Source organism: Janthinobacterium sp. EB271-G4-3-2 (assembly GCF_020858035.1).
In the GTDB taxonomy this organism is placed as follows: Bacteria; Pseudomonadota; Gammaproteobacteria; order Burkholderiales; family Burkholderiaceae_D; genus Janthinobacterium; species Janthinobacterium aestuarii.
Map to the genome: position 1 here is coordinate 114,699 of NZ_JACYMG010000009.1, position 55,895 is coordinate 170,593.

54 protein-coding genes (1 of these 54 only partly in view) are annotated in these 55,895 nt (G+C 63.3%); 34 read left to right on the forward strand and 20 right to left on the reverse strand.

All coding sequences use genetic code 11. The annotated features are described in order from the left end of the window. Positions 1-130: 130 nt before the first annotated feature. From otnI to IGS55_RS19085, 5 genes are all read left to right on the forward strand, one after another. Complete coding sequence (gene otnI, locus IGS55_RS19065) at positions 131-913, forward strand: 2-oxo-tetronate isomerase (RefSeq protein WP_230517669.1); 783 nt, start codon at positions 131-133, stop codon at positions 911-913. Positions 914-1,001: 88 nt separating this feature from the next. Next, positions 1,002-1,817: a hypothetical protein gene (locus IGS55_RS19070; RefSeq protein ID WP_230517668.1), complete on the forward strand. Its 816-nt coding sequence runs from the start codon at positions 1,002-1,004 to the stop codon at positions 1,815-1,817. Then, positions 1,802-2,275 (forward strand): hypothetical protein, encoded by a 474-nt coding sequence (locus IGS55_RS19075; protein ID WP_051992001.1) that lies wholly within the window; start codon positions 1,802-1,804, stop codon positions 2,273-2,275. The genes IGS55_RS19070 and IGS55_RS19075 overlap by 16 nt, the downstream gene beginning before the upstream one ends. 84 nt (positions 2,276-2,359) lie before the next feature. Continuing rightward, positions 2,360-2,779, forward strand: a complete 420-nt coding sequence (locus IGS55_RS19080; RefSeq protein WP_230517667.1) for a VOC family protein — start codon at positions 2,360-2,362, stop codon at positions 2,777-2,779. A 110-nt stretch (positions 2,780-2,889) separates the two neighbouring features. Further along, the gene (locus IGS55_RS19085; RefSeq protein WP_230517666.1) at positions 2,890-3,261 is read left to right on the forward strand and encodes a TraR/DksA family transcriptional regulator; all 372 of its coding nucleotides are present in this window, start codon (positions 2,890-2,892) and stop codon (positions 3,259-3,261) included. 173 nt (positions 3,262-3,434) lie between these two features. Here IGS55_RS19085 and phbB read toward each other — a convergent pair whose 3' ends face one another. Further along, positions 3,435-4,181 (reverse strand): acetoacetyl-CoA reductase, encoded by a 747-nt coding sequence (phbB, locus tag IGS55_RS19090; protein ID WP_230517665.1) that lies wholly within the window; start codon positions 4,179-4,181, stop codon positions 3,435-3,437. A 231-nt stretch (positions 4,182-4,412) separates the two neighbouring features. Between phbB and IGS55_RS19095 the strand changes: the two genes are divergently transcribed. Both IGS55_RS19095 and IGS55_RS19100 read left to right on the forward strand, forming a co-directional pair. Then, complete coding sequence (locus IGS55_RS19095; protein WP_071324588.1) at positions 4,413-4,733, forward strand: hypothetical protein; 321 nt, start codon at positions 4,413-4,415, stop codon at positions 4,731-4,733. A gap of 86 nt (positions 4,734-4,819) precedes the next feature. After that, entirely contained in the window at positions 4,820-5,686 is an 867-nt protein-coding gene (locus tag IGS55_RS19100; protein ID WP_230517664.1) for a universal stress protein, read from the forward strand. Between the two features lie 20 nt (positions 5,687-5,706). Here the strand turns inward: IGS55_RS19100 and IGS55_RS19105 are convergent, their stop codons facing one another. The 3 genes from IGS55_RS19105 to IGS55_RS19115 form a co-directional block, all read right to left on the reverse strand. Further along, on the reverse strand, positions 5,707-6,066 hold the full coding sequence (locus tag IGS55_RS19105) for a hypothetical protein (RefSeq protein ID WP_034758862.1): 360 nt from the start codon (positions 6,064-6,066) through the stop codon (positions 5,707-5,709). Between the two features lie 196 nt (positions 6,067-6,262). Further along, entirely contained in the window at positions 6,263-6,841 is a 579-nt protein-coding gene (locus tag IGS55_RS19110) for a glycine zipper domain-containing protein (RefSeq protein ID WP_230517663.1), read from the reverse strand. A gap of 186 nt (positions 6,842-7,027) precedes the next feature. Continuing rightward, complete coding sequence (locus IGS55_RS19115; RefSeq protein WP_230517662.1) at positions 7,028-9,130, reverse strand: serine hydrolase domain-containing protein; 2,103 nt, start codon at positions 9,128-9,130, stop codon at positions 7,028-7,030. A 164-nt stretch (positions 9,131-9,294) separates the two neighbouring features. On the opposite strand from IGS55_RS19115, the gene IGS55_RS19120 reads away from it, so the two are divergent. Next, the gene (locus tag IGS55_RS19120) at positions 9,295-10,956 is read left to right on the forward strand and encodes a histidine kinase (protein ID WP_230517661.1); all 1,662 of its coding nucleotides are present in this window, start codon (positions 9,295-9,297) and stop codon (positions 10,954-10,956) included. Further along, positions 10,953-11,642, forward strand: a complete 690-nt coding sequence (locus IGS55_RS19125) for a LytR/AlgR family response regulator transcription factor (protein WP_230517660.1) — start codon at positions 10,953-10,955, stop codon at positions 11,640-11,642. Before IGS55_RS19120 ends, IGS55_RS19125 begins: the two co-directional genes overlap by 4 nt. Before the next feature lie 4 nt (positions 11,643-11,646). Here the strand turns inward: IGS55_RS19125 and IGS55_RS19130 are convergent, their stop codons facing one another. Next, complete coding sequence (locus IGS55_RS19130; RefSeq protein WP_230517659.1) at positions 11,647-12,519, reverse strand: zinc-dependent peptidase; 873 nt, start codon at positions 12,517-12,519, stop codon at positions 11,647-11,649. Positions 12,520-12,750: 231 nt separating this feature from the next. Further along, complete coding sequence (locus IGS55_RS19135; RefSeq protein ID WP_223278908.1) at positions 12,751-13,251, reverse strand: winged helix-turn-helix domain-containing protein; 501 nt, start codon at positions 13,249-13,251, stop codon at positions 12,751-12,753. A 467-nt stretch (positions 13,252-13,718) separates the two neighbouring features. Between IGS55_RS19135 and IGS55_RS19140 the strand changes: the two genes are divergently transcribed. The 11 genes from IGS55_RS19140 to IGS55_RS19190 all read left to right on the forward strand — a co-directional run bounded on the left by IGS55_RS19140 (position 13,719) and on the right by IGS55_RS19190 (position 26,413). Then, positions 13,719-13,955, forward strand: coding sequence for a hypothetical protein (locus IGS55_RS19140; RefSeq protein WP_070304091.1), 237 nt, complete (start codon positions 13,719-13,721; stop codon positions 13,953-13,955). Between the two features lie 398 nt (positions 13,956-14,353). Continuing rightward, positions 14,354-15,355 (forward strand): ABC transporter substrate-binding protein, encoded by a 1,002-nt coding sequence (locus tag IGS55_RS19145; RefSeq protein WP_051992003.1) that lies wholly within the window; start codon positions 14,354-14,356, stop codon positions 15,353-15,355. 27 nt (positions 15,356-15,382) lie between these two features. Further along, entirely contained in the window at positions 15,383-16,192 is an 810-nt protein-coding gene (locus IGS55_RS19150; protein WP_370385376.1) for an ABC transporter permease, read from the forward strand. Between the two features lie 11 nt (positions 16,193-16,203). Further along, positions 16,204-16,995 (forward strand): ABC transporter ATP-binding protein, encoded by a 792-nt coding sequence (locus tag IGS55_RS19155; RefSeq protein ID WP_034786306.1) that lies wholly within the window; start codon positions 16,204-16,206, stop codon positions 16,993-16,995. A gap of 122 nt (positions 16,996-17,117) precedes the next feature. Next, on the forward strand, positions 17,118-19,025 hold the full coding sequence (locus tag IGS55_RS19160) for a sensor histidine kinase (RefSeq protein WP_230517658.1): 1,908 nt from the start codon (positions 17,118-17,120) through the stop codon (positions 19,023-19,025). Next, positions 19,012-20,358 (forward strand): sigma-54-dependent transcriptional regulator, encoded by a 1,347-nt coding sequence (locus IGS55_RS19165; RefSeq protein ID WP_081368342.1) that lies wholly within the window; start codon positions 19,012-19,014, stop codon positions 20,356-20,358. The genes IGS55_RS19160 and IGS55_RS19165 overlap by 14 nt, the downstream gene beginning before the upstream one ends. A gap of 182 nt (positions 20,359-20,540) precedes the next feature. After that, positions 20,541-21,065: a hypothetical protein gene (locus tag IGS55_RS19170; protein WP_230517657.1), complete on the forward strand. Its 525-nt coding sequence runs from the start codon at positions 20,541-20,543 to the stop codon at positions 21,063-21,065. Positions 21,066-21,192: 127 nt separating this feature from the next. Then, entirely contained in the window at positions 21,193-21,522 is a 330-nt protein-coding gene (locus IGS55_RS19175; protein WP_230517656.1) for a hypothetical protein, read from the forward strand. 69 nt (positions 21,523-21,591) lie between these two features. After that, positions 21,592-22,272 (forward strand): hypothetical protein, encoded by a 681-nt coding sequence (locus IGS55_RS19180; RefSeq protein ID WP_230517655.1) that lies wholly within the window; start codon positions 21,592-21,594, stop codon positions 22,270-22,272. A gap of 92 nt (positions 22,273-22,364) precedes the next feature. Further along, positions 22,365-24,683 carry a T6SS effector phospholipase Tle3 domain-containing protein gene (locus tag IGS55_RS19185; RefSeq protein ID WP_230517654.1) on the forward strand — a complete coding sequence of 773 codons (2,319 nt, stop codon included), beginning with the start codon at positions 22,365-22,367 and terminating at the stop codon, positions 24,681-24,683. A 107-nt stretch (positions 24,684-24,790) separates the two neighbouring features. Further along, positions 24,791-26,413 carry a type VI lipase adapter Tla3 domain-containing protein gene (locus tag IGS55_RS19190; protein WP_230517653.1) on the forward strand — a complete coding sequence of 541 codons (1,623 nt, stop codon included), beginning with the start codon at positions 24,791-24,793 and terminating at the stop codon, positions 26,411-26,413. On the opposite strand, the gene pbpC is transcribed toward IGS55_RS19190, so the two are convergent. Continuing rightward, a complete protein-coding gene (gene pbpC / locus IGS55_RS19195) occupies positions 26,414-28,510 on the reverse strand; it encodes a penicillin-binding protein 1C (RefSeq protein WP_230517733.1) in 2,097 nt (698 codons plus the stop codon). 17 nt (positions 28,511-28,527) lie between these two features. After that, a complete protein-coding gene (locus tag IGS55_RS19200) occupies positions 28,528-34,284 on the reverse strand; it encodes an alpha-2-macroglobulin family protein (RefSeq protein WP_230517652.1) in 5,757 nt (1,918 codons plus the stop codon). A 20-nt stretch (positions 34,285-34,304) separates the two neighbouring features. Here IGS55_RS19200 and IGS55_RS19205 point away from each other — a divergent pair, with 20 nt between their 5' ends. From IGS55_RS19205 to IGS55_RS19215, 3 genes are all read left to right on the forward strand, one after another. Next, positions 34,305-34,565, forward strand: a complete 261-nt coding sequence (locus tag IGS55_RS19205) for a hypothetical protein (RefSeq protein WP_230517651.1) — start codon at positions 34,305-34,307, stop codon at positions 34,563-34,565. A 191-nt stretch (positions 34,566-34,756) separates the two neighbouring features. Beyond that, a complete protein-coding gene (locus IGS55_RS19210) occupies positions 34,757-35,785 on the forward strand; it encodes an OmpA family protein (protein WP_230517650.1) in 1,029 nt (342 codons plus the stop codon). Positions 35,786-35,852: 67 nt separating this feature from the next. Continuing rightward, positions 35,853-36,800: a YihY/virulence factor BrkB family protein gene (locus tag IGS55_RS19215; RefSeq protein WP_230517649.1), complete on the forward strand. Its 948-nt coding sequence runs from the start codon at positions 35,853-35,855 to the stop codon at positions 36,798-36,800. A gap of 50 nt (positions 36,801-36,850) precedes the next feature. On the opposite strand, the gene IGS55_RS19220 is transcribed toward IGS55_RS19215, so the two are convergent. The 3 genes from IGS55_RS19220 to IGS55_RS19230 form a co-directional block, all read right to left on the reverse strand. Continuing rightward, positions 36,851-38,050, reverse strand: coding sequence for an AI-2E family transporter (locus IGS55_RS19220; RefSeq protein WP_442908183.1), 1,200 nt, complete (start codon positions 38,048-38,050; stop codon positions 36,851-36,853). Between the two features lie 72 nt (positions 38,051-38,122). Further along, positions 38,123-38,434 carry a BON domain-containing protein gene (locus IGS55_RS19225; protein WP_128140016.1) on the reverse strand — a complete coding sequence of 104 codons (312 nt, stop codon included), beginning with the start codon at positions 38,432-38,434 and terminating at the stop codon, positions 38,123-38,125. An 82-nt stretch (positions 38,435-38,516) separates the two neighbouring features. Beyond that, positions 38,517-39,071: a hypothetical protein gene (locus tag IGS55_RS19230; RefSeq protein ID WP_230517648.1), complete on the reverse strand. Its 555-nt coding sequence runs from the start codon at positions 39,069-39,071 to the stop codon at positions 38,517-38,519. A 269-nt stretch (positions 39,072-39,340) separates the two neighbouring features. Here IGS55_RS19230 and IGS55_RS19235 point away from each other — a divergent pair, with 269 nt between their 5' ends. From IGS55_RS19235 to IGS55_RS19245, 3 genes are read left to right on the forward strand one after another with little or no spacing between them, the layout of a single operon-like run. Beyond that, positions 39,341-39,787 carry a glycine zipper 2TM domain-containing protein gene (locus IGS55_RS19235; RefSeq protein ID WP_128140018.1) on the forward strand — a complete coding sequence of 149 codons (447 nt, stop codon included), beginning with the start codon at positions 39,341-39,343 and terminating at the stop codon, positions 39,785-39,787. Positions 39,788-39,846: 59 nt separating this feature from the next. Beyond that, complete coding sequence (locus tag IGS55_RS19240; RefSeq protein ID WP_010396415.1) at positions 39,847-39,999, forward strand: DUF3309 family protein; 153 nt, start codon at positions 39,847-39,849, stop codon at positions 39,997-39,999. A gap of 44 nt (positions 40,000-40,043) precedes the next feature. Continuing rightward, on the forward strand, positions 40,044-40,346 hold the full coding sequence (locus IGS55_RS19245; protein WP_230517647.1) for a hypothetical protein: 303 nt from the start codon (positions 40,044-40,046) through the stop codon (positions 40,344-40,346). A gap of 81 nt (positions 40,347-40,427) precedes the next feature. On the opposite strand, the gene IGS55_RS19250 is transcribed toward IGS55_RS19245, so the two are convergent. The 7 genes from IGS55_RS19250 to IGS55_RS19280 all read right to left on the reverse strand — a co-directional run bounded on the left by IGS55_RS19250 (position 40,428) and on the right by IGS55_RS19280 (position 44,905). Continuing rightward, complete coding sequence (locus tag IGS55_RS19250; RefSeq protein ID WP_139090914.1) at positions 40,428-41,582, reverse strand: patatin-like phospholipase family protein; 1,155 nt, start codon at positions 41,580-41,582, stop codon at positions 40,428-40,430. A 136-nt stretch (positions 41,583-41,718) separates the two neighbouring features. Beyond that, complete coding sequence (locus IGS55_RS19255; protein WP_034758933.1) at positions 41,719-42,057, reverse strand: hypothetical protein; 339 nt, start codon at positions 42,055-42,057, stop codon at positions 41,719-41,721. 21 nt (positions 42,058-42,078) lie between these two features. Further along, complete coding sequence (locus tag IGS55_RS19260; protein WP_070224915.1) at positions 42,079-42,465, reverse strand: phage holin family protein; 387 nt, start codon at positions 42,463-42,465, stop codon at positions 42,079-42,081. 18 nt (positions 42,466-42,483) lie between these two features. Continuing rightward, the gene (locus IGS55_RS19265) at positions 42,484-42,786 is read right to left on the reverse strand and encodes a DUF883 family protein (protein WP_034758939.1); all 303 of its coding nucleotides are present in this window, start codon (positions 42,784-42,786) and stop codon (positions 42,484-42,486) included. Positions 42,787-42,844: 58 nt separating this feature from the next. Beyond that, entirely contained in the window at positions 42,845-43,381 is a 537-nt protein-coding gene (locus IGS55_RS19270) for a ferritin-like domain-containing protein (protein ID WP_070304102.1), read from the reverse strand. Positions 43,382-43,574: 193 nt separating this feature from the next. Continuing rightward, positions 43,575-44,474, reverse strand: a complete 900-nt coding sequence (locus IGS55_RS19275; protein WP_230517646.1) for an OmpA family protein — start codon at positions 44,472-44,474, stop codon at positions 43,575-43,577. 26 nt (positions 44,475-44,500) lie between these two features. Then, positions 44,501-44,905: a DUF4398 domain-containing protein gene (locus IGS55_RS19280; RefSeq protein WP_051992010.1), complete on the reverse strand. Its 405-nt coding sequence runs from the start codon at positions 44,903-44,905 to the stop codon at positions 44,501-44,503. Between the two features lie 258 nt (positions 44,906-45,163). Between IGS55_RS19280 and IGS55_RS19285 the strand changes: the two genes are divergently transcribed. Both IGS55_RS19285 and IGS55_RS19290 read left to right on the forward strand, forming a co-directional pair. Continuing rightward, positions 45,164-47,200, forward strand: a complete 2,037-nt coding sequence (locus tag IGS55_RS19285; RefSeq protein ID WP_230517645.1) for an AsmA family protein — start codon at positions 45,164-45,166, stop codon at positions 47,198-47,200. Positions 47,201-47,369: 169 nt separating this feature from the next. Beyond that, positions 47,370-47,588 carry a glycine zipper 2TM domain-containing protein gene (locus IGS55_RS19290; RefSeq protein ID WP_086138583.1) on the forward strand — a complete coding sequence of 73 codons (219 nt, stop codon included), beginning with the start codon at positions 47,370-47,372 and terminating at the stop codon, positions 47,586-47,588. An 84-nt stretch (positions 47,589-47,672) separates the two neighbouring features. On the opposite strand, the gene IGS55_RS19295 is transcribed toward IGS55_RS19290, so the two are convergent. Continuing rightward, entirely contained in the window at positions 47,673-48,449 is a 777-nt protein-coding gene (locus tag IGS55_RS19295) for a Crp/Fnr family transcriptional regulator (RefSeq protein ID WP_230517644.1), read from the reverse strand. Between the two features lie 175 nt (positions 48,450-48,624). Here IGS55_RS19295 and IGS55_RS19300 point away from each other — a divergent pair, with 175 nt between their 5' ends. The 4 genes from IGS55_RS19300 (at position 48,625) to IGS55_RS19315 (ending at position 50,888) form a co-directional block, all read left to right on the forward strand. Further along, a complete protein-coding gene (locus IGS55_RS19300) occupies positions 48,625-49,266 on the forward strand; it encodes a glycine zipper 2TM domain-containing protein (protein ID WP_230517643.1) in 642 nt (213 codons plus the stop codon). Positions 49,267-49,431: 165 nt separating this feature from the next. Then, on the forward strand, positions 49,432-49,698 hold the full coding sequence (locus tag IGS55_RS19305) for a hypothetical protein (RefSeq protein WP_230517642.1): 267 nt from the start codon (positions 49,432-49,434) through the stop codon (positions 49,696-49,698). Between the two features lie 196 nt (positions 49,699-49,894). After that, positions 49,895-50,041 (forward strand): lmo0937 family membrane protein, encoded by a 147-nt coding sequence (locus tag IGS55_RS19310; RefSeq protein WP_010396376.1) that lies wholly within the window; start codon positions 49,895-49,897, stop codon positions 50,039-50,041. A gap of 211 nt (positions 50,042-50,252) precedes the next feature. Further along, positions 50,253-50,888, forward strand: a complete 636-nt coding sequence (locus tag IGS55_RS19315; RefSeq protein WP_128140864.1) for an OmpA family protein — start codon at positions 50,253-50,255, stop codon at positions 50,886-50,888. A gap of 69 nt (positions 50,889-50,957) precedes the next feature. Here IGS55_RS19315 and IGS55_RS19320 read toward each other — a convergent pair whose 3' ends face one another. Next, positions 50,958-53,804: a M16 family metallopeptidase gene (locus tag IGS55_RS19320; RefSeq protein WP_230517641.1), complete on the reverse strand. Its 2,847-nt coding sequence runs from the start codon at positions 53,802-53,804 to the stop codon at positions 50,958-50,960. A gap of 285 nt (positions 53,805-54,089) precedes the next feature. On the opposite strand from IGS55_RS19320, the gene IGS55_RS19325 reads away from it, so the two are divergent. Both IGS55_RS19325 and IGS55_RS19330 read left to right on the forward strand, forming a co-directional pair. Continuing rightward, complete coding sequence (locus IGS55_RS19325) at positions 54,090-54,359, forward strand: hypothetical protein (RefSeq protein WP_128140025.1); 270 nt, start codon at positions 54,090-54,092, stop codon at positions 54,357-54,359. An 83-nt stretch (positions 54,360-54,442) separates the two neighbouring features. After that, positions 54,443-55,895: the 5' portion of a TerC family protein gene (locus tag IGS55_RS19330; RefSeq protein ID WP_230517640.1), read on the forward strand. The gene runs 95 nt beyond the window's last position; only the first 1,453 of its 1,548 coding nucleotides appear in the window; its start codon is at positions 54,443-54,445; its stop codon lies off the right edge, out of view.

A 55,895-nucleotide genomic window follows, 5' to 3' on the forward strand; every position in this document is an offset into this window, starting at 1 on the left:
CGCTTTCAGGTGGCGTTTGTCTTTCTTGAAATGCGCTCCCCAACCTCGTTGGCGGGCGCATTTTTCATGCCCGCCACCAATTGCCGATTTGGGCTAGGATAGTGTCCATCCTCCTCACCTGCGTGCCGCCATGCCGAACTTCGCTGCCAACCTCAGCATGATGTTTACCGAACTGCCCTTCCTCGACCGCTTTGCCGCCGCCAGGGATGCGGGCTTCGATGCCGTCGAATTCCTGTTTCCCTATGCCGTCGAGGCGCGGCAGATTGCCATGCTGCTGGAGCGCCACCATCTGCAGCTGGCCCTCTTCAACTTCCCGCCCGGCGACTGGGAGCGCGGCGAACGGGGCATTGCCTGCGACCCGCGCCGGGGCGAGGAATTTCGCAGCAACGTGCAGCTGGCGCTCAACTATGCGCTGGCGCTCGGGGCGAAACAGCTGCACTGCATGTCCGGCATCGTGCCGCCCGGCATGAGCCTGGAGCGGGCGCGGCAAAGCCTGATCGGCAACCTGCAATTTGCCGCCGACGCCTGCCGTCCGCATGGCATCAACGTGCTGATCGAGCCGATCAACCACCACGACATGCCCGGTTACTTTCTGAACCATAGCCAGCAGGCGGCCGACATCATCGCCGACTGCCAGCGCAGCAATATTTTCCTGCAGTACGACATTTATCACATGCAGCGCATGCAGGGCGAACTGAGCAACACCATCCGCGCCATGCTGCCCCTGATCCGCCACATCCAGATCGCCGACACGCCGGGCCGCCACGAACCGGGCACGGGCGAGATCAACTACCGCCACCTGTTCAAGCTGCTGGACCAGATCGGCTACGCGGGCTGGGTCGGCTGCGAATACCGTCCCGCCAGCGACACCGTTGCCGGACTGGGCTGGCGCGAGCAATTGACGAGCGCCTGATCGCAGCCTGCTTGCGCCCGCACAAGGCGGGTAGCGCGGGCCGGCACGACAATACCTTTCCATACAGTATTTCCTGTCGAGAGGTGACGTGTTTGCCCTGCCCGCCCGCCATCGCCGCGCCCTTTATCTTTGCATCCACCTCTGCCTGGCTGCCGTGCTGTGCGGCTGCGCCACCGCGCGCCCCGAGCTGGCGCAAGTGCGCGCCCTGGCGGCCGGCACCGATGCCTTGACCGCCTTCAGCGAACTGTCGCAGCGCCACGTGGACAGCTACCAGCGCGCCCGCCCCTATCTGTCGCCCACCGAAGACGCGCGTGAACGCCTGCTCGATGCCCAGCGCCGCGCCACGCAGGCGGACGCCGCACGCATGGCGCAAGCCGTGCGCCTGTACCTGCAGGCGCTGGGCCGGCTGGCGAATGCCGATGCGTATGACGTGCAACCGGAACTGGCCGGCGCCGGCGCCGCCATCCGCGCCTGGCCGGGCAGCGGCATCGACGACCGCCATGTCAGCGCCTATATCCTGTTGCTGCAGCAACTGTCACGCCTGGCCGGCGGTGCCAGCCAGCAGGCGCACCTGGCGCAAGTGCTGCACGATGGCGACGCGCCGCTGCAAGCCTTGCTGGCCGCGCTCGACAACTTGCTGGCGCTGTACGACAAAAGCGGCGACAACGAGCGCGACATGGTGCTCGGTCTGCTCGACGTGGAAATCGCGTATGCGGACACGCCGCAGCAGCGCCTGCTGGCCGTGCTGGCGAAAAACATGCAGCAAAACAAAACCGAGGAATACCGCCTGGCTGGCTTGCGCCATACCCTGGCGCGCCGGCAACTGGCGGCACTGGGGCGCGAACACGCCCAGCTCGCCGCCGCCCTCACCACCACCACGGAGGCACAATGGACGGATCGGTAGGCAGGAGCAGCAACAGCGAACGCCGCGAAGCGGCCCTCAGCAGCGCCATGCGCGTCGAGCAACTGGCCGACAGCCTGTCGCAGGCGGCCGTCACGCTGCACGGCGCCGTCATGCGCGCCATCCGCAAGCGCGCCAGCCAGGGCGCCGACGGCATCAGCCACAGCCAGGCGCAAGCCGTCTTCGCCCTGGAAGTGGCCTTGCGCCAGCAAGCCAACCAGCTGTATGCCGATGCGGCCGGGCACACGGTGGCGGGCCTGGAAACGGCGCAGCGCCAGCTCAGCGGCCTGCTCGACACGGTGCGCCTGCGCATCGCCCGCAACGACGACGTGCGGCACTGGATCAGCCTGGCGACGAGTTTGTTGCACCTGGGCAGCGCCGTGCTTGCCGGCAATCCCGAACGCATTCTCAGCACGCTGGGCAAGGTGCGTGAGCGCCTGCAAGAGATGGCCCCGGAATGATTGAAATCGGCCGGCGAGCGCCTATACTGGGACCTCCCCCGCGTGGCAATCGTGCTTGCGGGAAGATGACCAGAGGAGACCAAGATGCGTATCGAACCGTATTTGCAATTCAATGGAAACTGCGCGCAAGCGCTCGAATACTACCGCCAGCACCTGCATGGCACCGACCTGTGCCTGATGCCGTATCGCGGCACGCCGATGCAGGAGCAAGTCAAGGAAGACTGGTATGACAAGATCATGCACGGCTCCGTGCAGCTGGGCCCCACCATGCTGATGGGCTCGGACGGCGGCTGTACCGAGGATGGCGCCAAGGGCATGCACGGCAGCTCGATCTGCCTGACCGTCGATACGCCGGAAGAGGCGGAACGGGCCTTCGACGCGCTGGCGCGTGACGGCACCATCCAGATGCCCATGGAAGAAACGTTCTGGGCCAAGCGCTTCGGCATGCTGAAAGACCAGTTCGGCGTTGCCTGGATGGTCAACTGCCTGAAAGAGCCAGCATAGAACGGCCGCTGCCAGCCTGCGCCGCGTCAAACGCGGCGCGGGTGGTAGCGCAAGCAGAGCCGCCAATCTTGGACTACCATGATGGAAGTAACCTCTACCGGGTGATGGCCATGAATGGATTGCCGCAAGACCAGTTGCAGCGCCTGCAGGGCGTGCTGGAGCAACGCAAGCTGGCGTTGCTGGAACAGATCGAGAACGAAGCGGCCGAAGCGGACGCGCGCGCCTCCTTGCTCAATGAAATCGAAGCCTCGCCGGCCGACAACGCCAGCGTGCGCACTTTGAACGCCCTTGTCAGCGAAGCGGCCGAACACAACCTGGCGCAGCTGGCCATCATCAAGCACGCGCTGGCCAAGTTTTCCGATGGCAGCTACGGCCTGTGCGACAACTGCGGCGAAGCCATCGGCCTGTCGCGCCTGAACGCCCGCCCGGAAGCCCGCCTGTGCATCGATTGCCAGACGCGGCTGGAAAAAGCCCAGCGCTGAGCCCATGACGGTAGCGTAAAGGCTGCGCGACAACAAAGGGCAAGGCATCGCTGCCCTGCCCCCTGTTTTCCAGCGTGACTGCCATTGCCTGACGTCCTCCGCCAGCGTCTATGCGCCGGCTGGGTGGACGGGTCTCCTCTACTGCCATTGCCTTGTGGAAGCTGTACGCTTGCTTAACTCATGTGCTGGCCGCCATTGATGGCGATGTTCGCGCCCGTCACAAACGCGGCCTCGTCCGACGCCAGGTAAGCGACCAGGGCCGCCACCTCGTCCGGCTCGCCCAGGCGGCCCAGGGGGATTTGCGGCAGGATCTTCGTTTCCATGATATCGGCAGGCACGGCCGTCACCATCTGCGTGCGCAGGTAGCCGGGCGAGACCGTATTGACGGTGATGCCGTGGCGCGCCACTTCCAGCGCCAGCGCCTTGCTGAAACCGTGCACGCCCGCCTTGGCGGCCGCGTAGTTGCACTGGCCAAACGCGCCCTTCTGGCCATTGACGGACGAGATATTGATGATGCGGCCCCAACGGTTGGCCAGCATCGGTTCGAGCACCTGCTTGCTCATGTTGAACAAGCTGTCGAGATTGGTGCGCATGACCTCGGACCAGTGCGGCAACTCCATCTTGCGCATGCTCTGGTCGCGCGTGATGCCGGCGTTGTTGACGAGCACGTCGATGCGGCCGAACTGCGCCAGCACGCTGGCCACGGCCTCGCTGCAGGCAGCGAAATCCGTCACGTCGAGGGCCAGCGGATGAAAATAATACTGTTGCGCCTGCTGCTCGTCGAGCCAGCTTGTCACCCGCACATTGCCCGGCGTATGCGCGGCCACGACGGCAAAGCCCGCCCCATGCAGGCGGCGGCACAAGGCCGTGCCCAGGCCGCCCATGCCACCCGTCACCAGCGCTACCTTTTGTTCCTTCATTGCTGTCTCTCCCCGCTTGTTATGGTTGTTCTGCGTGGGATCAAGTGTAGGTGGCGCTTTTGAAGCGGGCATTGCGCCAGATCAAAGGCCCGGTCTGCTTATTGCCGCGTTCGTCTGCGCTGTGTCGATATGCTAAAAATTATCAAAATCATACTCATCAAAGAGGTGATGGCACCTCGGCGGGCAAGGCAGCTAATCCTTGCCTGATGGTATGATCCAAAGGAGAACGCGATGGAAATCCAGGACGACACAGAAGCATTGAGGGACTTGTTCAACGACATCAATCCCGGCATGAGCGACGTGGAATCGGTGCATCAGGCGGAGCTCGATCCACAGCATGCGCTGGCCCTGATGGCCAACCCGAAGGCGGCGCTGAAGGCCATGGGCATTCCCGTCAGCGACGCCTCGCAAGTGCAGGTGACCATGAAGAACCGTGCCAGCCGCGCCATGCTGGAGGTGGCGCAAAAGGCGGCGCAATTGCGGCGCATCATCGTCATCGTGATTCACTATCGCAACTGCGATGCCGATATCATCATCATCGCCATGAGCTGAAGCGGCAAGCGCCGGCCGCAGTCGTGCGCGGCCGGCACCCCGGACTGTGCCAGAATGGCCGCTACCGCACAGCGAGAGGACAGGCCATGACGTACAAGACCGTATTGCTCCACATCGACGACAGCGCCGGGCGCGCCGCCCGCATCGAAGCGGCGGCCAGCATCGCCCAGGCTTGCGGCGGCCACCTGACGGGCGTGGCGCTGACGGGCGTGTCGCGCCTGCTGTACCAGAACCAGCCCGACCTCGATGCCGACCCGAACCTGAGTTTGCATCTGAACTTCCTGCGCGACCGGGCCACGCGCGCCCTCGACGGTTTTGAAGCGCAAGTGCGCGCGGCCGGCGTCGCCTCGTTCGAACAGCGCGTGCTCGACGACGAGGCGGCGGGCGGCATCAGCCTGCTGGCCCGCTATGCGGACCTGGTCGTCATCAGCCAATACAATGCCAAGGATAAATCGCCGTCCGTGATGCGCGACTTTCCCGCCTATGTGCTGCTGCATTCGGGCCGGCCCGTGCTGATCGTGCCGTATGCGCCGCCGCTGCCCCTGCTGGCGCCGCCGGCGGCCGCGCGCAATGTGCTCATTTCCTGGAACGCCAGCAAGGAAGCGAGCCGCGCCGTGACCGCCGCCCTGCCCCTGCTGCAGCGCGCCGGGCAAGTCCACGTGGCCATCTTCGACGCCCAGGTGCATGCCGCCGAGCACGGCGAACAGCCGGGCGCGGAACTGACGCAATACCTGGCGCGCCACGGCGTGGAAGCGCGGCTGCATTTGCTCGATGGCGGTGGCGTGCGGCGCGGCGATATCGGCGAAGCGCTGCTGTCGCAGGCGGCCGACCTGTCGGCCGACTTGCTGGTGATGGGAGCGTATGGCCATTCGCGCCTGCGCGAAACCATCCTCGGTGGCGTCACGCGCACGATTCTGCAAAGCATGACGATCCCCGTGCTGATGGCGCACTAGGGCGTATTGAAAGCGGCGGGCTAGCCGCCCTGCCAGGGCTGGCTGCGGATCTTCGCCACCTGGCGCTGCGCCAGCCACTGCCACAGCTGCAGCGCGTCGTCCTGCGGCAGGGCCGACATGTGGCGCGGGCTGGCCAGGGCGATTTCGCAATCGCGGTCCGACCATTCCTCGAAAGTGACTTCGCCTCCGCTAGCGACCTCGACCTGATACATCAAGCCGTCGTCGTAACCAAAACGCAACAGGACGGCGGCCGGGCTGCCATCCTGCGCCACGGCGCCGCCGCGGTAGACCTCGGCCAGCGCATCGGCCAGCTGTGCCGGCGAGGGCGCGCAGATGTCGCGCCCATCGGCCCGTGTCAGAATGAACCATGCCTGTGTCATGACGCGACCTCCTATTCATACCCGTTAGCATGCGAGGCAAGTACTACAGGCAGTCACCTTGGTCCAGTGTCACTTCGGGCGCGCGGAAACTATCCCTGTCGGCATTGTTTACCAATAATTACGAATACTAACAAGGATCATACCTAAATTTCATGCAGCGCGGAATTTATGCATATTCCGCGGCTGGCGCGCCGATTCACGCCACCAGCACGGGTATGCTGAGGGGATCGAAATCCAGCCAGTCGCCATTGGCGATCGTGCCTTCCGCTTCCTCGATATGCTCGGCGCCCAGCCGGTGCAAGGTCTCGAGCGCCCGTTCGCGCTCGTCGGGGCTACCGAGCGCGACGGCGATCAGCATGCCTGGATGCCGTGGCTGGCGGCGGTTTTCGCCATTCCCGTCGCCATTCCCGTCGCCATTTGCTTCGGGTTCGCCCGCGTCCTTCATTTTATTGAAACTGTAGAGCGAGCCTACGTGGGCACCCACGAGCGCCCCCACCACCGGGCCCAGCGGCCCCGTCGCCAGGGTGGTGGCCGCGCCGATGCCCGCGCCGACGGCGGCCCCGACGGCCACGCCTTCCACCACGCCTTTGGGCGTTTCCTTGGCCCCTGGCGACATGTCGCGGTCGCCGCCGAGCGCGTGCAGATCATGCTGGCCCGGCTGGTTGACAAAGAAGGCGCTGATGCGGCTGTCGGGAAACCCCGCCTGGTTCAGGGCCGCGCGCGCGGCGTCGATCTGCTCCTGCAATTGAAAATGACCTGCGATGATGCGTGACATGATACGGCCCTCCTGGTCGGCTGCTGGCGCACCGTGCGCCGCTACGATAGCGTGCGCCGGACGGCGCCAGGATACCGTTCGCTTACGCACACAGTTACGCACACAGCCAATCAATCATGCGGCTGCGCCGTACGGGCTACGGATATCGGACAGGAATTGTTGTGCGCGCAAAGCCCATTAGGTGTTCTAAGGCGCCAGCGCCTTCGTCTCGCCACCGAGACGGATGATCGCCGCTTTTGCGCCCACGGCGCCCGGATAGCGGGGATCGAGCCGCAGCGCTTGCCGGTAGGCCTCGACAGCCTGCGGGCGCAAGCCTTGCTCCACATAAAACTCGGCCAGGCTATCCTGCAGATTCGCGTCGCGCGGATGCAGGTTGACGGCCGCTTGCAGCACGGCCATGCCTTGCGCCACGGCGCCGCTGCCTTTCAAACGGTAGGCTTCCAGGTTCAGCGCCGCCGGGTTGGCCGCACCGAGCGGATCACGCTCCAGCGCCAGGCGCAGGGCGGCGAGGGCCGCTTCCGTCTTGCCTGCGCGCAGCAGGGTCAAGCCTTGCAGCGCATGCGCGCGGTCGCTGAGCGGATACAGTTCCACGGCCAGACGGCTGGCCGCCAGCGCCGTATCTGTCTCGCCACGCGCGGACGACGCTTGCGCCAGTTCCTGCAGCTCGGGCACGAAATCGGGATAGGCGCGCTGGCCGCGGAAGGCCGTGCGCAACTGGTTATCGAGCGCGGCGATGGATGGGGGCGCGGCCGGCCAGGCGATGGCGGCCGTGCGGTCCCAGCTGCCGGCCAGGGCCACGATAGCTTGCTCGAAAGCGGGATCGAAACGGGGCAAGGCGCCGGCCTTTGTTCCTTGCGACAACAGGACATAGTCGCGCGCAAACGCCAGCGCGCCGCCACGCGCGTATTGATTCAGGTCGACGCCCGACAGGCGCAGCTGCCCGGCCATGCTGGCGCCGGCCGTGAGAAACACGCGGCCGCCTGCGGGATGGCGGGCCGCGTCGATGTAGGCGCGCGCCGCCCTGGCATCGGGCGCCAGCGCTTGCCGGTTGATTTGCGTAAATGCCTCGCGCGTGGCGGCCGCATCGGCATACGGTTGATCCGTGCGCTCGGCATACGCCCTGCCCTCCTCGAACAAGCCTTGCGCCACCTGGTACGCGCGCTGCGCACCCGCATCGGCGATATACGTGTTCAGCTGCCACGCTTCGCCCGTGACCACCTCGAACAGGCGCTGCACGAACACTTCGGGATTGACGCGCTCGAGATTGGCGGCGACGGCAATGGTGAGCTTGCGCGAAGGGAAGCTGTACAGATAAGTGACGGTTTCCGGCTGCTGGCCGCTATGGGCAATCGCATAGCGTCCGCCCGTCGGGACGACTTCCCAGCCCATGCCATAGTCCGTCAAGCGGCCGGCGCGCGTGGCCATCGGCTGCACCATGGCGGCCACGCTGGCCGCCGACAGTATTTTGCCTTCATGCACGCCCCTGCCGAACGCCAGCATGTCGGGCACGCTGGCGCGCGTGCCGCCGGCGGAAAAACGGCTGCTGATGTCGACGAATTCCGCATTTTTCCACTCCTTGCCGGCCAGCCGGTAGCCGCGCACGCGATGGGCGATTACGGTGTCCGGATCATCCATCACGATGGTGTCCATGCCCAGCGGCCCCCACACGTGGCGCCGCATGTAGCCGCCATAGCTTTCGCCCGAGGCGCCCTCGATGACGGCGCCCAGCAGGTTGTAGCCATAGCTGGTGTAGCGAAAACGCGTGCCCGGTTCGGCGATCAGGTCGAACTGCTCGAAGACGGCGATGGACTGGCGCGTATCCTTGTGCTCCTTGAAGTGCTTCTCCGCCTTGCTGTTACGGTAGGCATCGATACCGCCCAGGTGGCCCAGCAACTGGCGCACCGTCACGGGAAACGGTTTGACGGGGAAGTACGGCACATACGTTTGCACGGGCGCATCCAGGTCGATCTTGCCCTGTTCCACCAGTTGCAAGATGGCCACCGCCGTCATGGGCTTGGTGACGGACGCCAGCCGGTAGCTGGACCGGGCCGTGGCCGGCACGCGGTTTTCCAGGTCCGCATAGCCATAGCCTTTGACCCATTCCACGTCGCCCTGGCTGAAACCGACGGTCACGCCCGGGATGCGTGCCTTGTCCATGCGCTGCGCCACCCAGCCGTCGAAGTCGGCCAGGCGCGCGGCCAGCGCCGGGGTGGGAATAGTAGCGGAAGCGGCCTGCGCCACGCCGCAGAACAGCGCCAGCGCGCCGGCGAAACAAGTCTTGCTTTGCATAGTCATGATTCCATGGTGAGGGCCGTGTCCACAGCACGGCGCTGATGCATGGTAAGTGTCTTTCATACACCATTGGCGGGCCGTGCACGAAATGCACGTGGCCCGCATGAACGGCACCGAAGTGGATGAAAATGTTGCAAAGGGTTGGCAAATGAGCAGCTACAATGCCCGCCATGCCCTCCGTCTTCCGCTACCTGCCGCTGTGCTGCCTGGCCTTGCCCTCTTTCGCCATGGGCATGGACAGGCTGTCGCTGGCCGAAGGCTGGCGCGCCTGCGGCACAACGCGCGCCACGCCCGCCGCCTCGCTATACCAGCTGCTCAAGCCGGGCCAGCTGCTGTGCGTCGAGCGCGACATCACCGTGGCCGCCACGCCCTCGTCGACGCAGCTGCTGGTGCTGTCGGCGCTAGCTTCCAGCGAAGTCTGGCTTGATGGCATATTGATCGGCAGCAATGGCCAGCCGGCCCGCCAGGCCAGCGGGGAGCGCGCGGGCGACATCGATTTCGCCATCCACCTGACGCCACGGCAGTTGTCCATGGGCACGCACCACCTGCGCATGCTGCTGTCGACGCTACAGGCGCCTGAACGCCTGGCGTCGCCACTGTATGCGCTGTACCTGGCCGACCGGCAAGACTACCGCGCGGCGCTGGCCTGGTACCGGCTGCCGCCACTACTGCTGGCCGGGGCGCTGGGCGCCGTCGCCCTGCTGTTTCTCGCCTTGACGGCGCTGTACCAGCGGCAGCGGCACTGGGCCATGTTTGCCGCGCTGTGCCTGGTGGCGGCGCTGCTGCTGGTGGTGGAACTCTGGCGCAGCGTTACCGGCTATGCCTACCCCATGCATTTGCCGCGCCTGTACGCCGTCAGTGCGCTGACCTGGCTGTTTTCCGCCTTGCTGCCCCTGTATTTTTATACGGCATACCGGCTGCCGCGCTGGCCGCTGGCGGCGGCGGCACTGCTGGCGGGCATCGCGCTGGCCGGCGCGCTGCCCGCGCATTTCGACTCGCGCTGCTGGTCGATGTTCTTGACGGGCCTGGCAACGAGCCTGGCGCTCAACCTGGGCGCCCTGTGGCGCCGCCTGCCGGGCAGCCGCGGCGGCACCTTGATCGCGCTGGCCTCGTGCGCCCTGTTCCTGCTGACGGGCAGCCAGTTTGCCGAAGGCGGCTTCGCCCTCGTCGTGTGCTTCTTGCTGCTGCCCCTGTGCGCGCAATTGCTGGCGCAGCTGCTGCGCGAACGCAGCAAGGCGGCACGCGCCCGGCAGCTGGAAAACCAGCTCTTGCGTAAAAGCATGCAACCGCATTTCCTGATGAATTCCCTGAGCCTGATCAGCGAACTCAACGCGCAATCGCCGGAGGCGGCCGAAACCTTCATCGAGGCACTGGGCGCCGAGTTGCGCATGCTCAACGAATTCGCGCAGCAGCCCAGCATCGCCCTGACGCAGGAACTGGCCCTGTGCGAGAACTACCTGAGCATCATGGGCACGCGGCTGCAGCAGCCGTGCAGCCTGCAGCGCGATGGCGAGGCGGCGGGCATCACGGTGCCGCCCGCCACCTTGCTGACGGCGCTGGAAAATGCGTTCAGCTACAACCGCTACCGCCACGGCGCAACCTTTATCCTGCGCATCGCACACCATGCGCAAACGCACGTGCTCACCCTGATCCTGCCCGAAGGCGAGACACGCCAGCATGCGGGCGGCGGCGTGGGCGAACAGTACATCCGCGCCAGCCTGCACGCCGTGTTCGGCGATGCGGCCCGCTATGAGCGTGAATATGCCAGCGAACAGCAGCAGGCGGGCTGGCGCCTCACCTTTACCTTGCCGGCGGCGTCATGAATGTGTTGATACTGGAAGATGAACCGCTGATCGCGCAAGGCCTCGCCCGCGAGATGCGCGCGCATTTCGGCGCGCGCCTCAGCAATCTCGTGCTGCATGACAATGTCCCGCAAGCGCTGGCCGCGCTGGCGCAGGAACAGGTCGACTTGCTGCTGCTCGATTTGAACCTGCATGGCGCGGACGGCTATGACCTGCTGCGCCTGGCAGCCGATGCGCGCTTCCAGACCATCATCGTCTCGGCCCACGCGGAACGCTCGATCACCGCCTTCGAATTCGGCGTGCTCGACTTCGTTGCCAAGCCTTTCAGCCGTGAACGGCTGCACAAGGCGCTGCAGCGCTATACGGGACGGCATACGGAAGCGGCCTCGCTGGCCGTCAAGAAACGCGGGGCGCTGGAATGGATCGCCATGGCCGACATCGACCATGTGCAGGCCGATGGCCACTACAGCAATATCGTGCTGCGCAGCGGCGAACAGTGTTTTCACGACCTGGCCATCGACAAGCTCATGGCCCTGCTGCCGCCCCACTTCCTGCGCGTGCACCGCTCCTACATCGTCAACAGCCTGGGCTTCAAAAGGCTGCAGATCGCGGCGGGCGGCAAATACGCGCTCGACACGCAGACCAGCACGGGCATACCCGTGTCGCGCAGCAGCTATCCCGCGCTGAAACAGCGGCTGCTGGGCTGAACGCCTACCAGTGCGGCGCGTAGTTGGGAAACGGCGAGGCCATGTGCTCGGGTTCCACGGGCGGCGCCATCCAGCCGCGCGGGTCGACCTTGTAATATTGCAAGAACTGCGCGTACAGCTCCTCGTGGTGCTCGGCCATCTGGTACGGTTTTTCAAAGAAGGTTTCCGTGGCCACGGCAAAGAATTCGGCGGGATTCGTGGCGCCGTAATGGTCCATCACGCTGTGCTGCTGGTAGATGGCGTCGTGGCGCAGATTGTCGAAGTCGCGCGACAGCACGGTGGCCCAGCTGCGGTAGCTCGACACGCTGGGCAAATACGGCGCGCCATTCGCGGCGCCCGATTCGCTGTCGAGCTGGTGGGCAAATTCATGCAGCACGACATTGTGCCCATCGGTCCAGTCGGCCGCACCGCGCTGCACGTGGTCCCAGGCCAGCACCACTCTGCCATCGCCCCAGGATTCGCCCAATAGCCCATTGGCCGATGGCGTGACCACGCCGCCCGGCCCCACTTCATCGCGCGTGACGATGAATTCCGTGGGATACACGAGGATGGTGTCGAGTTCCGGATACACCTGCGTCTGGCGGTTCAGTAACAGCAGGCACGCCTGGCCGGCGATGGTATAGCGCATCTCGTCCGTGATCTCCAGGCCGCCGCAACCGACGAATTTCTTCTGATACAGGAACTGCACGACGAGACGGCGCAACTGCTCCTGCAGCGGGGCCGGCATGCGCGGATACACGGGAATATTCTTTTCCAGCACGGCCAGGCCTTCCGGCGGCAAAGGCCTGGCCAGGGCCCGCTTCAGGCGCCAGCGGGGAAACCACAGCGAAAAGACGATGGCGGCCGTGACGAGGACGATCCACAGCAGCGGGTTCATGCGGAGTCCCGCTTCAGGATAAGGGCAATGGAGCAGGAGAATATGGCGTAGGCAGACAAGGACAAGCTCCTTCAAGTGAACCCGCGCGTTGCGGGCAGCAGTCCAGCCCACATGGGGATGCTTGCAGTCTTTTCAATCAGACGACATGAAACGGCCTGCCCCAACGCCAAAAGCCGGGTTGCGACCCGGCTTTCATTACAACATAACAACGCCTGACAAAACCGTCAGCTATTACTCGGCAGATTTTTGCTGCGGCGCACCGAACAGCGCGGCGACAAGCGGATCGCGCGTCACGGGACCGCGGTTGACGCGGATGGCGTAATGCGTGTCATCGGCCAGGATGTGGAAGTGACGGCCGCTGCCTGCCATGCTTTGCTCGCGCAGGCCTGGACGGTCCTTGCGCGGTGGCGCGCCTTCGCGTTTTGGCTGGACGATGGCGGCCAGGAAGGCGCGCACGCGCTCAGGATCCGGCGTCAGCTGGTACACTGCCTTGCCAAGATAGGTGGCGGTGCCTTCGATGTAGCGGGCCAATTCGATCACGCCCGCTTCGCGCAGGTCGCGGATGTATTTGCGGGCGCCCGATGGCGAAAACTTGAGGAACCAGGCGATTTCATCGGCCAGCATCTCGTGCAGCGACAATTCGCCGATCAGCTTTTGCATGTTTTCGATGCGGCGCAAGGTAGCCGACGTCGAACGCACGCGCTCGATCGGTGCCATGGAAATGGGATTCATGCGTTCCGGGGGGATGGGTGCTGCGCGTTCTACCATTTGCGAGCCTTTTTCGAGGCTACGAAGTTCCTGGTGCGCTGCCTTTAATTCGCTCTTCACGTGAGACTGAGTCATTGCATGCATTTGAATACTCCTTTTAAACGATTGCCGGTAGCCCGGATTGTTAAGTTCTTGGCAATTTTTATACCAGAACGCCACGAATCCTGAGCGTCTGGGCACAGAATGCCATCCCGCTCCTCACTGGTCTGTGCGTTAACGAACATTAGAAGCAAGAAAGTGAAAAATATTGCCTTGTTGAATTATTTCTCTGAATGCATCTATAAAAGACATCTAAAATGCTGCGCCCGCATACGCGCACAAAGTGAAATAGCGAACAGAAGCGTCGGCATCCTTGCAATAAATTCAAAGCTTCGCGCGCGGCACCCGCCGCCCGCATCGCGCCAATCTTGATACTTTGCAAAGGAACCATCATGAATATGCCCAGTCTGCTGGCCGCCGCCGCCCTGATCACCTTGTCCGCCTGCAAAAAACCGGCCGACGCGCCGCTGCCCGAAACGGCACCCAACCCCGCTTCCGCACCCCAGGTGATGCCGCCACCCGTCGCGCCAGCCACGCCGGAAGCGGGTCCTGGCAGCACGACGCCGCCTGCCCCGCTGACGGATCCGGCCACCGCGCCGGCCCTGCCTCCCGCCACGACGCCAAAGTAAGCCCGGCAGACGGAGCCCATCCATCAGGCGCCCATGCGGCGCCGCCCCTACTCCACGGGGGAGTTACGCGTTGCCAGCCTGTTTGCAACGCGTTTTTTTACGATTGGAGTCAGCCGCGCCATTTAGGTTCACCTGCTCCGAGGCCGCAAGCCGGTATCGAACCCGCCCGCCAAAATGCGGCAATCCGCACAGTCTTTCCCCTCATCGTGCGGAAAGGCGGAATCTCACCATTTCCCAATTTCAATAGATTCAAATTAAACCTTTATAAACAATCACTTGCAATAAACGCCAAAATGCGCTCCACTGGCACGGAAGATGCTTTTATATTTTTATAGCCGCCACCAGAGCGGCGCCCTGACCCACGATATAAAAACCATCTACCTTTTGGAGACAACAGCATGGCAAGCACCTTCCGCATCTCGTCCTTCCTCAACACCAAGGCACTGGCCGTGGCCGTCGCCCTGGCCGCGCAATTCCCGCTGGCCGTCCACGCGGCCGATACCGTACGCCTGGGCAACCTGAAATTCGCCCATTACGGCGCCGTCGCCTACATGAAGGAAATCGCGCCGAAATACGACCTGAAGATCGAAGAGCGCATCTTCGCCAAGGGCCTCGACATCGTGCCGGCCATGATCGCCGGCGAAATCGACGTGTCCGCCAGCGCGCTGGAAGCGGCCATCACGGGCCGCGCCACGGGCTTGCCCGTGTACCTGGTGGGCGGCTTCGCCAAGGGCGGCGTGCAGATCGTCGGCCGTCCCGACCTGAACATCAAGGGTATCGCCGACCTGAAAGGCAAGAAAGTCGGCGTCACGCGCGGCGGTCCGCAGGAAATCCTGCTGTTTGCCGAATTGACCAAGGCCAAGCTGACCTGGTCCGACAAGCCGGGCAAGGACGTGCAAATTCTGTACATGGGCTACCCGGACTTGAACCAGGCGCTGCTGACCAAGGATATCGACGTCATGAGCCAGTCCGAGCCGTACTCGACCCAGGCCATCCACAAGAAATACGGCGCGGCCATTCTCAAGCCCTACGACACGCCGCTGGGCGAGCCCGTGCGCGCGCTCGTGATGACGGAAAAAATGTACAAGGAAAAGCCGGCCGTGGCCCAGCGCTTCATGGATTGCTTCGTCGCCGCCACGCGCGCCTTCCTGGCCGACCCGAAACTGGCGGAAAAATATGTGCGCGAATCGATGTTCAAGAACCAGATCACCTCCGACGATTACCGCGACGCCATCGACAACGCCATCTTCACGGAAGACATCACGCAAAGCCACGTGCAGCTGACCACCGACTACATGGTGAAATTCGGCGTAGGCCGCATGGCCAAAGCGCCTGCCGCCAAGGATTGGGTCAAGCTGGATCTGCTGGAAAAAGCCAAGAAGTCCTACGCACCTCGCTAATCTGAAAGTGTCACGATGAATATTCAAATGATGAAACGCTTCGCGCACGGCGCCGCCGTGCCCGTTGCCGTGCTGCTGCTGTGGCAAGCCATGTCCACGTTCGGCTGGATCAACCCGCAAATCCTGCCCTCGCCCGTCGCCGTGGTCGTGAAATGGTATGAATACCTGATTCCCATGGAAGCGTACACGCCCGAAGCGGGCAATTACCTCGTGTGGATGTTCTCCGGCGAATTGCCGCACGATGCCTGGGCCAGCCTGTCGCGCGTGCTGGGCGGCTTTGCCATCGGCGCCGGCCTGGCTTTGCCGCTGGGCTTGCTGATGGGTACCAACAAGACCATCTATAAACTGTTCGACCCGCTGGTGCAGGTGCTGCGTCCTATTCCGCCGATCGCCTACATTCCGCTGGCGATCTTGTGGTTCGGCCTGGGCAATCCGCCCGCCTTCTTCCTGATCAGCATCGGTTCCTTCTTCCCCGTGCTGATGAATACCATCGCCGGCGTGCGCCAGGTCGACGGCATCTACATCCGCGCCGCGCGCAACCTGGGCGCCAGCCAGATGACGATGTTCCGCCGCGTCATCCTGCCGGCCGCCACGCCGTACATCCTGGCCGGCGCGCGCATCGGCATGGGCACGGCCTTCATCGTCGTGATCGTCGCGGAAATGATCGCCGTCAACAGCGGCCTCGGTTTCCGCATCCTGGAAGCGCGCGAGTACTTCTGGTCCGACAAGATTATCGCCGGCATGTTTACCATCGGCCTGTTCGGCCTGGCCATCGATATCGCCATGAATGCCCTGAATAATCATTTGCTGCAGTGGCACCGCGGCCTGGAACACTAAGAGGAACGGCCATGACCACGATCAATATCAACGCAGTCAATAAAATCTTCACCACGGGCGGCGCGGACGTCATCGCCCTGAAGGACATCAACCTGGAAATCGCCAGCGGCGAATTCATCTGCCTGCTGGGACCGTCCGGCTGCGGCAAGTCGACCCTGTTGAACGCCATCGCCGGCTTTTCGCAGCCGACGTCGGGCCAGATCCTGGCCGGCGGCAAGCTGATCACCGAGCCCGGCCCCGACCGCGGCATGGTGTTCCAGGAATACGCGCTGTTCCCCTGGATGACCATCGAGAGCAATATCGCTTTCGGCCTGGAAATCGCCGGCAAGACGCCGGCCGAGATCAAGGAACGGGTCGACATGCTGCTGAGCATGCTGGGCTTGACGGAATTCCGTGCCCGCTACCCGAAAGACTTGTCGGGCGGCATGCGCCAGCGCGTGGCCATCGCCCGCGTGCTGGCCCTCGATTCGCCGATCATGCTGATGGATGAACCGTTCGGCGCGCTCGATGCCTTGACGCGGCGCAACCTGCAAGATGAATTGCTGAAAATCTGGAAAGTCTTCGGCACCACCATCGTGTTCGTCACGCACTCGATCGAGGAATCGATCTATCTGGCCGACCGCACCATCGTCATGACCTACCGTCCCGGCACCATCAAGCGCGACGTGGCCATCGACCTGCCCCGCCCGCGCGACCCGAGCGACCCGGAGTTCAACCGCCTCAAGCGCATGCTGGGCGAGATGGTGATGGAAGAGCAGCAAAGGCACCATAACGCGGAAACCATGGCCAGCACCGCTGATTAATCGCCGCGCAAGCTAACCCGAAAGCAAGTGCCGGGGTCGGACCTTAAGGTCCGACCCCAGTCTTCGACTTGCGGGTTTCAGCCTTACAATACCGTCGTAATTAACCCGACACACGGAGCACCATGGCATCCGGCAAATGGCCCCTGAGACAGCTACTCGCCCCCCTGCTGGCCGTGGGCTCGCTGGTCGTGCTGACGTGGGCCTCGTATGCCTGGGTGCAGCAGCGCCAGCTCGACGAATTGCACCGCACCCTCGATTCGCGCGCGGAACTGTATGCGGCGTCCATCGGCGGCGCCCTCAACAAGTACGAATTCCTGCCCCTGGCAGTGGCCCAGAGCGATGCGGTGGCGCAATTGCTGGAACAGCCCAGCGCCGACAAAGTCACGCAAATCAACGCCTACCTGGTCGACATGAACCGCCGCGCGGGCGCCTTTGCCGTCTACGTACTCGATGCCCAGGGTACGACCCTGGCGTCGAGCAACTGGCAGGACCGCAGCTCGTATGTGGGCGTCAACTACGGCTTCCGCCCCTACTTCAAGGATGCGTTCGCGGGCGGCATCGGCCGCTTCTACGGCATCGGCTTTTCCACCTTCGAGGCCGGCTATTTCATTTCGCAGCCCGTGCAGCGCGACGGACGCATCATCGGCATCGTCGCCGCCAAGGTCAACCTGGACTGGATCGAGCAATCGTGGCGCACGCCGGGCGCGGGCGAGCAGATCTGGGTCAAGGATGCGAACGGCGTGATCATCCTGGCCACCACGCCGGCCTTCAAGTTCAAGACCCTGGCCCCGCTGTCGGCGGACGCCAAGAAAGACATCAGCGAACAGCGCCAGTTCCTGCAAGAAAATCTGCCCATCCTGCCGCACCGCGTCAGCCGCCAGTTCGCCGATGGCGCCAGCGTGATGACCCTGGAACGTCCGCAGACGGGTGACACCCCCGCCCTGTCCGGCAACGCCGACAAGGTGGACTATCTGGCCGTGAACCGCGCGCTGGGCCCGCTGCAATGGCAGATCACCGTGCTGGCCGAGCTCGACCAGGTCGATGAGGCGGCGCGCAACGCGGCCATCGCCGCCGCGCTGGGCTGGGCCTTGCTGCTGCTGGCCCTGATGTACGCGCGCCAGCGCCGCCGCCGCATCGCCGACAAGCTCAATGCACAGCAAACGCTGGCGCTCGCGTATGAACAGCTGGAAATCAAGGTCGAGCAGCGCACGGCCGACCTCGTCCACGCGAACGGCCGCCTGCAGGCCGAGGTGACGGAACGCGAGCGGGCCGAGCAAACCTTGCGCTATGCCCAGGCGGAACTGGTGCAAAGCGGCAAACTGGCGGCCATCGGCCAGATGGCGGCCGGCGTCACGCACGAGCTGAACCAGCCGCTGGCCGCCCTGCAAACATTTTCCGACAATGCCAAGGTCTTTTTGGCACGCGGCCGGATCGACGATGCGCTCGACAACCTGTCGACCATTTCCGACCTCGTCAAGCGGCTCGGCTATGTGACGTCGCAACTGAAAGGCTTTGCGCGGCGCAGCGACGATGCGCGCAAACCCGTCAGCGTGCGCCAGGCGTTCGCGCAAACCATGCTGCAAATCCGCACGCGCAAGCATTCGCAGCGTTTGACCCTGCATGAAAGCTGGCTGGAGGACGACATCATCGTGCTGTGCAACGCCATCGGCCTGGAACAGGTGTTTACCAACCTGATCACGAATGCCATGGATGCCGTGCCGGAAAGCGAGCCCGTGCAAATCTGGTTCCAGGTGCGCCGCGAAGGCAGCCTGGCCGTGCTGCATATCACCGATAATGGCCCCGGCATCCCGCTGGCCTCGCTCGACAAGATCTTCGACCCCTTCTATACCACCAAGGAACACGGGCTGGGCTTGGGATTGTCGATCAGCGCAGGCATACTGCGCGCTGCCGGCAGCGCGCTGGCCGTACGCAACCGCAGCGCGCAGGAAGGGGGCGGCGCACAATTTACCATCACCCTGAGCTGCGACCCGGGGGTGAGAGACAAGGAAACATCTGATGCACGAGAATAATTTTGAAGGCATGCAAGTGCTGTTGGTGGAGGACGATGCCGTCGTGCGCAAGGGCGCCCGGCAATCGCTGGAACTGGCGGGCCTGCAAGTGACGGCCGTTGCCACGGCCGAGGAGGCGCTGCCCTATCTGGTGCCTGAATTTGCCGGCATCTTATTGAGCGATATCAAGCTGCCGGGCATCGACGGCTTGAAACTGCTCGATATCGCCGTGGCGCAGGATGCCAGCCTGCCCGTCATCCTCGTCACGGGCCACGGCGACGTGTCGATGGCCGTGGGCGCCATGCGTCGCGGCGCCTACGATTTCATCGAAAAACCGTTTTCCGCCGACTTGCTCGTGGAAGTGTGCCGCCGCGCGCTCGACAAGCGCCACCTGGTGCTGGAAAACATGAACTTGCGCCGCCAGCTCGAGCAGCGCGTCGGTATCGAAGCGCGCATCGTGGGCCGCAGCGCCGCCATGGCCAAGGTGCGCCAGCTGGTGCTGAACCTGGCGCCAAAATCGGCCGACATCATCATCCTCGGCGAAACGGGCACTGGAAAAGAACTGATCGCGCGCTGCCTGCACGACTTCAGCGAGCGGCGCGACCATCCTTTCGTGGCGATCAACTGCGGCGCCCTGCCCGAATCGATCTTCGAATCGGAACTGTTCGGCCACGAAGAAGGCGCGTTTACGGGCGCGCAGCGCCAGCGCATCGGCAAGATCGAGTACGCGAACGGCGGCACCCTGTTTCTCGATGAAATCGAAAGCATGCCGCTTGCCCTGCAAGTGAAACTGCTGCGCGTGCTGCAGGAGCGGCAGGTGGAGCGGCTCGGTTCAAACAAACTCATTTCCGTCAATTTCCGCGTCATCGCCGCCGCCAAGGAAGACTTGAATGTGCTGGCCGAACAGGGCAAGTTCCGGCCCGACCTGTATTACCGCCTGAACGTGGCCAGCCTGACCCTGCCCGCCCTGCGCAACCGGCGCGAGGATATCCCGCTGCTGTTCGAGTTCTTCGTGCTGCAGGCGGCGCTGCGCTACGGCCAGCCGGCTGCCCTCGTCAGCGGCGAACTGATCGCGTCCCTGATGGCGCAGCGCTGGGCCGGCAATGTGCGCGAGCTGCACAACGTGGCCGACCGCTTCGTGCTGGGTCTGCTTGACGACACCCTGAGCCCGGCCGGCTGCCGCGAGGCGTCGCTGGCCGAGCAAGTGGACACGTTCGAGATTTCCATCATCGAGGAAGCCTTGCGCCGCCACAACGGCAACGTCATCGACGCGGCCGCCAGCTTGAATATCCCGAAGAAAACCCTGTACGACAAGCTCAAGCGATTTGACATCTCGACCGAGCAGTTCCGCTAAGGCCTGCGCCACGGACAGCCATCGCCCCACATCGGGTGGCGGCGGATTCCTATTTACGGGCCAGCCCGCGCGTGGCAGGATGGGCATTCCACGTCATCCACACGAGGAGTCCCCATGAAACCATGCACATGCATGCAGCCGGGCAAGGCCGCATGCGACGGCACGGGCCGCCACGCGCAGCCATGACGGCGCTGCAAGCCACGCTGCTTCTGCACGGGCTGCTGGGCGGAGCTGACGTCCTGCTCAACCATGAGCTGCTCGTGCGCTTGCCGTCGCGTCCCGGCGCGGCGGCCGAGCAGCGCCTGCACAGCCTGCGCGAAGCCATCTTCGGCCTGCTGTTTCCCTCGCTGGGCCTGTTTGCCTGGCATGGCTGGCTGGCCTGGTGGCCAGCGCTGCTGCTGTTGGCGGAAATCGGCGTCTCGCTGCGCGACACGGTCGTGGAAAGCCGCACGCGCCGCCTGCCCGTGCCCGAGCAGATCCTGCACGTCTTGCTGTTCATTAACCTGGGCGTGATCGCCACCCTGCTGCTGCAGGCGCTGGCCGGCTGGCGCGCCCTGCCATCGGGCGTGCATGCGCTGCCTGCGGACGGCCCCGGCAGCTGGCTGGCGGCCATGGGCGCCATCGCGCTGGCCTGGAGCGTGCGCGATGCCCTGAGCGCCCGGCGCCTGCGCCTGCGCCTGCGCGCGAGCGGCGCAAGAGCGGCATGAAGATTGGCAATGCGCCCACACAAAGATGAGGCGTAATCCTACTTGCCCGCATGGGTCCGCGTGTGACAATGCAGTCTCGACAGCGGTATCCACCGCCATATCACTCTCTTGCACAGGAAGACGCACCATGAAAACCGCCGCTCTCTTGCTGGCCGCCACCCTGATGACCATCGGCGGCGCCTGGGTGCAAGCCCAGTCGACGACGAACGTCAACCAGACGGGCAACCACACCAACAACCGCAACGATCCGGGCCAGCAATCGGACGAATCCGACAAACTCGACAACAAGGGCAAGCTGGTCCACGACGGCAAGGCCAGCAAAACCCGCACGGACAAGCGCACACGGCGCGGAAAACCGACGGCCAACCATGGGGACAAACCGCTCAGCGGCGCGCCCACCGAGCCGCCAGCGTCCACGCCTGCGGTACCCAGCATCCCCATCGCCCCCACGAAATAGTATCTGCGCTGCGCCACGTTGCTTTCAAGCACGCTATCATCGCGCCTTTACAAGATAGCCAGGAAGACAATGAAAGCAGCATGGTGTGGAATGATGGCGGCGGGCGTATTGGCGGCCGCGAGCGTACAGGCGGCGCCCACGGTGGGCGAGTGCATGGAACTGACGACGGGCGTCAAGTTCAGCAAGAACAATGGCGACGCGCAAGTCAACGTCGAGGAGGTCTTCGAAGGCAGGAAGCTCAAGGGTATCCAGCTGATCCTCGACGGCGGCGTGCTGCTGGCCACGTCCTACCAGGACATCCGCGACGGCCAGGTATTCCTGACAGGCAACGTCCACTACAACGAAGATGGCACGGTGCGCAGCAAGAACGTCTACACGCCGCAGTCCGCCATCCCCGCCAACATGCGCCCTGGCCAGGAAGTGCGCGTGCAATTTTCGGACACGCAAACGAGCACCCACTACCCGCTGGCGGGCCTGTCCGACAAGATCACCACCTCCACGCGCACCGATCAACGCGATTTCTCGATCACCTTCCTGGGCTGGGAACGCCTGGAACTGGGCGGGCGCCGCTTCCCCGACGCCTGCAAGTTCGAACTGCACGACGTGGGCGGCAAAAGCAAGGGCAAGAGCGGCGAATACGTGTGGTACGCGCAGGGTTTCGGCGTAATCATGACGGACAAGCTTGACAAGAATGGCGACGTGCAGCCGGCGTACCGGATTGCGCTGACGAAGATCATCAGCGCGCCATAAGGCTGCATTCTTTCCCGCAAAACTTGCGTAAACGCAATTAATCCGCCATTCCGCTCCTCTACACTGTCCTGTCTGGTCAGCATGGAGCGGCGATGGCGTATCCCAAACTTCCCTACACCAGCGGCAAGAGCACCGCCCTGCTGCACTGCGACCGCATGCAGGACGCCATCGTGCGCATCCGCCCTGAACTGCCCGGCAACATCATCGTCATCCATGGCGTCAACGACGTGGGCACCAGTTTCGGCGCCGTGGAAAAAGGCTTGTGCCAAGGACTCGATGCACGCATGTATGGCGGCGGCCACGTGTTCACGCCAGCCGCCTACCGCCTGCCGCAGGCGTCCGACAAGAAGGAAGCTTTGGCCGACCCGGACGACGTGTTTTTCAAGCGCCAGCCTGATGACACGACGTACAGCCCCGTGATCCCGTTTTACTGGGGCTTTCGCGAACAAGGCAACGCCAGCAAAATGGTCAACGGCCAGAACACGGACCGCTACGGCAACCGCCTGGACAAGGATATGTCGAAGAACGGCGGCCCGTTCGGCAATGCCACCAATACCCTGCCCGACATGTGGAACAAGGGACTGTTCTCGCCCTACGACGTGGGCGGCGACCCCGTGCGCCCCCTGATGACGGCGCCGGGCCGCATGTACATGGTGCTGGCCGCCAAGCGCCTGGCCGCCCTCATCGCCATGATCCGCGACTACGACAGCGATGACGTGGTCTCCATCGTCGCGCACAGCCAGGGCTGTTTGATCTCGCTGCTGGCGCAGGCCTTCCTGCTCGACGAAGGCAAGCGGCCCGCCGACACCTTGATCCTCACGCATCCGCCCTACAGCCTGGTGGAGGACACCACGATGTTCTTCGGCGCGGCGGAAACCAGCCGCATCTTTGGCGGCGGCCGGGATGCGGCGATGGAAAGCCAATACGACGCCATCGACAACCGCCAGACCCTGCATGCGCGCCTGCAAACGCTGGTGCAGATCGTGCAGGGCGTGGTGGCAAAAAAGCACACCACGCCCGCCTTTGCGCAGATCAAGGATCACGCCGTCTGTCATGGCATGGCGGGCGCGGCATGGCGCGCGGAAGGGGACCGCGACAACCGGGGCAAGGTCTACCTGTACTTCTGCCCCGAAGACATGACGGTAGCGCTGGACAATATGCAGGGCATCGGCTGGCAAGGCGTACCCGACTACATCGACGGCCATCGCCTGTCCAAGACCAAGGGCCAGACGGACAAAAGCATCTGGGGCGACGGCCCCACCTGCTGGGAAAAGGAATCCCAGCGCCGGCAACCGCTGGCGGAGTTGGGCAAGGGATTTTACCAGCGTGTCTTTACCAACAAACAGCGCCTTGACGCGGCTGGCAAGAACAACGGGGCGGTACTGGTGGGCCAGCCGCCGCACGACTTCGCCCTGCGCCTGGAAGGCGAGGACGACCATGCCCACGTGGCCGGCGCCAACCGCGGCCACCGCGGCAACCATGACGAGGCGCAATGGCCACCCATCAAACCCGGCAAATGGAATATCTTTTCCACGGAAGCGGGCCGGCGCGAAGGCTTGCGCACGATCAATGGCGAAGCGCTGCGCGCGCCCAGGGCGGCCGTGCTGGACGGCGGCGAAGTCAAACCGGCGCAATTCCCCAAGGATTCCGACCAGGCCAGGCTGCCGCGCGACCAGCAGGGACCGTGCGAGGAAGTCGACCCCATCGATGCGGCCATCGCGGTGACCAGCAAGAAAGGTTTGCGGATGCGCAAGCAGGAAATCATCGCCGACCCGCGGCCGAAGCAGCATCGCATCCCCGAATTCGGTGCCGGCATGTTCGGCGCGGGCCAGCGCGAGCAGGTGGAAAAAGCCCTGAACCTGGGCAAGGAAGCGGGCGAGCAATGCAGGATAGACCGCGTTTCGCGCCATCCTGGCGCTGGCGACAAGCTGATTGTCGACCGCGAAGAGACCCCGAACGAGGCGCGCAAGCGCTGGCAGAACGAGGTCAGCCCCAAATCCTTCCACGGCGCCATCATCGGCAACGCGGAAAACCACCGCAACGTGACGGCGTATGACGTGGCCATTGGCGGGGGCAAGGCGAGCAGCGATCCGAAGTTTTATGCATATTTGTGCGCCGTTGCCGACTGGCGATTGCAAGGCGATATCCGTAATCCAGTGCGACCATCCATCCCCCGATGGAATGACTTCAAGAAAAAATTTGCAATCTACCTGGCGGCAGAACCGGCGCAGCGCCAGCTCATTATCAAAGGCAACGCCGACTACTACAGCTCGGGAGTGTTGCCAGCCTTCGTGCCTGCCTTGCAGGCGGGTCTACCATCCACTGTTGTGTGTGAAACAATCAACGGCAGGCGTACCGAATCGGTCGTCACGCCAGTCGTCCACAAGCCAAGCGACGATATCCCAAAATGAAAAGTGCATTTCCACGCTTACGCTATCCAATCGGTGCAGCCCTCATCGTGCTGACACTGCTCGGGTCTTTGTTGATCAGCCCGTCACCTTTCTTATTGGAGTCCACGATGAGCAGCAAAATATGGCACCACCTGCAGTGGCTGTTACTGGTACCTCCCATTGTAGCCGCCACATTGCTCGGCTCTCGCTGGCTGCATTCATCCAAGCCTGTGGCCGTCGCAACGCCGCAAGTACAGCAGGCGGCGCCAAGCGAGCAGGAGAAGCGGGAATATGTGCTGGAAGTGATCGGTCTTGGCGTCACCCTGGACAAATACCGGCAGGGCAAACTGTGGGAAGCGCTGCAGCAGGGGAATGCCTATGCCAGCATCCGCGAACAGGACAAGGAAAAATACACCTGGGATGCCATGCAGAGAGCTGGGATAGCAGGCGGCCGCGGCGGCGACACGCTGGAGAATGGGGCGAGGGACATTCCCATGTATTTTGGCGTCCCTGTGTTCAATGCAGAACCGCCGATCTTTAATTCGCGCATGCTGGACAGCCCCGACTCGCCAGCCATAGGCCTGGCCGGTGGCGCCGCGTCATCCGGTCTGCACTGGCATCTGTTCGCCAGTGGTCCGCGCCGCCTCAGTGAACATCCGGACCGCATCCTGGAAGATGTATTTGCATTTTTCGATGCCCATCCCGACGTGCCTTACATCGTGCTCAATTCCGAAGACAGCATGCCCACGCGCGATCTGTACAGCCCGGACAACTCGCCACCGCTCACAAGAGACGGCCGCTACATCCCCGAAATGCCCGACGCCTCCGCCCTGTTCGTGCTGGCCCGGCGCGAACGCATCGATGCCGTGCGCAAGTTCGCCTACGATGACGCGCCGCCCGAGGACAGCGTCGATGATTTGAATACCTACGGCGTGGCGCGGCGGCTGTATTTGGCTTACGACCAGCTGATGCGCGCCGTGCCCCATCCAGACAAAAAAGAAGATCCGAATGCATTTACGCAGCGCCAGCCCAGCATCGCCGAATGGCTCCCCGTCGCCGCACAATTCGCGCAGCGCCCCGACATCCGCGGCACGGGCAGCTTCAGCATGCTCGACAGGCTCCAGCACAAAACTTATCACCCGCCGAAAGAGTGGCAGCCCACGCCCTGGTTTCCCCTGCCGTTCAACAAGGAACAGCTGGCGCAGCTGGACCGCCTGCCCACCTTCGGCTTCATCCACCGGCCCACTTTTATCAAGTTGACGGATGAACACGGCAAGCCGCTCACGCGGCGCGACCAGCGCGAACAAGCCTTGCAGGCGGGCTGGCAGCAAGCCTTGCTCAGCTTGCCGGCAGCCGAGCGGCCCGCCGCGCCGGCGCGCCTGGTCGCGGCCACAGGCGGCAATCAGGGGCAGCTGGTGGCACTGCACAAGACCTTGCTGAAACATGCGGAAGATGGCGGCACGGAACTCGACAGCGGCAATACGGCGCAATGGATAGACACGGACCAGCGGCTGGGCAACACGGGCGCGGCCACCCTGTTCGTGCAGATGGCCATCGGCGTGATGGGCAGCTACCGCGATGGCGGCGTCAGCGCCGTGGTGAATTTGCGCAATCCTGACGAGGCAAGCATCGTGCTGGTCAGCCCGCCGTCGGACGAAAAACGCCGCACGCAGCAGCATCCGCACGGCGGCGACGTCTTGCGGCATTACGTCACGCCGGCCATCGACCCGGCGAATTATCCATCGAACTGATTATTTACTCTGGGCGGCCAGCTGCGCCAAGGCATTGCCCCGCACCTGGAACGCCACCCGCGCCACCGTCTTGCCGGCATCGTCGACGAGGGCCAGCGCATGCTTGCCCGGCACGGGGCGCCAGCTGATGCTCTCCGCTGCGCCGCCCAGGTCCTTGCCGTCGAGCACCCAGCGCAAGCCGTGGCTGCCTTGCGCCTGAAAAAACACGCGCTGCAGGGCGGGCGGGATGTCGGGATCGATGGCGAGGATGCTGTCCTCGGCCGGATACACGATGGCGGGCGGCTTGACGGTGTCGCCCAGCACGGCGATGACGGGGCTTTCCGTGCCCGCGATAAACCATTCGCGGCGCGGCGCTTCCAGCGCGGGCTGGTACGCCACCATCTGCTGCAATACGCCTGGCGGGGCTTTCGGGGCATGGCTGGGCACGTTCCTGTGCAGGTAGTCCATGACGTCGCGCCACACGGGCGCGGCGCCCGTCACGCCCGACACGTCCCACATGGGCTTGCCGTCGAAATTGCCCACCCAGACGCCCACCGTGTAGCGTTCCGAATAGCCCATGCACCAGTTGTCGCGCATGTCCTTGCTCGTGCCCGTCTTGACGGCGCTCCAGAAATTCGTCCCCAGCTCGTTGCGCAAGCCAAAGGTCATGCTGCGCGCGGCGCGGTCGGCCAGGATGTCGCCGGTGATGAAGGCGGCGCCCGCTTCCATCACGCGGCGTTTGTCCTTGCCAGCCTGCCCCGGCCGCAGGCTGGCCGTGCTGTACAGCCCGCCATTCGCCAGCGCGCGGTAGGCGTTGGCCAGTTCCAGCAAGGTGACTTCGGACGAGCCCAGCGCCAGCGAAGGGCCGTAGTATTCGGCCGGCTCCGTCAGGCTGGACAGCCCCACGTCCTTCAGGCGGTTGTAGAAGCCGTCCTGCCCCGTCAGCAGCACCGTGCGCACGGCGGGAATGTTCAGGGAGCTGGCCAGGCTGGTGCGGGCGCTGACGTATCCCTTGAAATTGCGGTCGTAGTTTTGCGGTGCGTACATGCCGGACGCCGTGGCGACGTCGAGCGGCGAGTCGTCCATGACGGACGCGGCCGTCATCAGCCGGCGCTCGATCGCCAGTTCATATAAAAACGGTTTTAATGTGGAACCGGCCTGGCGCAGGGCCGCCACGCCATCGACATGGCTGCCGCCCGCATTGCCGACATAGGCGAGGATCTCGCCGCTGCGGTTGTCGAGCACGATGATGGCGCCATCGTTGACATTGCGCTCGCGCAAGGAGGCCAGTTGCTGGCGCAGGTTTTCCTGCGCGAAGCGCTGCAAGGGGCCATCGAGGGTGCTGGCGACCTGCGCACCGGGCTGTTTCAGCAACTGTTGCGCCACTTGCGGCGCCGGCGCCAGCTCCGCGGCCAGCGCGTTGCGCTGCAAGGCCGTCTGCACGCGCTGGCCGATCAGCTGGCAGCTGCTATCCATGCGCCACTCTTTCGCCAGCGCGCAGGCACGCCGCGTGACGGTGGCCGGCGGCGCGTTCGGCGCCCGCACGAGGCCGGCCAGGATGATGGCGTCCGTCTGGTTCAGGCCGGACGGCGCCTTGCCGAACAGGCTGTACGAGGCGGACGCGATGCCCTGCAATTCGCCGCGGAACGACACGAGGTTCAAATAGGCTTCAAAAATCTGCGCCTTGCTCCAGCTATCCTCGATGGCTTGCGCGGCGCGCATCTGGTCCCACTTCTGGCGCAGGCTGCGTCCGCCCGAGGACGCCTGCAAGTCCGCGTCCAGCTGGCCCGCCAGCTGCATGGTGATGGTCGAGGCGCCCCGGGCTTTCTTGGAAAACAGGTTATCCCAGGCGGCCGTGGCCAGCGCGGACACATCCACGCCGCCATGCTGCATGAAACGCTGGTCTTCCGCCAGCAGCACGGCTTGCTGCACGGCCGGTGAAATATCGGCCAGCGGCACCCACGGCAGCCGCCGCACCTTCATGTCCACGCGTAACGATTGCAGCGACGCGCCGCTACGGTCGAGCAACTGCGCTTCCGAACTGCGGTAGGCGGCCTGCACCTGGGCCGGCGTCAGGACCGCCTCGGCGAAGACCGGGCCGGCCAGCAGGCAGCCCATCAGTAAAACCTTGCCTTTCACTGCCCCACCTTCACATTCGCGTTCGGCGACTCGCCAAACATCTCGGGCGAATACATGGCTTCGATGCGCGTGGCCGGCAGGCTGAAGTCGCCGGCATTGTTCAGGCGCACCGTGTATTCCACGCTCCAGTTACCCTTCGGCACAAACGCGTAATACGCGCGGAAAGCGTCGAACGCGCGTTCCTCGAACGTGGGCCAGACCCAGCCTGTGGATTTTTCGCCGGCCGTCATCAGCTGCGAATCGCGCCCCAGACCATTGCCCAGCACCGTGGCGCTGGCGGGAATCGGGTCGTCGACCACCACCCAGCTCATGTCCGCCTGCGCGGACAAGTCCAGGCGCACGCGGTAGACGTCGCCGCGCGACCATGCGCCCGCCGTCTTCTGTTCCACCGGCGTCATGGTTTTCCTGATCGTGTAACCGCTGGACACGGGCGCCTTGAGCGGGATGGCCGCCAGGCTTTGCACGGTGGCCCACGGTTTGCCCGTGCCGCTGTGCGCCAGGCCCAGGGTATCCGTGCCCTTCGGCCACGCCTGCAGCACGGGGCCCACTTTCGCCGCACCGTTCCACACGAGCGCTTGCGTATCGCCGCCCAGCTTGACTGCGCTGGCGCCCGTCACTTGTGTGGACTCGAATTTGGCCGAGAATTTAGCGATGGCCAGGGTGCCCCAGGCGTTGGCTACCGTCGTATCCCAGCGGCCCTTCTTCTGGCGGCCCATGCTGCCGCGCACGAGGCGGCCGATATCGTCCTTCCACGCCGGGTCGTCCAGCACGGCCAGCAGCAGGCGATTGGCGTTGACGTCGCCCGAGACCATCAGCCACCACCAGTTATCCTTGCGCTCGGTGGAAAAGCCCATGGTCGTGCCCTGGAAATTCAGGCGCGAACGCAAGATCTGCTGCGCCTCGGCCAGCAGCGCATCGCGGCGCGCCAGGCCTGATGTGCGTTGCAGCAACAGGCTCCAGTCGATCACGGCGGAAGTCGGCCACAGGTTCGGGCTGATGCTGATGCTCTCCAGCGCATCGGGCGGCACTTTATTCGAACGCGACAGCGCTTCCAGCGCAGCGAGCTTGCGCACGGCCAAGTCGGTCGTGGCCAGCGCGGAACGGCGCACGATGCGGCCCTGCACGAAGGCCGTCAAGGCTGCTTCCATGCGGTTCTTCGTCTGTTCCGGAATCGCATAGCCCGCTTCCCGGGTTGCCGACAATACATACGCCGTCAAGCTGTCGCTGCCCTGCTCCATGATGGGGAAGTATTTCAGCAAGCCGTCGCTGTCCAGGTAGGCGGGCAGGCTGGCGGCCAGCTTGTTCCACGCGTCCTGGTCTTGCAAGGCGATGGCCTTCGACGTGTTTTGCTCGAAGCAGGTGTACGGATACGCGGCCATGTACTCGCGCACGCCTGGCAGCTCGCCACCGAGCTTGCCAACAAAGCTGGTCTGGATGCCGCCCCGGCCCGGCAAGGCGCCGGCCGGCATTTGCACGGACATATTGACGGGTTTGTCGATCTGCATCAAGGTGGCCTGGTAGGTGCGCACGGGCGTGGCCTGCCCCACCTTTTGCGTGATTTTCAGTTTGTCGGAGGTGTTGCCAAGCCCGCTGCCCGCCTTGGCGCCGATCTCCCACACAATCTGTTGCGCGCCGAGCGGCACCTGGTAATCCCAGCCCGTTTCGCGCGCTTCTCCCGCCGCCAGGGTCAAACTCTGGCGCGGCAAGGCCTTGCCCGCCGCGTTGGCGTTGAGTTCCACGTTCAGGGGCGCTGCCGAGGTGTTGCGCACGGTAAAGCCGGCGCGCAACTGGTCGCCTTCGCGCACGAGGGTCGGCAAGCCGGACATCAAAATCAGGTCTTGCGAGCTGCGGATATCCGTGCTGCCCGTGCCGAACAATTCCTTGCCCGCGCTGGCGATGGCGACGATGCGGAACGCCGTCAGCGAATCGTTGAGCGGCACTTGCACCGTCGCTTCGCCCTTGGCGTCGAGCTTGACGGTGCCCTTCCAGAACAGCAGGGTGTCGAACAATTCGCGGCTCGCGCCCTTGCCGCCGCCACCGCCGGCCGGAAACGCCTTGCGGCCGAAATGGCGCTTGCCGATCACCTGCATCTGCGCCGTCGCCGTTTCCACCTGCAGGCTGCGCTGCGCCATCATGGTGTCAAGCAACTTCCAGCTATCGTTGGGCATCAGCTCCAGCAGCCCCGTGTCGACGGCAGCCAGCGCCACTTCGGCGCCCGCCGGCAGCGGCTTGCCGTCGGCGCGGCGCACGCGCACGGACACCTCCGCCTTGTCGCGCGTTTGATACACTTCCTTGTCGGACACGACCATGACGTTCAGTTCATGCGCCTGCCACCCCACGTTCAGCGGTGCGATGCCCATCTTGTAGGCCGGCTTGCCCAAGTCGACCAGGGCCGTCGGCTGCACGCCATCGACCCTGCCCCGCACGACAAACACGGACACATACACATTCGGCGCATAGTTCGGTTTGACCGGAATATTCACCACCGGTTCCCGGCCATTGAGCTGGCGCACATAGGTATCGAGAATGCCTTCGCGCTCAACCGTGATCAGGGCCGTGCCCGCGCGGAACGGCATGCGTACCTGCAAGCTCGCCTCCTGGCCCGGTTCATAGCGTTTCTTTTCCGGCAGCACGTCGATGCGGTCATTGTCGCTGGCGTTGAACCACCAGTCGCCGCTGCCGGCCACCCACGTTTCGCGGTTGGCGACGGCCGCGTTGCCGGCACTGTCCTGCGTGCTGGCGCGCAGAATCAGGTTGCCGCTGGCGGGCGCCTTCACGTCGCACATCAACAAGCCCTTGCCATCCGTCTTGCCCGAGCAAGCAGGGCCCAGCTTGATCACTTCGCTGCTGTTTTCATATGCATAGAAGCCGCCGATCAGCCGCCGGCGGTGCGAATAGCTGTTGCGCTGGAAGAAATCGACGGCGACCGGGGCATTCGCCACGGGCTTGCCATTGGTGCCGAGCACGGCCACCGTGAACTTGAAGGCATCCTTGCTCAAGGCCCAGGCATCGGGCTTGATGCCGATAACGACATTCGACGGCCACAGCGGTACGCGCGTGGCAACGGACGCCGTCTCGCCATTCGCATCCTGGAAGGCCATTTCCGCCACCAGGTCGCGCGGCGTGGTCAGCTGCGGCAACTGGTCGATGACGATGCGCGCGCCGCCCGCCTTGTCCAGGGTCAAGCTTTGCGTGCGGGCGGCCGTCGCGCCGGGGCCGGCACGCCCGCCATTGCCCTCGTCCTGCCACCCGCCCTCATCGTCGTCGTAGCCGGTGCCCTGTTTCACCAGACCTTCCTTCACGTCGCCATTGCTGAAGCTGTACTCGGGATAATCGGCAAACGTCACGCTCTTGTCTTGCAGCACCGTGCGCAGCTTGACGGGCGCGTTGGTGGCCGCGCCGCCGGCCAGATACGTGATTTGCGCATCGAGGGCCAGCTGCTTTGCCTGCACGGCGGGCGCCTTTGGTCCCTGCAGCACGGCTTTCATGGTCGGCACGCGGAACGCTTCCACGCGGAAACTGCCGGACGGGCGGCCCGCCATGGTCACGCTGTATTCGCCCTGCTTGGCGTCGGCGGGGATGACCCAGTCGCTTTCCGCCGTGCCGCTGGCGGACCAGCGCAGCGGCAATTGATAGTTCTGGTCGCTGCCCTGGTGCGTGATGACGACGGAGCTGGCGCTGCCGGGGCCGTTGTTCTTGTCGACCAGGCTCATGCCCTCGCCCGTGTGCTTGCGTATGAAATGCTTCATGTGCACGGTTTCGCCGGCGCGCAGCAAGGTGCGGTCAAAAACCGTGGCCAGCAGGGTGTTGTCGGCGCGCGTGTCATCCGTGGGCAAATTGAAACGCCACGCTTCGATGCCGCCCACCCAGTCCGACAGGGTGAACGTCATGTCGCCGCCGCTGCGCGCGCTGATAAAGTAGCGGCCATTGTTCTTGCAGCTGGAATTGGCCAGCTCGCCGGGAATGTGCGCCACGCCGTCCGCGCCCGTGGCGCCTTGCCACAGCAGCTTGCCGGCGCAGTCGCGCACGGCCACTTGCGCTTTCGCAACAGGCGCGCCCTTGTCGAGCGACGTCACCCACACGAGCGACGATTGCGCGCCATGCTTGAAGTGGGCCGCCAGATTCGTCACCAGCGCGGCCGTGCGGATATAGGCGGTCGTCGGTTTGCCCAACAACACTTTGCCGAGGATGGGGCTGGCCAGTTCGACCACGTAAAAGCCCGGTTTTTGCAGCGGAATGCCGATCACTTCAAAGGTTTTCTTGCCATCGGGGCGCGGCAGGCTGATGGGACGCGTGCCGGCGGCGCCCGCCAGCACGGATTTGCTCATGTTGCCCGCATATTGCGCGTAGGGCTGCCAGTATTCGCCCCCGTCGCCATTGCCGGCCAGGCGCTGCATCCACTCGATGATGAACTTGTCGTCATTGTCGGGCACGCGCAAGGTGGCGCCCGTGGCGGCAGCGGAGGCTTGCGCGACTTCCTTGCCCGACAGCACGGGTTCGATATTGCGCACCGTCACGGGCAGCAAGCCGTCGCCCTTCGCTTCGATGATGCCGAACGGGGCCGGGAACTTCAGTAGCGGCGGCTGTTCGCCCGTGCGCACCGTCATGGGGAAGCGCGCGCGATTGAGCAAGGCGCGGCCCGCGTCATCCGTCAGCTTCGGCGGCAGACTCAAGACAAAACTCGCTTGCACGGGGAAGGGGCCGTTGAAGGCGGCGCTGTACAGAAATTCCGCCTTTTCTTCCTCTTTTGAAATCGTCGGCACATACGTCTTGCCGCCGCCCCTCAGGGTCATGGCGCGCACCAGCGATGCTTTCACGGGCGCGGAGAACTGCACGCGCATGGGCAGGAAGGGGATGCATTGCTCCTTCGGGTTGCTGCGCTCGCAGCTGAACTTGGCCGTGAAATCGGGACGCGTCTTGAACTGCAGGGTTTGCGCCTTCTTCGTGGCGATACCGCTGGCGCTGGCGATGCCTTCGCCCCACACGAGCGACACCTTGGCATTGGCGGGGAAGCTGCGCTTGCATTGCAGCACGGTGACGGGCAACGGCGGCGCGCCCTTGCTGGCGACGGGCATGCCCGCTTTCCACACGACGCCCCGCTGTTTGAAGTACACGGTCAGGTAGCGGTCGAGGAAACTCTTGCGCAGGGTCAATACTTGCTCAAGTTCCTTGCCTTTGAACACGCGCACGGGAATCTTTTCATTGATGCCGTCGGCGCGGCAATACGCATTGGCGGCCACGCTGGCCTCGTTCGGCGTGGCGTCCAGGCCCAGCACGAATATCTGGTTTTCATCGATGTAGGGCTGGCCGTCATACGGTACGGCCTCGACGATGGCCGGACCGCCCGTGCTGAAACGGTAGGACGTCGTCCCCTGCAAAGCCTGGCCCGCCAGGTCCTTCAGCCCCGGCTTCAAGGTGAAGCTGCAGGCCACGCCGGCCGGCAAGTCGCGCTCGAAATCGAAGTTCCAGTTGCGCTCGTCGGCCCAGCGCCCCGCGCCCGCCACGACGGCAGGCTCGGCCTTGCCGCAATCGATGGCGAACGGCGCGGGCAAGCCCATGTCGCCGAACGGCACCATCGGCGTGGCGAACTGGGCCCGTACCTGGCGCACGGCCTTGACCGTGCCGCTCGGTGAAAACACGGATACGCCGCTATCGGCCCGGGCCGGCGCCGCCAGGCCCAGCGACAGCAGCAGGCACAAGGTGCCCAGTTTGCCAGGCAGCGGGGAAGAAAAAACACGGGGCAGGTCAGGCACGGGTGACTCCTTGATGAAAAGTGGCGGAGCTGGCTGCGGCGCGCAAAAGTTGCCTGGAGGAAGCCCGGAAAAGCAACAGAACGCGGCAGGAATACAACATCAATGTAATATTAGTTATCAAGCTCATCATTGTTGCTAATATACAGTGGCAAGCTGGTGACAAGTCGTACGATTGCCTGTCGCTGCGGCGCCAGGAAATGGCCGTGCTTGTAAAAGTTTCACCAATAAAATTAGTTTTTTTCAACATCAAAGTCTTTGTCGTGAATCTGCAACACCATTGATATACCGCAATGCTTTGTGCGCCAGCGCACCGACCACCTGAACCTGCAAACGTATTCTCTACTCCAACAGCAGTGCATTTATCGCAATAAAGCGCACCTGGAAGTGTTGTCTATCTTTAGCAATAGCACGTGTAGCAAGATGTGGTTTTGATGCCGTAGAGAAAATCTCTTATCAACGTTGGGAGTTACTTGTGAATAATCTAAAAAAAATCGCCGTTGCCGCCGCCGTCCTGTGCTCCGCCCTCGGCGCACAGGCCCAGGAAATCAACCCCTCCTGGTATATTCAACCTAGCATCAACGCCCTCAAGCCAGATTCCGACTTCGCCACGGATAAAACCGGTTATGGCGCAGGCTTGCGTTTCGGTAAGCCTGTTTCCCAGGACTGGGATATCCAGCTGGGCACCACGTATGCCCGCTCCAAGGATGGCGGTCAGCGCTACCAGCAAAATACGCTGGGCGTAGACGGCTTGTACATGTTCTCGCGCAAGGCCTTCCGTCCCTTCCTGCTGGTCGGTGCCGGGATGCAGCGCGACAAGGACACCAGCTTCGCCTTCGGTGAACGCACGAAGAGCTCGCCATACGCCAGCGTGGGCCTGGGTTTCCAGTCCAGCATCACGGAGCAACTGTCCCTCCAGGCTGACGTGCGCAATGTGCACGGTTTCCTGCGCGGCAATACCTTCGATCCAAGCAGCAAGTCCAACAACTACTATGTCACCGTGGGCCTGAACTACGCGTTCGACAAACCGGCTGCGCCGCCGCCACCGCCGCCACCGCCGCCAGTGCGCGAGGAAGTCGTCGTGGTCGTGCCGCCGCCACCACCGCCACCGCCGCCAGCCCGCTTTGAAAAAGTGACGATGTCGGCAACGGAACTGTTCGCGTTCGACAGCGCCAAGCTGGGCCCGACACAGACCAAGCTCGACGAAATCGCCCGCGTGCTGAACGCGGCGCCGGACGTCAACAACGTCGTCATCAGTGGTTATGCCGACCGCATCGGTTCGCCCAAGTACAACCTGAAACTGTCGCAGCAACGTGCTGATGCAGTCAAGGAATACCTGGTCGCCCATGGCGTCGCCGCCAACCGCCTGACGGCCGAAGGCAAGGGTTCCACCAATCCTGTCGTCACCTGCAACAACAAGAAACGTGCCGACCTGATCAAGTGCCTGGAACCAAACCGCCGCGTTGAAGTGGAACAGATCACCATCGAACGCCGCGTACAGTAAGCAATACCAGTGGTACGCCACTAGTTAAAAAAGGGGCTGCGGCCCCTTTTTTTCATTGAAAGCCGCTATGAATTTCTCTACCCGCTATCCCAAACTGGCCAGCCTGGCGCCATTTGGCAAGCAGATGCGCAGTGTCGTCGTCTGCTCCGTCACCGAATGGCTGGAACACCGCGCCTCGAGCAAGGGCGCCGCCCTCGCCTACTACACCCTGTTTTCCATCGCCCCCATCCTCGTGCTGGTGATCGCCATCGCCGGCTTTTTCTATGGCCCGGCCGCCGCGCGCGGCGAGCTGATGGGGCAACTGCAAGGTTTGCTGGGCACGCAGGGCGCGGAAGCCATTCAGCTCGTGCTGGCCGGCGCGAAAAACCATGAACAGGGCCGCATCGCCACCCTCATCGCCAGCGCCCTGCTGCTGTTTGGCGCCACCAGCGTGTTTGCCGAACTGAAAGCGAGTCTCGACGAAATCTGGCAAGTGCCGCCCTTGAAGGAAGCGGGAGCCTGGGACATGCTGCGCACGCGCCTGCTGTCGTTCGGCCTGGTACTGGTGCTGGCCTTCCTGCTGATGGTGTCGCTGGTGGTCAACGCCGCCATGGCCATCCTCGCCAACTTCTGGGAAGGCGTGTGGAAAGACACGGCCGTGCTGTTTACCATCCTGTCGAACCTGATCGGCTTTGCCGTGATCGCCAGCCTGTTTGCCGTCATCTATAAGATGCTGCCGCGCGTGCGCCTGTCCTGGCATGACGTGCTGATCGGCGCAGTGGGCACGGCTTTCATGTTTTCCCTGGGTAAGTATGCGATTGGCGTGTATATCGGCAATAGCGGCGTGGCCAGCAGCTATGGCGCGGCCGGTTCGCTGGTGGCCCTGTTGCTGTGGGTGTATTACTCGGCGCAGATCTTCTTCCTGGGCGCCGAGTTTACGCGCCAGTTCGCCCTGCAGCTGGGCAGCATGAAGGATATGCCGAAGACGGAAGACGGCGACGTGCAAGTGAAGATCCTCAAACGCCACCAGTCCTAAGCTGGCCTTGCAGATGCAGCAACGGCGCCCGCGGGCGCCGTTGCTGCAAGCTATTCGCCCAGCAGTTCGGCCACCACTTCCATGCCTTGCACGCGCTCGGCCACCACCTTCACCATGACAATGATGGGCACGCCCAGCAGCAAGCCCCAGACGCCCCACAGCCAGCCCCAGAACAGCAGGCTGATGAACACAGCCGTGGGATTCATGCGGGCGATGCGCCCCGTCATCCAGGTGGTGACAAAGGTGCCCACCAGGGTGGCGATGGCCATAGACGTGCCCGTCACCAGCAAGACCATTTCCAGCGATTCGAACTGCAAGAAGGCAACCAGCCCAGTGGCGATGGTGATGAGCAAGGGGCCGAAATACGGCATGATGTGCAACAAGCCGGCCACGATGGCCCAGGCGCCCGCGTTCTCCAGGCCGATCATGCGCAGGGCGATCCACATCAGGACGGCCAGCAGGACATTCGTGACGAGCAGCATGAACATATAGTTCTGGATCGAGGTATTGATGTCTTCCAGGATATGCACGGTGACCTTCTTGCGGCTCAAAGACGGTCCCGTCAGCTTGACGAGCTTGCGCTTGAAGGTATCGCCCGACAGCAGCAGGAAAAACACGAGGAAGATGACCATGGTGGCCTGGCTGACAAAGCCCACCAGACCCAGCGAGCCGGCCCAGACCCAGTCCATGATCTTGAAATTGGGACCTTCGGACGCTGCCGCGGCGCGGCGGTTGTTGCGGCGCGCTTCGGCGCCGGCGGCCACTTGCTCGATTTCATTGGCCACGGCCTGCATTTTCTGGAAGGTGCTGTTCTTGCCGCCCGTATTGGCGGCGATCAGCCGCGACAGCTTGTGCGTGGCGGCCGGCAACTCTTCAACGATGGATTCGAATTCGCCCTGCACGCGGTCGATCACGACGACGGAGCCGAACAGTATCAGGGCCGTGACGACCGTGGTGCCGATGGCGCGCGGCAAACGCAGCTTTTCCAGCCAGGCAACGACGGGATTGAGGGTGTAGGCAATGAAAATGCCGAAGATGACGGGAATGAGGAATTTCTGTGCCCACTGCAGCGCATAAATGAAGCTGACGGTGGCGATGATGCCCAGCGCCATGCCACGCGCATTGACATGCAGCGGCAAACGCAAGGATGCGTCCAGGTGCTCCACGGGCGCGCCGGGAGGTGGCCCGGCAGGCTCGGTGGAGGCAGCCGCCACCGGCTCGGGCGGGGTATCTGAAGGCTGAATATGCATGCGATTCCCGCGACGGTCGGTGGTGGGCCGCAGCACCAGCCGTGGGGCTGGCCGCTGCGGCAGGTCAGGCCATTACTTGACGCGGATGTCGTTTTTCACCGACTTCACGCCCTTGACGCCACGGGCAACTTCACCCGCTTTGGCGGCATCGCCAGGCTGGGCAACGAAGCCGCTCAGCTGAACCACGCCCTTGAAAGTTTCAACGTTGATTTCCGTCGATTTCAGGGTAGGCTCGTTGAAGATGCTGGCTTTCACTTTGGTGGTGATGGCCGCGTCGTCGATGTACTCGCCCGTGCCTTCCTTGGTTGGGGTCGAAGCGCAGCCTGCAACAGCGAACAGGGAAGCGACGAAAAGGCCAGTAGCGATAGATTTAGTGAATTTCATGGTTTTTTCCTTAGGAGTGGTCAATCAACGTGCTCACAATGAGCTTCTTATACCAGTGTGGTGACTGCGCGCCGGATGGAGCTCAGTAGCCAAACTGGGTTTTTGCAGCCTTGATACAGTCATCCTTGGCTGCGCCGGCTAATGCATCGCATTTTTCTGTCGCGACCTTGTACTCGGCTTTTCTTTTTGCTTCACGCGCATCGCTGCGCGCTTCGATGACTTTCTTGTCCGCCTTGGCATCGGCCAGGGCCGCCACCTTGGTGGACTTCGCCAGCTTGACGCAGACATCCTTGTCGTTGCCCGTCACCGCATTGCAGCGCGCCAGGTCGACGTCGTAATTGGCATCGGCAATCTTGATGCGCGCCTTGGTGTAGGCGCGCAGGGTATTTGTGTATTGCGCCTGGGCCACGGCTTCATCGTAGGTACGCACGGCCTTTGCTTCGGCGATGCAGACATCCTTCGGATTGCCCGTGATTTTTTCGCACTCGGCATGCGCGAGCTTGTAGTTCAGGGCCGCCTGTTCATTGGCCGCCTTGTAGGCTGCTTTTGCTTCCGGCGTGGCGGCCATTGCCTGGCCGCCCCAGGCGGCGCATGCCAGGCTGACGACGATGGCGGTGAAAAGCTTATTCTTGTTCATATTGTATTTCTCCCTGGTGGTGCCAAACATGTCTGCTTGGCATGACTACCGTTTTACGTGGATAGTCGCCACTCTTCTGTACGCTGCCGTACACAAGTAATTTATTTTGAAAGCAAAAGGGAGACAGGGAGAAATAACAACGTTTTGGTGAATCGCCACGGTAAAAAATACCATTTTTGGCAGCAAATATGTACGTGCGGCAGCGTACAGACCCGGGACGGGGGCATGACTAAGATGGCACTACACCCTCACCTCGTCAGGAGAATAAAATGAAAACCAACGCCACCTTGGCCGCACTGATGCTTGCCGCCACAGCCGTACTCAGCGGTTGCGCCACCGGCCCTTCCCAATCACAACAGTATTACCCGGCCAACCAGCCTGAATCCGCCATGTACGGCACCGTCGATTCCATCCAGATCGTGCAGGGTGGCGGCCAAACCAGCGGCGCCGGCGCCGTGGTCGGCGGCATCGCCGGCGCCCTGCTGGGCAATACCATCGGTTCGGGCAGCGGACGCACGGCCGCCACCGTGGCGGGCGCCGTCGCCGGCGGCGTCGTGGGCAACCAGGTCGAAGGCCGCAAGCAGCAGGCCCAGGCTTACCAGATCAGCGTGCGTCTCGACAACGGCGAATACCGTACCGTGGTGCAGGACAACGCCAATGATTTGCGCCCGGGCAACCGCGTGCGCATCGTTGACGGCCGCGTCTACCGCTATTAATCCACTGGCCAGGCTTGCCAGCAAGCCTGCGCCGGACCATGCACCAACAAGGAGATACCATGGGCACCATCATTCTGATCATCTTGATCCTGGCCCTGGTCGGCGTCCTGCCCACCTGGCCGCATAGCCGCAACTGGGGTTACGGCCCCAGCGGCATCGCCGGCCTGGTCGTAGTGATACTGATCCTGCTATTACTGACAGGCAGGTTGTAAAAAAAGGCGCTACGGCGCCTTTTTTATTTCAAGGAGGAAATATCATGACTATCCACAACACACTCTTGGCGACCCTGTTCGCCTGCGGCCTGGCGCCGCTGGCACTGGCCCAGACAGCCACGCCGCAGCCGGGCGACCCGCAACGCTGGTACCAGGAAGACAGCACGGCGCAAGCCCAGCTGCGCACCCTGCGCAAGGAAATCGCCGCCGCCCTGGCCGAGGCCAAAAAAGCCTGCCGTTTGGAACCGTCCGCCGCGCGCGCCACCTGCCTGAAGGATGCACAAGACACGTACCGGCAAGACATGGCGAACGCGGAAAAACTGCGCGAGGCGGCACATCCGCAGTGACACAGAAATGCGCCGCACTCTTGCTCTGTACTCTTGCAACGCCTGGCAAAACCGACGCGCAGCAGGTTTTGACAGGCGGCACTAGGCAGCGTCGCGTTCGTAGGGTGGCAGTTCGTGCACCACGAGCGGCGTATCTTCCGTGACAAAAGCCAGCCAGCCGGCCGCCTTGATCGCGCGCAAGCCATCCTGGTAGCCCTGCTCCCAGCGCCATTCGATCGAGCCCTTGGAGAAATTGATATCCTTGGCCGCCATGTGCCAGTCGCGCCCCGCATACGGCAGGCGCACGATGTGCATGGTGCTGTCGCAACCGAGCGCCACCAGTTCTTCCGTCTGCTGGCGGTTGTGCTTGGTGTCGGGCAGGCCGGCATACAGTTCGCGCAATTTGCGCTGCAAGGTGTGCGTATTGACATAATCGGCGATATGCCGCTTCGAGCGCGACGCGAAGGTGACGTCCTTTTGCCGCGTCTGCACTTCATCGAGGGTGGTCGGTTCCGGCCCTTCCGAGCTCCACAGGTCCACCATGAAGACCAGCGTATCGACGTGGGGCGTGTCGTCGAGCACGGTTTCGAGCGGCGTATTCGAGTACAGGCCGCCATCCCAATATAAATCGCCATCGACGCGCACGCCGGCAAAACCGGGCGGCAAGGCGCCGCTGGCGCGGATATGATCGGCCGTCAGGGCTTGCTGCTGGCTGTCGAAACTGGTGAGGCTGCCGCATTTGACGCGCAGGGCATTGACGGTCAGGCGCATGCCGCCAGGCTCGTTCAGATAATCGAAATCGACCAGTTCCTCGAGGGTGCTGGCCAGCTCGCTGGTGTCATAAAAACTGGCCTCTTCCGGTTTGACGGCGATTCCGGCAGGAAACAAGCTGAAGGTGCGCGGCTTGAAAAAGCCGGGCACGCCGCGCAACACCGTATCGAGCGTGGCCAGCCAGATGTTCGAGCGGCGCTGCTGGTCCGATACGAGGTTCATGTCGATGCTGTCGCGGTGCGCCACGCGCTGCCAGAACTGTTTCAGGCGTACGAGCCGGTCTTCATGCTTGTTGCCGGCCAGAATGGCGGCATTGATGGCGCCGATCGAAGTGCCCACCACCCAGTCGGGCGCCAGGCCATGTTCGTGCAGCGCGTGATAGACGCCGGCCTGGTAGGCGCCCAGTGCGCCGCCGCCCTGCAGCACCAGCACGATGCGCAGGCGCGAGGGATTTAACTGATTGATCGGTGTCTTCGAATGCGTCATCAAGATGGCCCCTCTGTCCGCCGCGCGAAATACGGCGTGAATCATTGTAAGGGATTGCGTCAGTGCGCGCCGAACCTTGGGTACAGGCAAAAAAAACGCCGTCGATGACGGCGTTCCTGTGCAACACGGCTGGCGTTCAGCGCTTGCGGCGCAGCCAGCTGGCGGCAACGGCGGCCACAGCCACGAGGACCAGGGCCGGCTTGACCAGCTTCTTGCGTCCGATAAACGATAGCGCCGTCAGCACGTAGGGCATGGCGCCTTGCAAGCGCATGCCGCCCGGCGCCAGCAGGGACTCGACGCGGTGGCCGGCAAAGCCGACCGCCGTCTCGACCACGCCCTGCAGCATCGACTCGGGACGCAATGCATAGCCCACGTTGGCGCGCGCATGCACGATGCCCACGCGGTACATTTCGCCCTGGGCGATCAGCAGGCGCTTGCGGGCGGCTTGCGCCGCCAGTTTGTCGGTTTCCGACATGAATTCTCCTCGTGAGGCAGCTTACATCAGCATGTCGCGGTCGGCCTTCAATTCCGCCATGGTGGCCGGCATCGACAGCTTTCCTTGACGCAGCATGGCGCGCGCATACATGACCAGTGCGATGGCCAGCAGTACGAACACGACCGTCATGATCGCCAGGATCTTCCAGCCCAGGCTATCCCAGGCGAGGAAAACGATCAGCACGCTGCCGTAAGCGATGGCAAACAAGCCCGCCACCGTCGCCAGCGCGAAAATGACAACCAGCTGCAGCATGTGATTGCGCACTTCCGACAGTTCGATGGTGGCCAGTTCCAGCCGCGACAACATCAGTCCGACGGCGTTCTTGGCCAGGCCGGCGACCGAGCCGATCAATCCCGGCCCCTGGTGAGACGAAGCAGACTTGTCCATATCGCTCCTGACAGTGGATTACTTGCGGCCCAGGATGAAGCCGACCAGCACGCCGACGCCAGCGGCAACGGCCACCGTACGCCATGGGTTTTCCTTGACATAGCCGTCTGCCTGGGCAGCCATCTGCTTGGTGGCAACGATGGCCGACGCTTGCGCTTCATGCGCCTTGGCCAGGGCGGCGTCCAGGGTTTTCATGCCCTTGATGCGCACTTCATCGGCTTTTTCGCCGGTCAGGGCGGCAGCGGCGCTGAACAGGGCTTGTGCATCCTTGACCAGGGTTTTGACATCGTTATTAACGGTGGTGATATTATTTTCCAACATGGTTTAGCTCCTTAGCTGTGGATGAATGTAGTTACTATACCTACTTTACTCAAAAACACTATTCCATTAGATCGCGCATATCATCGGCGTGCTCTTCTTCAACAGCCATGATTTTGATCAACAAATGGCGTGTGGTCGGGTCTTTGTCGCCGATTTTCACGATCATCTGACGATACGACTCGATCGCTACCCGTTCCGCGATCAGATTGGCACGCACCATGCTCTGCACGTCTTCGGAGTCATCATACTCGGCATGGCTACGCGCAAGCAATGTTGCAGGATTAAAATCTGGCTTGCCATTCAATTGCACGATGCGTTCGGCCAGCCAGTCCGCATGTTCCTGCTCCTGCTGCGCATGCTCGAGAAACTCGGCCTTGATGCTGCCATTGTCGCGTCCGCTCACGGTGTAGTAATGGCGCTTGTAGCGCGCGATACACACCAGTTCGGTGGCCAGCGCGCCATTCAACAAAGTGATCAACTCCTCGCGGTCGGCCTGGTAGCCGGCCGTCACGGCGCCGTCGTCCAGGTTTTTCGCGGCAGCGCGGATGGCCGCCGTATCGATGCCAGCTGGAATCTCAACAGATGTTGGTGTCATGATGCTTCCTTTCAATACTTGCGTGGGTATCCACCGGCCAGATTGCGGCCGATGCTGCCTTCTAACAAATTAAACACCGGGACAAAACCGTAGCGAGCGGCAGTGAGTTGTGGCCGAGAAGCGGAGCTGTGCTATAGCACAGTGAGCATCGGAGGCCGCAAATCGCGACGCGCAGTAGGTTTGGTCGGGTGTTTTAACGGCGGGCGGGAATCGCCGTGTTGTCCTCGGACAAGACGATTTCCACCCGGCGATTCAGTTGGCGGTTTGCCGCCGTGTCATTGCCGGCGGCCGGATAGGCGGCGCCATAGCCTTTCGTGGCGATGCGGTCGCGGCTGATGCCTTGCTCCAGCAGCGCATTGCGCACGGATTCGGCGCGGCGTTGCGACAATTCCAGGTTGTGCGCGGAGCCGCCCGTGCTATCCGTAAAGCCTTCGATCAGCACGGTGCGCTGTGGGTTGTTTTTCAGCACGTCAGCCAGCTTGCGCGCCGTATTCGCGCCATCGGCCGTCAGGTTCGCCTTGTCCGTGCCAAACAGCACGTCGCCCAAGGTAATGACCATGCCGCGCTCGGTTTTCTTGGCGGCCAGGTCGGCCAGCTGCGCCTCGAGTCCGGCGGCACGGGCTTGCGCATCGCGGGCCGATGCTTCGGCCGCTTGCGCCTGGGCCTTGGCCGCTTCCGCATCCGCCTGCGCCGACTGGGCGCGGGCCGTGGCCTGGTCAGCCTGCTGCGTGCGCGCATCGAGGCGCAATTGATCGCGCTGCTTGCCGGCGTTGGCGATATCGGCTTCCGCGGCTTTCTGCTTGGCGACTTCTTGCGCCGTGGCTATCTTTTGCTTGGCCAGGTAGGCCAGCTTGTCGACTTTTTCGCTATCTTCCTGCCGCGTGGCGGCCGCGTTCGCCGCTTCCAGGGCAGCGCTCGCTTCGCGGAATTCGCGTGGCGCATAGGTCGATACCATCGGGTTCGATTGCGCCGCCATGTAGTCGCCACGCGTCTGGTCGAGCAGGCTGGTGGTGGTCGGTGCGGAGCTGCAGGCGGCGACAAAGGCGGCCATGGCCAGCAGGCCGGGAATGGTGGTGTAGGTAGCTTTTTTCATGATGGGGTCCTAGTTATTGTTATTAGTTATTGTTTTGGGGCTTGCTGATTGGCGCGGTCGAGCTCTTCGCGCATGACGCGGATGTTCTCGTTGATCTCGTCGGCGGCGCTGGTGGCCTTGGCCGAGTTGGCCTTGCTTTGCGCCAGCTTGGCATCGGCTTGCGCCTGGTCGGCCAGGTCGCGCGCCGTCTTGTAGTCGCGGTCTTTCAGCGCCTGGTTGGCCATGCGCATTTTTTCGCGGGCCGAACGCATTTCATCGGGCGCCAGGTCGGCGGCGCCGGCGCTGGCGGCGTTATCGACGGCGGCGCGCGACACGGCGACATCGGCCGTGGCTGGCGTTTTCAGGCTGGAGCAGCCCGTCATCAGGACAACGGCCGTGGCGCAGGCGGCCAAGGCGGCCAACGGGGACATCTTGAAATCTCGGTTTGTCATTTTTTTTCTCCTGGAGAATGTGTAAGCGTTAAGGTTCATACGTCGGTGCATCTGGAATCAGGAACGGCGTTTGATGTAGACGTTATAGGCTCCGGCTCCCCGCATATCCGTTCGGTGCCGCACATAGAGTAAGAAATCGACAATACTTGCATGGGCAACGTGCGCTAGCGCACGTGCCCGCCAGCAAAACCTGAAACAGCCCCGGCTTCAGGACGATTCCTGTAGCATCATGACTACTTGTACAGAAAGAATCCGCTCATGCCGCTCTCCCGCCGTCAGAAAATCGCCCTCGCCAGCACCGCCGTACTCATCGCCCTGCCCGTCACGGCTTCCATCGTCCTGATGAATATGGACTGGAACCGCGCCAAGCCCTGGCTCAACGCGCGCGCCAGCGAAGCGCTGGGACGGCCATTTGCCATCGAGGGCGACCTGGCGCTGACGTGGCAGCAACCGACGGCTGGAGGGAAACAAAGCTGGCGCGACTATTTGCCGTGGCCGCACCTGCAGGCCAAGGATGTGCGCCTGGGTAACCCGAGTGCCATGGCAGGGACGGACGACGAGGCGCAGCTGGCCACCGTCAGCCAGCTGGCGTTCTCGCTCAATCCTGTGGCCCTGCTGGACAAGAAAATCATCATCCCGCAATTGCGCTTCGACACGCCGCAGGTGCGCTTGCTGCGCAACAAGGACGGCAAGAACAACTGGACCTTCGACAAGCAGGAACAGCCATCGCCGTGGCAGCTGGAATTGCAAAGCGTGGTCTTCAGCAAGGGCACCGTGACCCTGGACGATGGCGTCAGCAAAACGGCGATGCGCGCCGATGTCGACACCATCACGGGCGACGCGCGCTACGGCATCGCCTGGACGCTGTCGGGCAAATACCGTGGCGAAACCGTCAAGGGCGGCGGCAAGGCGGGCGGCGTACTGTCGCTGCAGCAGCAAGGCACGCCCTTCCCCATCCAGGCCGACATGCGCGCGGGCGGCAACAGCATGGCCATCGAAGGGACTCTGACGCGTCCGACGAATCTGGCCGCGCTCGACGTGCGCCTGAAGCTGTCCGGACCCAGCATGGCCCGCCTGTATCCATTGACGGGCGTGCTGCTGCCGGAAACGCCGCACTTCAGCACGGAAGGCCATTTGACGGGCACCCTGGCGCCGCGCGGCGGCGAATGGGTATACGACAAGTTCAGCGGCAAGGTAGGGGCGAGCGACATCAGTGGCAAGCTGGCTTTTTCCGCCAGCACGCCGCGCAAACGCCTGACGGGCGAAGTCCACTCGCGCCTGCTGCAATTTTCCGACCTGGGTCCGCTGGTGGGCGCCGATTCCAGCGCCAGCAAGAAGGAACGGGGCGTGCCGTCGACGCAGCCGGCCGGCCGCGTCTTGCCGGTGGAGACGTTCAAGACGGAGCGCTGGACCAGCCTGGACGCCGACGTGCGCTACACGGCCGACAAGATCACGCGCGACGCCGAGCTGCCGATCAGCAAGCTCGACACGCATCTGGTGCTGACGGATGGCGTGCTGTCCTTGACGCCGCTCAACTTCAACGTGGCGGGCGGCACCCTGACGTCGCAGATCAAGCTCGACGGCAGCGGCAAGGTCATCGCCAACGGCATCGCCGCCGAACTCAAGGCCAGCGCGCGCCACCTGCACATCCAGCAGCTGTTCCCCCGCCTGCCTGCCCTGCAGGCTAGCGTGGGCGAAATCAATGGCGACGCTTCGCTGTCGGCCACGGGCAATTCCGTCGCCACCCTGCTGGGCAGCTCGAACGGCGAAGTGCGTGCGCTGATCAACCGGGGCAGCATCAGCAAGTTGCTGCTGGAAGAGATGGGCTTGAATATCGGCAGCGTCGTGCTGGCCAAACTGTCTGGCGACAAGCAGGTCAAGCTGAACTGCATGGCTGCCGATTTCGCCGTCACCAAGGGGCTGATGCGCACGCGCCAGTTCATCGTCGACACGGATGACGCCGTCCTGAATATCGATGGCACGGTGAACCTGGCCGATGAACGGCTGGACCTGACCCTGCGGCCGGACAGCAAGGGCTTGCGCGTCTTTTCGCTGCGCTCGCCCCTGTATGTGCATGGCACTTTCAGCAAGCCCGACGTGAGCGTCGACAAGGGCGTGCTGGCCCTGCGCGCCGGTGGCGCCCTCGCGCTGGCCGTGGTGGCGCCCGTGGCGGCGCTGCTGCCGCTGGTCAATGCCGGCCCCGTCGAGGATAGCGAATGCGCGGCACTGCTGGCCCAGGCGCGCGTCAAGCCGGTGGCGCCCAAGCCGGGGAAAGCCGTACGCAAGGTGCGCTGAACGCGGGGTGGGTGCCATTACAATTGTTACACGCCTATGTGCGTTGCCGAACAGACCCTGCCTTGCCACAATTCTATTCTGTGATCGTGCCTGAAACACACGGCGTCACGAAGTCATCCGGCCCATACCATGCCGGCGCCACGAGGTCCGAATTCATAGGAGAACTATCATGCAAATCATTAAAAAAATCGCCGCTACCACTTCCGTTGCCGCCCTGCTGCTGAGCCTGACGGCTTGCGCCAACATGTCCGCCCAAGATAAAAATACGGCCATCGGCGCCGGTGTCGGCGCAGTCGCCGGTTCCGTGCTGACGGGCGGCAGCGCTGTCGGCGCAGTCGGCGGCGCCGCTGTCGGCGGCGTGATCGGTAATCAGGTCAAGCCGAAGTAATCGCTGATCAAGAAAGCGGGGTGGGTGCCCAGGCTCCCACCCCGCTTTTTTGCGTCTGTGGCACCAGGAAGGAAAGCAGGGAACTCAGACGAAGACGTTGGCCATGCCGATGGTGCCGCTGTCCTTGACCAGCTCGTAGCAGCGGCAGGAAACGGCTTCCAGGCCAGCCGAATCGAGGATCTCGATATTGCCGCGGCTGTAAGTGATGAGTTTTTGCTGTTGCAGCGCGCTGGCCGCCTTGGTCACGCCGACCCGCCGCACACCGAGGGTATGGGCGAGAAATTCATGCGTGAGGTGAAATTTTTCGGACTGCAGGCGGTCGCGCGTGATCAGCAGCGAACGGGCCAGACGCGCTTCTAACACGTGGAAGCGGCTGCACACGGCAATCTGGATGGCTTGCGCCAGCAAGGTGTCCGTGTAGCGGTACAGCAAACGCTGCAGGGACTCGAGCTGGGCGAACTCGGCGCAGAAGTCGGCCCGCGCGATGCGGCTGGCCGTGCCGGAACGTTGCACGACTGCACGTACTTGCGCCAGTTCATGACCGAGCGCGACGGAAGCGCCCAGGACGCCTTCGCGGCCGACGGAGCCCACTTCCAGGGTCATGCGCCCTTCCGCCACAGCCAGCAGCGAGATCAGGCAGTCGCCGGGGAAATAGATGTGGCCGATAGGCTGGCCAGGTTCGTACAGCACCTCGCCCACCTCGACCGTGACGGTATCGAACAGCGCCGTCAGGTGCCGCAAGTCGTGCTCGGGCAGGCTGGCCAGCAAGCGGTTACCGGCGTCCTGCGCGGCCACAGGCGCCCCCAGGCCGGATCGGCCTGTATCGCGGGACAGGATCGTGCTGGCGTTCGTTAGTGGCATTGCTTTTCCTTGGTGTCGTTACAACTCGACATAATTTTTACCTAGCCTACGGTGCGGTACCGTCCCTGTATGTACGGTGACGCACGGAAGCGGGGCAAGCGGTACAGCACACTGGCCGCATGCACGGATAACACGCACTACCCATTTCATTATTTTAAAAAACAAGGAGCCTTCCATGACCACCACCAAATCCCTCCATCCGCTGGTGCTTGCCGCCGCCGTCGCCGTCCTGCTGTTTTGCGGCGTGGGCACGGCGGCCCTGATGGGCTGGCTGCCTTCATCCCAAGGCGATAGCCAGCCGCTGGCAGCCAGCACCTCGGCCGAGCAGATGGCCAGCCTGCAGGCGAACCAGCCGCCAGCGAACTTGCAGCCTGCCGGTGCGCAGCCGCTTGCCGCCCTGCCGCCACAGCAGCAGCAACAGCAACCCGTGCGCCAGCCGCAGCCGCAGCAACAATACGCGGCAGCCCCGGCGCCGCAAGTGTGCGGCAATTGCGGCGTGATCGAAGCCATCCATGAAGTCAATACGCGCGCCGAAGGCAGCGGCGTGGGCGCGGCCGGCGGCGCCGTCGTCGGCGGCTTGCTGGGCAACCAGGTAGGCGGCGGTCACGGCAAGCAACTGGCCACCGTGCTGGGTGCCGTTGGCGGCGCCGTGGCCGGTAACCAGATCGAAGGCAGCGTGCGCGCCACGCGCAGCTACAACATCGTCGTGCGCCTCGATAACGGCAAGACGCGCACCGTGCACCAGAGCGCCGCGCCGAACTGGCGCCAGGGCGACCGCGTGCGCATCGTCAACGGCGGCTTGCGCGCCATGGGCTAAGCAATCCGCGACGGTACCGCTGCCGCGATTAGTTACAAATTCGACACACGCCCGGCCCCTCCGGGCGTTTTCTTTTTGATAATGTTCGTTGGCGTACAGATGAGCTTGCCGTCCCGCGAGATGATGCATTCAAGAAAGTTCAACGGATGTCTTCAAGGAGATGCGATGGAAAACGACAAGACAGGCAGTCGCCGGATCTGGCTCGGCTTTATTGGCGGCGGCGTATTGGCCACCGCGCTGGGCTTCTGCGCGCTGGACCTGGCGCCCGTGCAAGCGAGCGCGCCCGTGTTCGGCGTGATGCTGTTGCTGACGGGCGGCATGGTCAGCTGCCTGGCCGGCGCCGTCGGCATGGCCGGCATGCTGGCCTGGATACCGGGCATGGATGGCGAACAGGAACGGCCGCCGCTGCGCGAGCGGAATTTGGCCAAATAAGCTGGCTAATTCAGGAATAAGTTGGGTAAATCAGGCTTGTGTACGGCACCGTACAGAAAATTTCAGAAACAAAGTAGACAATAAGTCATGGCATCAGCGTTCAGCGACCCAGTCGCCGCGCAATGACAAAAAACCGATGACAGCGCAAGGCCAAGGCAGACGCCGTCATCCACACATTACTCTCGGAGGACACATCATGCTGTATACAATCGCCGTCGTACTCATTATTCTTTGGCTGCTGGGCCTGGTAACTTCCTATACCATTGGCGGCTTCATTCACATTCTGCTGGTGGTCGCCGTGATCATGGTGCTGCTGCGTTTGATCAGCGGGCGCGGTTTATAGAGGCTGGCGCACTGGCTGGACAGGGCGGCGCGCGTGCAAACGGGCGCCGCCTTTTTGCCGCCTTTGCATACAGTGCGTGCGCACTGGCACGCCGCGGCATTTTGCAGTAACGTGTGCAGGTAATTCCTGGGTATGTCCCAATAACAAAACAAGGAGAAAATCCATGAAAGAAACATACAAAAAAGGCCCTGGCGCCAAATCCCTGATCGGCATGCTGGTGATCGCATTGGCCGCCAGCGGCTGCGCGGACATGTCCGCAACGCAGCGTGGCACGGCCACGGGCGCCGGCGTCGGCGCAGGCCTGGGCGCCTTGATCGGCGGCACGACCGGTGGCGGCAGCAGCGGCCGCACGGCCGGCGGCGCCCTGATCGGCGCGGCAGCGGGCGCCGTCATCGGCAATATCTGGTCGAACCGCATGGAAAACCAGAAGCGCGCGATGGAACAAGCGACACAGGGTACTGGTGTGCAAGTCTCGCAAACGGCCGATAACCGCCTGAAAATGGAAATTCCGAGCGACATTTCCTTCGACACCAACCGCGCCGACATCAAGGGCAACTTCCGCCCCATCCTCGACCGCTTCGCCGCCACCCTGAATGAAAACCCGAACACGACGGTCAGCATCATCGGCCACACGGACAGCACGGGCAGCGATTCCATCAACGAACCGCTGTCGGTGGAACGCGCCGCCCACACGCGCGACTACCTGGCCATGCGCGGCGTCTCGCCGACCCGCGTCGTCACGGAAGGCCGCGGCGCCCGCGAGCCGATCGCCTCGAATGCGGATGCATCGGGACGCGCTCGCAATCGCCGCGTCGAAATCTACGTCGCGGAGTTAGCTCCGCGCTAAGTTGACATGCTTCAATAAAAAAACCGCCGGCAAGGTAACTTGCCGGCGGTTTTTTTTAATTGAAACAGCTTATTTCGACGTCGTTGCCTTGGCGCCGCTTTCGCCCTCTTTCGCCACCTTGGCAAAGTCGCCTGCCGTCACGACCGAAACAGCCGATGGCCTCAGGTATTCACGCAGGCCCTGGTTCACTTGCGCCAGGGTCAATGCTGCCACCTTCGCTTCCAGGTCCTTGTCGTAGGCCATGGTGCGGTCTTCGGCAAGGTAGCCGGCCAGTTCGCGCGCCAGGCCGCTGTCTTGCGTGCGGCCCACTTCCTGCGATTGCAGCCAGCCTTTCTTCGCTTCGGCCAGTTCCTCTTGCGTGAAGCCGTCGGCCAGCACCTTGGCGATTTCCTCGCGCAGGGCCGCTTCCACCTTGACCGTGTTTTGCGGCGCGCTGATGGCATACGCCATCCAGTAGCCGGCCGGTTCGCGCGACGGGATGCTCACTTGCGAACCGACGCCGTACGACAAGCCTTCCTTCTGGCGGATGCGGTCGGCCAGGCGGCTGCGCAAGGCGCCGCCACCGAGCATGTGATTGGCCATCAGCAAGGCCGGATAGCTGGCGGCGTCATCCTTGAGGGGAATCGGCTGGATGGCGAACAGCACGCTGTTGGCCTTGTCCGGCGTTTCCAGCGTGACTTTTTCACCGCTGACAGGCTTGACGGCATCGGGAATGCGCACATATGGCTGCTGCGCCTTCCAGCTGCCGTACAGGCTGGCCACTTGCGCCTTCAGCGCGGCCGGATCGAAGTCGCCCACGGCGGCAAAGGCGGCGTTCGACGCGCCATAGTAGGCGCCATGGAAGGCTTTTACATCGGCAACCTTGATGGCTTTCCATTGCGTCAGTTCCGCTGGCAAGGTCGCCACGTGGCGCACATGGCCTTCCGGCGTGGCATCGAGCAGGCGGCGGAAGGCGTTCACGGCCAGCGGCTGCGGTTCAGGCAATTCCTGCTCCGCGCGGCCGACGCGCTCGCGCTGCAATTCCAGGAATTCCGTTTCGCTCAGGGCCGGCTTTTGCAGCACTTGCGCCAGCAGGTCCATGGCGGCCGGCAAGTTCTCGCGCTTGCCCATCAGCATGGCGGTCACGCCCTCGGCGCCGCCCGAAATCGCCACTTGCGTGCCCAGCTGGTCGAACTTGTCCTTCACTTCCTGGCGCGACAGGCTATCCGTGCCGCGCGACAACAGATTGGCCGTGTAGACACCCACTTGCGCCTTGCCGCGCAAGTTCTCTTCGCTGCCGATCTGCAATTTCAACACGACGCTGACGGTGCTGCCCTTGGTTTTCTTCGGCAGCAAGGCGCCCTTCAAGCCGTTCGGCAAGGTGAAGCGCGTGGTGCGCGCTTCGATATTGTCGGGACTCGGGTCGAATGCTTCGCCTTGCGCCACGACAGCGCGGCCCGTGTAGCCGGCCAGTTGCGGCGCCACGTCGGCGTAGGCCGGCACGACCGTGCGGTCCGGCGCATCGGTAGGGATGAAACGGCCCAGGGTGCGGTTCGAGCTCTTCAGGTATTTCTCGGCCGCCGCCTGCACCTGCGCCGTCGTCAGCTTGTCGAGCTGGTCGCGCTGCAGGAAAAACAAGCGCCAGTCGCCGGCCGCCAGGGACTCCGTCAGGGCGATCGTCATGCGCGCCGTGTTCGACGTGATCAGCTCGACCTGTTTGTTCAGCTGCTGTTTCACGCGCGCCACTTCCGCGTCCGTGACCGGCTGCGACTTCAAGTCTTCCAGCACTGTCAGCATGGCCGCTTGCGCCGCGTCGAGGTTGCCATCGACGGGCACCAGCGCGCCGAACAGGTTGTAGCCCGGCTCCAGGTTGCTCACCGAGTTGTATTCGATCTTGCTGGCCAGCTTGGTTTCCACCAGCGCCTTGTGCAGGCGGCCGGCGGGCGCATCCGTCAGCACGTGACCGAGCACCTCGATGGCGACGGCGTCCGGATTGCCGGACGGCGCCACGTGGTAGCCGGCGCCGACGAACTGCGTGCCGCCGCTGCGGCGCACCGTCACGGCGCGTTCGCCATCCTGCACCGGTTCGGCCGTGTAGGTCGGTTCGATCACGCGCGTCGGTTTCGGGATCTTGCCGAACAGCTCATTGATCTGCTTCAGGACCTTCGCTTCATCGAAGCGGCCCGCCACCATCAGCACGGCGTTATCGGGCTGATAATATTTATGGTAAAACGCACGCAGGCGGGGGATGTTCACCTGCTCGATGTCGGAACGGGCGCCGATGGTCGACTTGCCGTAGTTGTGCCAGTCGTAGGCGATGGCCTGGATGCGCTCGCTCGTCACGCCGATCGGGTCGCTCTCGCCCATCTCGAACTCGTTGCGCACGACGGTCATTTCGCCTTTCTGCGTCTTCGGATTCCACAGGTCGTTCTGGTCGATGGCCGCGTTGACCATGCGGTCCGCTTCCATGGCCAGCATCTGGCGCAGGTTGTCGTCGTTGGCGGGGAAAGTGGCGTAGTAATTGGTGCGGTCGTACCAGGTGGTGCCGTTGAAATCGGCCCCCGTCGAGTTCAGGATCTCGACCGGGGTTTTGGTGCCCTTCTTGATGCCGAAGTTGGCGCTGGGCTTGAACAGCAAGTGCTCGAGCAAGTGGGCCATGCCCGTTTCGCCATAGTTTTCATGGCGCGAACCGACCAGGTAGACGATGTTGGTGGTCAGGGTCGGCTTGCTGGCGTCGGGGAACAGCAACACGCGCAAGCCATTGGCCAGCCGGTATTCGGTAATGCCTTCGACGGACGTGACTTTGACGGCGGCGGCGCGGTTCGGCGCAGCCTTGCCGGTTTTCTGGGTCGGTGCCGCTTCGACGGGGGTGGCGGCCAGGATGAACGACGGCGACAGGATGCCGGCGGCAAGCAGGAAGGCGATAATGGGTTTCAAGGCAGAGTCCTGGTAACACTACGTTATTAGACAAGCGCAAAAGCGGGCGCAATGGAATACGAACGCAAGAATTGCCATGGACCCGCGCTGCGTCTTCGCTGCCCAGGGAAATCATTGCTCTCGCAATTTACGTCATGCTTGTCAGTTACGCAAGTGCCTGTCATCGAGCTGTTATGTGCCCGTGTTATACTCCACGGTTCCAGAACTATCTGCCTGTATATGAGACGAGCTCTCGTCCTGCTCTGCCTTTTTGTTTTCATCGCGTTACCCCAGGCGTTCGCCAGCATGGCTTACGCCAGCCCTTCCCCATTCCAGCACCTTGATGTGGCCGGCGTTGCCGCCACGCCTGCCGCAGATTGCATTGCCCCCAGCGCCCATGCCGGATTGCCCGGCGACAGCTGCACCGCCGACGAATGCGACAACGATCCCATCACGCTGTACCCGAGCTCGCGCCAGGCCGTGCCGTTTTACGCCATCATTTGGCAAGCGGGACCGGGCGCACTTTCCGAAGCGGACGTGCGGCTGGCCACCCGGCCGCCGCGCGTCCGCCACTGAGACGAACACAGCAGTACCCATCACGCCCGGGGCACAAGCCGCCAGGCAAGCTTGATACTTACTGACTTTACAAGGTTACACACATGGAATGGTTATTTGACCCGACAATCTGGGTCGGCCTGCTGACGCTGGTCGTACTGGAAATCGTACTGGGTATCGACAACCTGATTTTCATCGCCATCCTGGCCGAGAAGCTGCCGCCGCACCAGCGCGACAAGGCCAGGGTGCTGGGCCTGACCCTGGCCCTCGTCATGCGCCTGGGCCTGCTCTCGCTGATTTCCTGGCTGGTCACCCTGACGACGCCATTGTTTTCCATATTGACATTCTCGTTCTCGGGGCGCGACCTGATCCTGCTCCTCGGCGGCCTGTTCCTGCTGTTCAAGGCCACCAGCGAGCTGCACGAGCGCCTCGAAGGCGTCACGCACGCCCAGACGGGCCCGAAAGTCTACGCCGGCTTCGGCCTCGTGGTGGCGCAGATCGTCGTGCTCGACGCCGTCTTTTCACTCGACGCCGTCATCACGGCCGTCGGCATGGTGGAAAACCTGTACGTGATGATGGCGGCCGTCGTCATTTCCATCGTCGTCATGATGCTGGCCTCGAAGGTGCTGACGCGCTTCGTCAACGCCCACCCCACCGTCGTCGTGCTGTGCCTGAGCTTCCTGCTGATGATCGGCCTGTCGCTGGTGGCCGAAGGCCTGGGCTTCCACATTCCGAAAGGCTATCTGTACGCCGCCATCGGTTTCTCGATCGTCATCGAGTTCTTCAACCAGCTGGCGCGCCGCAACTTCCTCAAGCTGCAATCGAACGCCCCGCTGCGCGACCGCACGGCGCAAGCCGTGCTGAGCCTGCTGGGCGGACGCAAGGGCCGCGAAACCGTCGAAGAGCACGAAGTCAAGGAATTGCCCGACGTCTCCGCCTTCGGCGTGGAAGAGCGCAACATGGTCAGCGGCGTGCTGACCTTGGCCGAGCGCTCGATCCGCTCCGTCATGACGCCGCGCGGCGACGTATCGTGGGTCAACCTGAACGACAGCAGCGACAAGATGCTGCAACTGCTGCGCGAAACGCCGCACAGCATGATTCCTGTCTGCAATGATGACCTTGACAATGTGATCGGTATCGCGCGCAGCAAGGACCTGATCGAAGATTTGGTGTCGCACGGCAAGATTGACCCGGCCAGCATGCGCGAAGCCGTCGTCGTGCCGGAAGCGGCCGGCGTGCTGAAAGCCATGGAAACCCTGAAGCGCTCGCGCGGCCAGCTGGTGCTGGTGGTTGACGAGTTCGGCACCGTGCAAGGCGTGCTCACGCCGATCGACATCCTGGAAGCCATCGCCGGCGAATTCCCCGACGAGGACGAGCAGCCCGACGTGGAAGTGCTGGGCCCCGGCCGCTGGCGCATCGACGGCGCGACGGACCTGCACTACCTGGAGCAAGTGTTCGAGACGGAAACCCTGGTCAGCGAAGACGGCGAATACAACTCGCTGGCCGGCTTCCTGCTGGCGCATTTCGAGAACATGCCGGCCGTGGGCGAAGTGCTGG

What these genes read in the sequence shown, in the direction of transcription:
- IGS55_RS19160 (WP_230517658.1), top strand. Translation starts at nt 17,118, where the DNA reads ATGGCATCCGGCAAATGGCCCCTGAGACAGCTACTCGCCCCCCTGCTG.
- IGS55_RS19245 (WP_230517647.1), top strand. Translation starts at nt 40,044, where the DNA reads ATGACTATCCACAACACACTCTTGGCGACCCTGTTCGCCTGCGGCCTG.
- IGS55_RS19215 (WP_230517649.1), top strand. Translation starts at nt 35,853, where the DNA reads ATGAATTTCTCTACCCGCTATCCCAAACTGGCCAGCCTGGCGCCATTT.
- IGS55_RS19150 (WP_370385376.1), top strand. Translation starts at nt 15,383, where the DNA reads ATGATGAAACGCTTCGCGCACGGCGCCGCCGTGCCCGTTGCCGTGCTG.
- IGS55_RS19220 (WP_442908183.1), bottom strand. Translation starts at nt 38,050, where the DNA reads ATGCATATTCAGCCTTCAGATACCCCGCCCGAGCCGGTGGCGGCTGCC.
- IGS55_RS19125 (WP_230517660.1), top strand. Translation starts at nt 10,953, where the DNA reads ATGAATGTGTTGATACTGGAAGATGAACCGCTGATCGCGCAAGGCCTC.
- IGS55_RS19240 (WP_010396415.1), top strand. Translation starts at nt 39,847, where the DNA reads ATGGGCACCATCATTCTGATCATCTTGATCCTGGCCCTGGTCGGCGTC.
- IGS55_RS19105 (WP_034758862.1), bottom strand. Translation starts at nt 6,066, where the DNA reads ATGACACAGGCATGGTTCATTCTGACACGGGCCGATGGGCGCGACATC.
- IGS55_RS19230 (WP_230517648.1), bottom strand. Translation starts at nt 39,071, where the DNA reads ATGAACAAGAATAAGCTTTTCACCGCCATCGTCGTCAGCCTGGCATGC.
- IGS55_RS19290 (WP_086138583.1), top strand. Translation starts at nt 47,370, where the DNA reads ATGCAAATCATTAAAAAAATCGCCGCTACCACTTCCGTTGCCGCCCTG.
- IGS55_RS19130 (WP_230517659.1), bottom strand. Translation starts at nt 12,519, where the DNA reads ATGAACCCGCTGCTGTGGATCGTCCTCGTCACGGCCGCCATCGTCTTT.
- IGS55_RS19325 (WP_128140025.1), top strand. Translation starts at nt 54,090, where the DNA reads ATGGCTTACGCCAGCCCTTCCCCATTCCAGCACCTTGATGTGGCCGGC.
- IGS55_RS19310 (WP_010396376.1), top strand. Translation starts at nt 49,895, where the DNA reads ATGCTGTATACAATCGCCGTCGTACTCATTATTCTTTGGCTGCTGGGC.
- IGS55_RS19165 (WP_081368342.1), top strand. Translation starts at nt 19,012, where the DNA reads ATGCACGAGAATAATTTTGAAGGCATGCAAGTGCTGTTGGTGGAGGAC.
- IGS55_RS19300 (WP_230517643.1), top strand. Translation starts at nt 48,625, where the DNA reads ATGACCACCACCAAATCCCTCCATCCGCTGGTGCTTGCCGCCGCCGTC.
- IGS55_RS19280 (WP_051992010.1), bottom strand. Translation starts at nt 44,905, where the DNA reads ATGACAAACCGAGATTTCAAGATGTCCCCGTTGGCCGCCTTGGCCGCC.
- IGS55_RS19275 (WP_230517646.1), bottom strand. Translation starts at nt 44,474, where the DNA reads ATGAAAAAAGCTACCTACACCACCATTCCCGGCCTGCTGGCCATGGCC.
- IGS55_RS19145 (WP_051992003.1), top strand. Translation starts at nt 14,354, where the DNA reads ATGGCAAGCACCTTCCGCATCTCGTCCTTCCTCAACACCAAGGCACTG.
- IGS55_RS19285 (WP_230517645.1), top strand. Translation starts at nt 45,164, where the DNA reads ATGCCGCTCTCCCGCCGTCAGAAAATCGCCCTCGCCAGCACCGCCGTA.
- IGS55_RS19260 (WP_070224915.1), bottom strand. Translation starts at nt 42,465, where the DNA reads ATGGACAAGTCTGCTTCGTCTCACCAGGGGCCGGGATTGATCGGCTCG.
- IGS55_RS19120 (WP_230517661.1), top strand. Translation starts at nt 9,295, where the DNA reads ATGCCCGCCATGCCCTCCGTCTTCCGCTACCTGCCGCTGTGCTGCCTG.
- IGS55_RS19190 (WP_230517653.1), top strand. Translation starts at nt 24,791, where the DNA reads ATGAGCAGCAAAATATGGCACCACCTGCAGTGGCTGTTACTGGTACCT.
- IGS55_RS19080 (WP_230517667.1), top strand. Translation starts at nt 2,360, where the DNA reads ATGCGTATCGAACCGTATTTGCAATTCAATGGAAACTGCGCGCAAGCG.
- IGS55_RS19140 (WP_070304091.1), top strand. Translation starts at nt 13,719, where the DNA reads ATGAATATGCCCAGTCTGCTGGCCGCCGCCGCCCTGATCACCTTGTCC.
- IGS55_RS19100 (WP_230517664.1), top strand. Translation starts at nt 4,820, where the DNA reads ATGACGTACAAGACCGTATTGCTCCACATCGACGACAGCGCCGGGCGC.
- IGS55_RS19265 (WP_034758939.1), bottom strand. Translation starts at nt 42,786, where the DNA reads ATGTTGGAAAATAATATCACCACCGTTAATAACGATGTCAAAACCCTG.
- IGS55_RS19250 (WP_139090914.1), bottom strand. Translation starts at nt 41,582, where the DNA reads ATGACGCATTCGAAGACACCGATCAATCAGTTAAATCCCTCGCGCCTG.
- phbB (WP_230517665.1), bottom strand. Translation starts at nt 4,181, where the DNA reads ATGAAGGAACAAAAGGTAGCGCTGGTGACGGGTGGCATGGGCGGCCTG.
- IGS55_RS19175 (WP_230517656.1), top strand. Translation starts at nt 21,193, where the DNA reads ATGAAAACCGCCGCTCTCTTGCTGGCCGCCACCCTGATGACCATCGGC.
- IGS55_RS19225 (WP_128140016.1), bottom strand. Translation starts at nt 38,434, where the DNA reads ATGAAATTCACTAAATCTATCGCTACTGGCCTTTTCGTCGCTTCCCTG.
- IGS55_RS19155 (WP_034786306.1), top strand. Translation starts at nt 16,204, where the DNA reads ATGACCACGATCAATATCAACGCAGTCAATAAAATCTTCACCACGGGC.
- IGS55_RS19185 (WP_230517654.1), top strand. Translation starts at nt 22,365, where the DNA reads ATGGCGTATCCCAAACTTCCCTACACCAGCGGCAAGAGCACCGCCCTG.
- pbpC (WP_230517733.1), bottom strand. Translation starts at nt 28,510, where the DNA reads ATGGGCTGCCTGCTGGCCGGCCCGGTCTTCGCCGAGGCGGTCCTGACG.
- IGS55_RS19095 (WP_071324588.1), top strand. Translation starts at nt 4,413, where the DNA reads ATGGAAATCCAGGACGACACAGAAGCATTGAGGGACTTGTTCAACGAC.
- IGS55_RS19255 (WP_034758933.1), bottom strand. Translation starts at nt 42,057, where the DNA reads ATGTCGGAAACCGACAAACTGGCGGCGCAAGCCGCCCGCAAGCGCCTG.
- IGS55_RS19075 (WP_051992001.1), top strand. Translation starts at nt 1,802, where the DNA reads ATGGACGGATCGGTAGGCAGGAGCAGCAACAGCGAACGCCGCGAAGCG.
- IGS55_RS19170 (WP_230517657.1), top strand. Translation starts at nt 20,541, where the DNA reads ATGACGGCGCTGCAAGCCACGCTGCTTCTGCACGGGCTGCTGGGCGGA.
- IGS55_RS19180 (WP_230517655.1), top strand. Translation starts at nt 21,592, where the DNA reads ATGAAAGCAGCATGGTGTGGAATGATGGCGGCGGGCGTATTGGCGGCC.
- IGS55_RS19110 (WP_230517663.1), bottom strand. Translation starts at nt 6,841, where the DNA reads ATGTCACGCATCATCGCAGGTCATTTTCAATTGCAGGAGCAGATCGAC.
- IGS55_RS19235 (WP_128140018.1), top strand. Translation starts at nt 39,341, where the DNA reads ATGAAAACCAACGCCACCTTGGCCGCACTGATGCTTGCCGCCACAGCC.
- IGS55_RS19135 (WP_223278908.1), bottom strand. Translation starts at nt 13,251, where the DNA reads ATGAATCCCATTTCCATGGCACCGATCGAGCGCGTGCGTTCGACGTCG.
- IGS55_RS19085 (WP_230517666.1), top strand. Translation starts at nt 2,890, where the DNA reads ATGAATGGATTGCCGCAAGACCAGTTGCAGCGCCTGCAGGGCGTGCTG.
- IGS55_RS19295 (WP_230517644.1), bottom strand. Translation starts at nt 48,449, where the DNA reads ATGCCACTAACGAACGCCAGCACGATCCTGTCCCGCGATACAGGCCGA.
- IGS55_RS19315 (WP_128140864.1), top strand. Translation starts at nt 50,253, where the DNA reads ATGCTGGTGATCGCATTGGCCGCCAGCGGCTGCGCGGACATGTCCGCA.
- IGS55_RS19115 (WP_230517662.1), bottom strand. Translation starts at nt 9,130, where the DNA reads ATGCAAAGCAAGACTTGTTTCGCCGGCGCGCTGGCGCTGTTCTGCGGC.
- IGS55_RS19305 (WP_230517642.1), top strand. Translation starts at nt 49,432, where the DNA reads ATGGAAAACGACAAGACAGGCAGTCGCCGGATCTGGCTCGGCTTTATT.
- IGS55_RS19270 (WP_070304102.1), bottom strand. Translation starts at nt 43,381, where the DNA reads ATGACACCAACATCTGTTGAGATTCCAGCTGGCATCGATACGGCGGCC.
- otnI (WP_230517669.1), top strand. Translation starts at nt 131, where the DNA reads ATGCCGAACTTCGCTGCCAACCTCAGCATGATGTTTACCGAACTGCCC.